This is a genomic window from Kribbella sp. NPDC048928 (assembly GCF_043197975.1).
Lineage (GTDB): Bacteria > Actinomycetota > Actinomycetes > Propionibacteriales > Kribbellaceae > Kribbella.
In genome coordinates, this window is sequence record NZ_JBICUC010000007.1 from 227,306 (window position 1) to 282,100 (window position 54,795).

Consider the following 54,795-nt stretch of genomic DNA (forward strand, 5'->3'; position numbering starts at 1 on the left):
GCGGTCTACGGCGCGACCAAGGCGGCGCTGACCCACCTGTCGGCCTCGCTGCGCGCGGACCTCTCGCCGTACGACGTCCGCGTGACGAACGTCGAGCCAGGCCTCACCGACACCGAACTCGCGACCCACCTGGACAGCCCCGGACAGGACCTGATCGCGTCGATGAACGACCAGATCGGCCCGCTCGCCGCCGCGGACATCGCTGACGTGGTGACGTTCGCCGTCAGCCGCCGCCGCGAACTGAACCTCCGCCAGATCATCGCGCTGCCGACCCGCCAGGCGTGACGTTGGTGGGTCTACCTCCACCTGGGTTGGCGGACTCACACCACTGTGCACAAGGCCGTTCGCCGAAAGCATTGAGCCATGCGAACAGTCCTCGAAGAAGCCAAGTCCTGGCATCGCCCGTTGATGCTGATGGTGCTCGCCATGGCGGGTCTGGTCCTGACCGCGGGCGTCGGCCTGGCCGTCGACCACCGCGAGATCCTCAACGAGTCCGTCTGGCTCAAGCCGTTCAAGTTCGGCATCTCGTTCGTCCTGTACGGAGCGACGCTGGCCTGGCTGCTTTCCAAGCTGCGTAAGGCGAAACGCTTCGGCTGGTGGACCGGGACCGTGTTCGCGATCACCGGGATCGTCGACGTCGGCTTCATCGCCGTACAGGCTGCGCGCGGGACGTTCAGCCACTTCAACGCCAACACCGACGCGTTCAACCAGGTCGGTCAGCAGGTGTTCATGTCGGGCGTCCTCGGACTGTTCGGCGCGAGCCTCGTGGTGGCGATCATGCTGCTGTTCCAGCGGGTCGGTGACGCACCGCTGAACCGGGCGATCCGGGTCGGGCTCGGGCTCGCCGTCGCAGGGATGGGGATCGCGTTCTACCTGGTCGGCGCAAACAGCCAGCACGAGCAGGTCATCGACGCGTACGGTCACCCGGTCACGCTGGGCGGCAGCCACGGGATCGGCGTCGAACCGGGCGGTCCTGGCATGCCGCTGACGCACTGGAGCACGGTCGGTGGCGACCTGCGGATCCCGCACTTCGTCGGGCTGCACGCGATCCACTTCCTGCTGATCGTCCTGCCCGCACTGCACCTTCTCGGCCGGCGTACGCCGTGGCTGCGGCCGGAGCGGGTCCGCGCGCGGGTCATCGGAGTCGCTGCCTTCGCGTACGCCGGTGTGATGCTGACCGTGACGGTGCAGGCGTTCCGGGGACAGCCGCTGATCCACCCGGACGGGGAGACGCTGGGCATGCTCGGTGGCTTCCTCGCGGTCAGCGCGGTGGCGCTCGCCGGTGTGGTCGGCGCGGCACGGCGGCAGCCCGTCGTACCGGCGCACGCCGCCCCGCGGCACCCGGTCGGGGCCGGCCGCGCCTGAGACAGGCCGCCAGGTCGCCGAGCGGCTTTGAGAGACTCGGAGCATGACTTCGAGCGAGCGTCCTCTGGCTGTGGTGACCGGTGCTAGCAGTGGGATCGGGGCCGCGTCGGCGCGCTATCTCGCCCGGGCAGGGTTCGAGGTGATCTGCGCCGCGCGGCGGCTGGACCGGATCGAGGCGCTGGCCAAGGAGATCGACGGCCGCGCGGTGCAGTGCGACGTCACCTCCGCCGCGGACGTCGCGAAGCTGGCGGAGGCCGTCGGGGACGAGCTGCAGGTGCTGGTGAACAACGCCGGCGGCGCGTTCGGGATGGAGCCGGTGGCCGACGCGGACCTGGACGCCTGGCGGCGGATGTACGAGGTGAACGTGATCGCGGTCGCCGCCGTCACCAAGTCGTTGCTCCCGGCCCTCATCTCCGGGCGGGGCACGATCATCGTGATGGGCTCGACCGCCGGACAGGTCGCGTACGAAGGCGGTGGCGGGTACGTCGCCGCGAAGCACGGCGCCAAGGCTGTGGTCGACACGCTCCGCCTCGAACTGTGGGACCAGCCGGTCCGGGTCACCGAGATCGCGCCCGGCATGGTCCAGAGCGAAGGCTTCGCGCTGACCCGCTTCGCCGGTGACGAGTCCCGGGCCGAGGCCGTGTACGCCGGCGTCCGCGAACCCCTCACGTCCGAGGACGTCGGCGACATCGTCGCCTGGATCGCCACCCGTCCGCAGCACGTCAACATCGACCGGATCACCGTCCGCCCCCGCGCCCAGGCCGCCCAACACAAGGTCCACCGGGAGCAGTAAATCCTTGACGTGAGCCGCCTCACCGGCAGCCTGCTTGCAATTGCAAGCAGGCTGCTAGCACACTGGGGGTATGGCCAAGTTGAGTGATCGGGCGGCTGGGGCGGTGGGCTCCGTCGGGGAGTACCTCGCCGAGCAGCGGCGGCAGGCGCAGTTGTCGCTGCGGCAGTTGTCCGACCTGGCCGGAGTGTCGAACCCGTACCTCAGCCAGATCGAGCGCGGCCTGCGGAAACCGTCGGCCGACGTGCTGCAGCAGCTCGCGAAGGCGTTGCGGATCTCCGCGGAGACCCTGTACGTACGGGCCGGCATCCTCGATCCGGACGACAGCCCCGACGGCAAGAAGTCCGCCGGTGTGGTCGACGCCGTCCTGCTCGACCCGGCGCTGAACGAACGACAGAAGCGCGTGCTGCTGGACGTGTACGCGTCCTTCGTCCGCGAGAACACCACCACTGCTGACTGACAACCTCACGAGGAGAAGCCTGATGGCTACCCGTACGCCCGTTACCCCGTTCTACGCGATCGCCGGCGCCGGCGACCTCGCGGTCGAGAAGGTCCGCGCCGTGGGCGTCGACGTGACCGCACGGTTCGCCAAGCTCGACCAGAAGGCGCTGCAGACCGAGCTCACCAAGGAGCTGGCCAAGGCGCAGGACGAGCTGACCAAGCGCTTCGAGGCGATCGTCGCCGACGCGCGGACCGCCCCGGCGAAGCTCCGCGAGCTGCCGAAGACCGCGCAGACCGGTCTGACCACGGTGCTCGGGCAGGCCGAGGAGACCTACGAGGACCTGGCCGGCCGCGGCAAGGACCTGGTCGAGCGGATCCGCCACCAGCAGTCGACCGAGGACCTGGTCGGCACCGCCAAGACCACGGTGAGCAAGGCCAAGGCCACCCGTACCACCGCGAAGAAGACCGCCCAGACCGCCACGCGGAACGTGAAGGCGACCGCGACCAGCGCCCGCAAGACCGCGAAGGCCGCCGCCAAGGCCGCCGAGTCCGCGGCCGGCAAGATCGGCGACTGATCACCACAGACAGTGACGATTCGCCCACTACCGGGTGAATCCTCGGCCTGGGCGGTCCCCAGCTGCGGCTGAGCAGCGGTGGGCCGCCCGGCTGTCGGTTAGGCTCGTAACATGAGCATCTGGCAAAGCCTGATCCCCGGATTCACAGATCCGCTGTCGGTGATCTGGTGGGTCCTGATGGCCATCAAGCTGGTCGCGCTCGCCGATGCGCTGCTGCGACCGCGGGCGGTCTTCATCGCCGCCGACAAGCTCACCAAGCCCGGCTGGGTGCTGATCCTGGCCGTTTTCGCCCTCAGCCAGGTCTTCCAGAACTGGTTGAGCTTCTTCGGCCTGATCGGCATCGTGGCGTCCGCCGTGTACCTCGTCGACGCCCGACCGGCCCTGCGCGCCGCCACCGGCCGCGGCCGCGGCGGCTGGGGCGCCCTTCGCCGTCGCCGCGGTCCCCGCCCACTCTAGGACCGGTAAACGATCACCTTGTCGCCGACGTGGACGTCGTCGAACAGGACCTTGATCTTGGCCAGGTCGCGGACGTTCACGCAGCCGTGCGAGGCGCCGTTGTACCCGCGGGCGGCGAAGTCCGACGAGTAGTGCACCGCCTGGCCACCGCTGAAGAACATCGCGTACGGCATCTTCGAGTCGTACAGCTTGGAGACGTGGTTCCGGCTCTTCCAGCCGACCGTGAAGCTGCCCTCCCGGGTCGCGGTCTTCACCGCGCCGAACCGGACGTCCATCTGCATCTTCACCACGCCGTTGACGACGTAGCGCAGCTGGCGGGTGGACTTGTCGATGCACAGCGCCACACCGGTCGCACAGCGCGGGTCGAGCTTCTTGCCGTTCACCACCGGGGCCGGCGGGAACAGCTCGGTCTGGGTCGGCTCGTGGGTGACCTTGACCAGCTGGTCCCAGCTGTTCTGGTCGAGGTAGCCGAGCTGGGGAATGCCCTTCGACTTCTGGAACTTCTTCACCGCAGTGCGGGTCATGGTCCCGAAGTCGTTGTCCAGGTAGCGCTTGTCGAGCAGCTTCAGCTGCACGAGGCGGGCCTCGACCTTGCGTACGTTCGTCCCGCTGGAGCCGTTCTTCCACAGCGCCTTGGGGTAGATCGGCAGCTCACCGCTGATCTCGAACGGCGCCGCCTGCACGTCGGCGGTGGTCGCGGTCGCGCTGTTTCCGGCAGTCAGCACTGCAGCCAGTGCTCCCCCGACGACCAGCGTCGACAGCATCTTGCGAATGATCAGCCCGCGCATCGGACACCCTCCGTAAGCCCCGTTCCTACACTTGTAGGACGTCCCCACAGCCGAAATAGTTGGCAATTCAGTTTACCGGAGGAGCCGGTCCATGCAGGTCGTGCAGAAATCTGTGTGTCTCGGCACCCAGCTTGCCTACCGCGAAGCAGGCGAAGGCTCTCCGATCGTCTTCCTGCACGGCAACCCCACCTCGTCACACCTCTGGCGCAACATCCTCGGCCCGGTGTCGGCCCTCGGCCGCTGCCTCGCACCCGACCTGGCCGGGATGGGCGCGTCCGGTACGTCGAACGCGCCCGAGGAACTGCGCTACCGGTTCATTGATCACCGGCGGTACGTCGACGCGTTCTTCGCGGCGCTCGGGCTGGATCGCGACGTGATCCTGGTCGGGCACGACTGGGGTGGGGTGCTGGCGGTCGACTGGGCGCGGCGGCATCCGGATGCGGTGCGCGGGATCGCGTATCTCGAGACGTTGGTCGCACCGGTCACCTGGGACAGCCCCAATGCGCCGGCGCCGGAGCTGTTCCGGCGGTTGCGTGGTCTGGAAGGCGAGCAGCTCGTGCTCACGGACAACGTTTTCGTGGAGGCCGTGCTGCCGAGCGGCACGCTCCGCACGCTGACGCCCGCCGACCTGGCCGCGTACCGGTCACCGTACGCCGAGCCCGGCGAGGGCCGCCGCCCGATGCTGACCTGGGCCCGCGAGATTCCGATCGACGGCACGCCGGCCGACGTACACGCCATCGTGACGGCGAACGCCGCGTGGATGGCGAGCTCGCGGGTACCGAAGCTGTTCGTCAACGGCGACCCCGGCGCACTGCTGACCGGACCGCTGCGCGAGCTGTGCCGTCGTTGGCCGAACCAACTGGAGGTGACGGTCACCGGGCTGCACTTCCTGCCCGAGGACTCGGCGTCGGAGATCGCCGCCGCGCTGCTGGACTGGATTCCCACCTGTTGAAGGAGCTTCGTCATCGACATCGTGTTGAGTACTGCCGATATCACCACCGTGCCTGCTGATGCGATCGTCAATGCGGCGCATCATGCGTTGCGGGGTGGCGGCGGGGTGGACGGAGCGATTCATCGCGCCGGCGGGCCGGGGATTCTCGCGGAGCTGATCGAGCGGTACCCGGACGGCACTCCAACCGGTACGGCCGCGTGGACCGGCGCCGGCGCATTACCGGCGACGTACGTCATCCACGTCGTCGGGCCGAACTACACCGCCGGCCAACGGGATCCGGCGCTCCTCGAGTCCTGCTACCGCAACGCGCTGCGGATCGCGGACGAGCTGGGAGTACGGACGATGACGCTGCCCGCGGTCTCGGCCGGGATCTACGGCTGGCCCGCACAATCCGCAGCGGACCTCGCCGTACGGACACTGCGCCGGACCGCGACCGACGTGGAGACCGCGACGTTCTGCCTCGTGAATCCCAGGCTCTACAAGGCGTTCCGGAACGCGACAGCGGCCGGGGAGTAGCTCCCCGGCCGCTGTGGCGTGTTCTCAGGTCACTTGCTGTAGACGACGACCTTGTCGCCGACGTGCACCCGGGCGAACACCCAGGCGACCTTCTTCTTGTCGCGGACGTTCACGCAGCCGTGCGAGGCGCCGTTGTAACCACGCGCCGCGAAGTCGGACGAGTAGTGCACCGCCTGGCCACCGCTGAAGAACATCGCGTACGGCATCTTCGAGTGGTAGAGCGACGAGACGTGGTTCTTGGACTTGCGGTAGACCTTGAAGACGCCGTTGCGGGTCGGGGTCTTCGACGCGCCGAACCGGACGTCCATCACCTGGATCGGCTTGCCGTTCACCAGGTAGACCAGCTTGCGGCTCTTCTTGTTGATGCAGAGCACCCGCCCCTTGCTCATGCAACGGCTGTCGAGCCGGTACTTCCGCATCACGGCCGCACGGCTCGCGGCCGCGGTCGGCTTCTTCGCGACCGGGGTGGCCCGCGGCGGCAGGTTCGGCGGCGGGGCCGCGTTCTGCGCCGACGCCGCCCCCTGGGACGCGGCCTCGGCCGTGGTGGCCGCTGTCAGTCCTCCGACGCCCACGACCGCGACAGCCGTCAGCGTCGCGCCGAGCTTACGCAGAATGCTCATGATTCCTTTGTCCTTCCCCCAAAAAGTGCTTCCACAAGACAGACGTCGCCACCTGGCGTCTGGTTGGTAACGAATCAGAACTTTCCCCACCGGCGACCGAGAATTTAAATATCACACCGATGTAGTCCAGGTCGCGCCACGTGAGCGACCGTGTCCACTTCGTGGCCAACGGCCGTCACTTCTGCCCCAGGAGTTACAGACCGGCCAGCGACCGCAACCTGCGCAGGACCTCCGGAGCCCCGAGGGCCTGCGCCGTCGCGTGCAGGTCCGGGCTGCGGGTCGCACCGGTGATCGCGACGCGTACGAGCTGCGAGGCCTCGCGAATCGAACCCGGGTAGGCATCCGGATCCTTCTTGTACTCCTTGGCGTTCGCCGCGAAGCCGTGCTTGGCCGCGAGCCCGCGGATCTGGTTGAACCACTCCTGCGGGTCGTCGAGATGCTCGTACCCGGCGACCAGATCCTGTGCGAACGCCGTCACCACGTCGTGCGCAACTCCCAACGGAGCCAGGCGCTCGTCCGCCGGACCGTCCACCGGCACGAACAGTCCGGTGAAGAAGAAGCCGTACGCATCCCGGAAGTCCGACCACTTCCGAAGGTCCTTGCGCGGGTTCTCGACGCCGTCCCGCTCGACTGCGAGCGCCCGCAGCGCGAGCTCGGTCTCGTTGTCCAGCACGGGAATCAGGTCGGCGTCGTACTCCGCCGCCCAGACCCGTACCGCATCGAGGATCTGATGACCGCTCAACGTCGCGATGTGGTCGGCGCTGATGTCCTCGAGCTTCACCAGATCGACGAGCGGACCGGCGACACCGCACTGGTCCAGCTGGATCGGCGTCGACAGCGCCTCCGCCAGCGGCAGCTCCGCGAGCCGGCCGTTGGCGAGACCACGCAGGTAGTACAGCACCGCGTCCGCCGGGTAGCCCGCGCCGATGTAGAAGTCGACGCCGGCCTCGGGATCCTTCCGCTTCGAGAGCTTCCGCTTCCCGCCCGGGATCTGCTTCATGAGCAGGGCGATGTGCGCGTACTCGATCGGATCGAACTCCAGCGCCGCGAACAGCTGCTGATGCAACGGCACCGAGGAGACCCACTCCTCACCGCGGATCACCAGGTTCACCCGCATCAGGTGGTCGTCGACCGCGTGCGCGAAGTGGTAGGTCGGAAGCCGCGGCGACTGGTCCGAGGACTTCAGGATCACCGCGTCGTTGCGATTCGCCTCGTGCTCGAGCCGGCCGCGGATCGCGTCGACGAAGCTGGTCCGCCGCCCGTCTGCGTCGTCAGGCGCACGGAAGCGCACGACGTACGGCGCCCCCTCGGCGAGCTTCGCGGCGACGTCGGCCGGGTCCGCGTTGCGCCACAGCGCGTACTTCCCGTAGTAGCCCGTCGGCACCTTGGCGCCCTGCTGACGCGAGGTGATCGCGGCGAGCTCCTCCTTGGTGGCGAAGCACAGGTACGCCTTGTCCTGCCGGAGCAGGTGCCGTACGTACGTCAGGTAGATCTGCTCACGCTCGGACTGCACGTACGGCCCGTACGAACCCCGGTTCCGATCCTCGTCGGCGCTGATGTGGAAGTACTCGAAGGCGCGGTCGAACTGCTCCAGCGCGCCCTCGACCTCACGGGCCTGGTCGGTGTCCTCGATCCGCACCAGGTACACGCCGCCGGTGTTCGACGAGATGTCCCGGTCGATCATCCCGACGTAGATGCCGCCGAGGTGGATGAATCCGGTCGGCGATGGGCCGATCCGTGTGACCTTCGCACCCTCCGGCAGCTCGCGCGCCGGGTACCGCTCTTCCCAGTGCGCCGGCTCCGGGAGATCGGCCGGGAACAGCCCGTCTACCACTGTGCGATCGAGCATCAGTTCTTGTTCTTACGGCCGAGCTTGGAGCGCTCGATCTGGGTCAGCGCGACCTTGCGCATCCGGATCGCGTCCGGCGTCACCTCGACGCACTCGTCCTCGCGGCAGAACTCCAGCGACTGTTCGAGGGACAGCTTGCGGGCCGGGACCAGCTTCTCGAACTCGTCCGCGTTCGAGCGGACGTTGGTCATCTTCTTTTCCTTGGTGATGTTGACGTCCATGTCGTCGGCGCGCGAGTTCTCGCCGACGATCATGCCCTCGTACACCTCGGTGGTCGGCTCCACGAACATGGTGCCGCGCTCCTGCAGGTTGATCATCGCGTACGACGTCGCGGCGCCGGACCGGTCCGACACCAGCGACCCGGACGGCCGCGTCCGCAGCTCGCCGAACCAGGGCTCGTACCCCTCGAAGACGTGGTGCGCGATGCCGGTACCGCGGGTGTCGGTGAGGAACTCGGTCCGGAACCCGATCAGCCCACGGGCCGGGACCAGGAACTCCAGCCGGACCCAGCCGGTGCCGTGGTTGGTCATCTGCTCCATCCGGCCCTTGCGGACCGCGAGCAGCTGGGTGACGGTCCCGAGGTACTCCTCCGGGCAGTCGATCGTCAGCCGCTCGACCGGCTCGTGCCGCTTGCCGTCGATCTCGCGGGTGACCACCTGCGGCTTGCCGACGGTCAGCTCGTAGCCCTCGCGGCGCATCTGCTCGACCAGGATGGCCAGCGCCAGCTCACCACGGCCCTGCACCTCCCAGGCGTCCGGCCGCTCGGTCGGCAGCACCTTCAGCGACACGTTGCCGACCAGTTCGCGGTCGAGGCGGTCCTTGACCAGACGGGCGGTGACCTTGGTGCCCTTGACCCGGCCGGCCAGCGGCGAGGTGTTGGTACCGATGGTCATCGAGATGGCCGGCTCGTCGACGGTGATCAGCGGCAGCGGCTTCGGGTTGTCCGGGTCGGTCAGGGTGTCGCCGATCATGATCTCCGGGATACCCGCGATCGCGACGATGTCACCCGGTCCGGCCGAGTCACCGGGGACGCGCTCGAGCGCCTCGGTGACCAGCAGTTCGGTGATCTTGACCTTCTGGATGGAGCCGTCGTGGCGGCACCACGCGACCTGCGAGCCCTTCTTCAGCGTGCCTTCGTGCACGCGGACCAGGGCGAGCCGGCCGAGGAACGGCGAGGCGTCCAGGTTGGTGACGTGTGCCTGCAGCGGCGCGTCCTCGGTGTACTCCGGGGCGGGGACGTTGTTCAGGATGGTCTCGAACAGCGGCTCGAGGTCCTCGGAGTCCGGCAGCCCGCCGTCGGCCGGCTGGGTCAGCGAGGCACGGCCGGCGCGGGCCGACGCGTACACCACCGGGAAGTCCAGGGCGCTCTGGTCGGCATCGTGGTCGAGCAGGTCCAGGAACAGCTCGTACGTCTCGTCGACGACCTCGGAGATCCGGGCGTCCGGACGGTCCACCTTGTTCACCACGAGGATCACCGGCATGCTCCGCGCCAGCGCCTTGCGGAGCACGAACCGGGTCTGCGGCAGCGGGCCCTCGGAGGCGTCCACGAGCAGCACGATCGCGTCCACCATCGACAGGCCGCGCTCGACCTCACCACCGAAGTCGGCGTGCCCGGGGGTGTCGATGATGTTGATCGTCATCTGCTCGCCGTTGGCCATCTTGTGCCGGACGGCGGTGTTCTTGGCGAGGATCGTGATGCCCTTCTCACGCTCCAGGTCGCCGGTGTCCATCGCCCGTTCGTCGACGTGCTGGTGGGCACCGAACGCGCCGGACTGCCACAGCATCGCGTCGACGAGAGTGGTCTTCCCGTGGTCGACGTGGGCCACGATCGCGACATTGCGCAGGTCGTTACGGACAGGCATGAGGAAGCGCTCCAAGCAATCAGAGGGATCTGGCGGTGGCTACGGCTGGTTTCACGTGCCACTCGACACAGGGCGCAGCCCCTACATCTTACCCGTCACCGCTCGTGTCCAGAAAACGGGACAACCTTTGACATTTGTTGACTGGACGTCCAGTCTATAGACGGCGCCTGGGGAGGGGCCGTAGTCACGGGGGGTCAGCCCCGAGGCGCCGGGCACGGTGAATGGGGGGTTGCCCGGCGCTTCAGGGCCCTGACCGGCTGTCCGACCTTGCGAGGGATTCGTGCCGCGATCCGCGGGCGTCAACCAGGAGCTGCGGGAACGGTCCCGCGAGCGCATCCTGGCCGCGGCGCTGGAGGTGTTCGCCGCGAAGGGCTTCGAGGCCGCGTCGATCTCCGACGTGACCGCCGCCGCGGGCGTCTCCCGCGGCCTGGTGTCGTACTACTTCGCCACCAAGGAGCACCTGGCCGCCGAGCTGCTGGACCGCTGGCTGGACGGCATCGCCGGCATCATGTCGATCCAGGGAACTCCTGATGAACGGCTGGCCGGCATCATCGACGGCTCCCTGCTGGCGGCCGCGACCACGCTGCCGATCCAGCGGCTGGCGATCAGCCTGATGATGCAGCCGGGTACGCACGACGTGTTCGCCCGGGTCGAGGACGCCAAGTCGGCCCGGCTGTCGCTGGTCGAGGACGCGATCCGCGCGGTGTTCGTGGCCCGCGGCGCGGACGACCCGGCCGTCGAGGAGATGTTGCTCAGAGCAACTTTGGAGGGCGTGACCGTGAAGCTCGCGATCTACCGCGAGACCTTCCCGCTGGAGGCTGTCCGCCGCCGCCTGTACGCCGGGTACGACCTGCCCGCCCCCACTGCCCCACTCCCGTACGCATCACCTGCCGTCGACCGGCTCCGGGCCAAATGATCCTGGCGGAGACCAGTTGAAGATTCGGGTGCCATTGCGCAACGCTGCCTGTGGTGGGGTGAGTCGCAGCATCGCGTTCCGCAGCCATTGACCACGCGGGCCCAGGTGCGAGCCGGTGCGGGCCATCCATTCCGACCGGTTGACGAGCTTCTGCGTACGCCGGTACCGCTGCTTCTCGTACTCGCGCAGACCGGCCGCCAGATCGTTGCCCGCCCGGATCAGCAACCCGGTCGAGACGGCGTCCTCGAGCGCCGAGTTCGCGCCCTGCCCGAGCGTCGGCAGCATCGGATGCGCCGCGTCCCCGATCAGCACGACCCGTCCGCTGGTGTACCGCGGAAGCGGCCGGTCCAGCACCCATACGTCGTGCCGGATCACCTCGTCGGTCGCCTCGATCAGGGCCCGTACGTCGGGAGCCCAGTCGGCGAAGTACGCGCGGACTGCCCGGACCTCGTCCTCGATCGGGCGCCCGCTCGGCATCGTGACGTACCCGTACCAGTAGACCTCGTCCGCGCTGATCCGCAGCGCCCCGAACTCCGCGCTCGGCCCCCACGTCATCGCGAACCGGTTGTCGAGCGTCTTGTCCGGTGTTGCGGACCGCCAGCAGCTGAAACCGCTGTATTTCAAGGCGTTGCCGAACAGCACGCTCCGCGTCACGCTGCGGAGCCCGTCGGCGGCGACGACCAGATCGGCCTGGGCACTGTGCTCCCCGTCCGCCGACTCCCACGTCACCCGCGCCCGCTCACCACCCGGCGTACCGGGATCCACCGCGGTCACGCGTGCACCGGTCAGTACGTCGGCATCCTGTACGGCGGCCAGCGCCTCGTGCAACCTGCGCCGATGGATCCCGATCAGCTCGGTACCGGTCGCATCAGGGGCCTTGAGCAACCATTTCCCGTCCCACCGGCGGGTACCGGCGGAGCGGAGCTCGTACCCGTTCTGGCGGATCCGCTCAGCGGCGCCGATCACCTCCGCCGCGCGCGATCCGTTGACGGTCACGGCAAGCCCCGCGCCTACTTCCCTGGCCTCCGGCGCACTCTCCAGCACCCGGACCCGCCAGCCGGCCCGCCCCAACGCCGCAGCAGCCGCGAGCCCACCGATCCCCGCCCCGACAACGATCGCCTCATCCATCACTCCACCATAGGAAGCTGCGGCGTTGCCCACGTACAGCAGCGGGAGTATCTGTGACGCCTCTCCGGAAAGAACCTTGCACCAGGTGCAGGAAATGTTCCGGAAAGGTCAGTCGAAGATTGAGCTCGGGCGGATTGCGCCGACCTGGACGCCACCGCCCAGTACGACGCCCGAGGCGAGGTGCTGCCCGATCACCGGTTCGTCGACACCGAGGCGCCGCAGCGTCGCGGCCGTGACCACCTGACGGGCCCGCCGCGCGCCGTCGCCGTCCTCGATCTTCACGGCGATCCCGCGGCCGTCGGCCAGGCCCACGGCGTACACACCCTCGGCACCGACCTTGCAGAACAGGCCGTCGACGCCGCGCATCAACTCGGTCTCGTCGCGCTTGCTGCCACTCGCGTACTGCGGGAACTCGCGGTACGCCTTCACGATCCGGCCCTCGTCGGTGTCCGCGGCCGACGCCGCGAAGAGCCCGAAGGACCGCGCGAGACCGGCCAGGCTGAGCGCGAAGATCGGCGCACCACAGCCGTCGACGGCGACGTACGAGACCTTCTCGCCCGCGGAGTCCTCGATCGCGGTCCGGATCGCCTGCTGCAGCGGGTGGTTCGGCGACCGGTAGTCGTCGCGGCCCCAGCGCGCGTGCGGATCGTTCTCGGTGGCCGGGTCGTGGATCGGCCACCCGTTCAGCGTGCTGGTCAGGATCATCGCGGCGTGCTTGCCGGAGCAGTTCATCGCGAGGCGTTCCGGCGTCCGGCCGGCCCGCACCCACGCGTCCCGGTCCGCCTCGGACGACGGGTACGCCGGCGGCGTCCGCAGAGCCGACACATCGAGCCCGGCCTTCGCGAGGATCGCCTGTACGCCGTCCAGGTGGAACTGCTCGCCCGAGTGCGAGGCACCCGCAAGTGCGAGCAGTTCATCGGTGAGCGGGAGGCCGTTGCGGACCATCGCCAGCGCCTGCATGGGCTTGTTGGAGGAGCGGGGGAACATCGGCTCGTCCACGACGCCGACGGACCAGTCGACGGAGCCGTCGGGATTGGTCACCACGACAGCGCCACGGTGGTGGCCTTCGACGAAGTCGCTACGGACCACGTCCGCCAGGATCACAGATTCACTCACGCCAGAACTGTACAGGTGCAAAACCTGTGGTTGCCAATGAATCAGCTCACAGGCGGGAGCGGACGTGAAGGCCCGCTTCGGGGTCCACGAGCGGCTCCTGGGTGGCGGTCACCGTGGGCTGGTCCTCGGCAACCACCTGCAAGCCCACCTCGGGGTCGACGTTGCGCTTGACCAGGGCGAGGGCGATCGGGCCGAACTCGTGGTGGCGGGCCGCGGAACCGACGAAACCGACCTGCTTCTCACCGGCCTGCACAGCGTCACCGTGCGCCGGAAGGCGATCAACCGAGCCGTCCAGGTGCAGACGGACCAGCCGCCGGGGCGGGCGGCCGAGGTTGTGGACCCGGGCCACCGTCTCCTGGCCGCGATAGCAGCCCTTGTTCAGATGGACGCCGACGCCGAGCCAGCCCAGCTCGTTCGGAATGGAGCGCTCGTCGGTGTCCAGGCCGAACCGCGGTGCGCCGGCCTCGATCCGGAGCGCCTCGTAGGCCCAGATCCCGGCGGCAGGGCCCTCCAGGTCGGCCAGTGCGGCCCGCGGCAGGAAGATCTCGTACCCACCGAGCGAGTCCTCGCCGCTCCGCGTCAGGTGCTCGCCGGCGGCGGGTCCTGAGCGCCAGATGATCGCGTAGTCGTCGGTCACGTCCGCGATCTCGACGCGGGACATGAACACCATCTTCTGCAGCCACTCCATCAGCGCCGCGGCCGCGCCGGGCTCGGTGTGCAACCAGAACGTCTCGCCGTCGTCGACGCCGTACATCACGTGCTCGACATGCCCGGTCGGGGACAGCAGCAGCGCGGTCGTCGACGTACCGGGCTTGAGACCCTCGAAGTACTGCGTGGTCAACGCGTGCAGCCAGGTCAGCCGGTCCGGGCCGGTGATCGTCACGACATCCCGGTGCGACAGGTCCGCGAACGCCTCGCCCGCGACCAGGGCGCGTTGTTCGCGCAGGTCGGAGCCGTAGTGCGCGGCGACGCCGGCGTCGAGTCCGTCGGCCTCGACCGCACCGGGCCGGTCCAGCAGGGGGCTGCGGTTGCGTGACATGTCACCAGAGTACGTCCTCCGGCGTACGCCGAACGCCTCCCGTCGTGGGATGTGGACAGACCCCCTGGTCCGCGACTGTGGAGACATCAAACGTCGAGGGGAGCGAGACCCATGAATGAGCGCAGCGAGTTCATCATCCAAGACAGTGCGACGCGTGCCTCATCCGCGCCCGGAGCGAAGCGAGGACGCGGATGAGTATGAGGCGATTCCGGTTCGGAGTGGTTGGGAGCCCGACGACCGGTGACGAGTGGATGACGACCGTACGCCGGGCCGCGGAGCTCGGGTACTCGACCGTACTGATGCCCGACGGCCTGCAGTTGCCGTCGCCGTTCCCGTCGCTGGCGATGGCTGCCGCGGTCGCGGACATCCGGGTCGGTACGTTCGTCGCCGCGGCACCGCTGCGGACCCCGCGGGCGGCCGCCTGGGAGGCGCACACGCTGACGGTGCTCACCGACGGCCGGTTCGAGTTCGGCATCGGCACCGGACGTCCGGTCGCCGAGCAGCAGACCGCCGAGCTCGGTCTGCCGTGGGGTTCGGGCAAGGAGCGCCGCGACCAGGTCCGGCAGACGCTGGATCACCTGAAGCAGCTCGACGGTGACCGTCGTACCCCGATCATGCTGGCCGCCGGCGGACCACGCGCACTCGCCCTGGCCGCCGCCCGCGCCGACATCGTGTCGCTGGCGAAGGACGCGATGACACCGCGTGCAGAGGTCGCTCAACTGGTGCAGGACCTTCGCGAGCTGGCTGGTTCACGTGCCGACGACATCGAGCTGGCAATGAACCTGTTCGCCGCCGGCACCCGCGAACTCCCGCCGTGGACCAAACGCGCGGCCGGCGTCGACCCCGAGGTCCTCGAGGCCAGCGACTCCCTGATGATGCTGCGCGGCACCCCCCAACAGATGACCGACGAACTCCAACGCCGCCGCGACGAGTTCGGCACCTCCTACATCAGCATCAACTCCACCTACCTCGAAGACCTCGCCCCCGTGGTGGAGGCCCTCAACGGCAAGTGATGCGGACGCCCAGGCCATCACAATGCGCCCGAGCTCGCGCGCTGCCCCGTGGGACGTCGCGGAGGTGGTGATTGTGATGGCCTGGCGGTCCGCCACCACAGCGCTGCCCGCCGGCTGTTGGCCGGCGGGCAGCGCTTGAGGGGTGGGAAGGTGGATCAGGCGTCGGTGGGACGGGCCTCGACTGCGGCCGGGGCGCCGCCTCCGTGGACGTCTCCACCGTGGGTGTCACCGGCGGCGAACGCGACCTCGTCGAACGGGTCGTTGCCGGCGAAGACCTGGCGGGCTTGTTCCTTGTCGAACTCTCCGACCCAGTGGCCGACCAGGAGGGTCGCGACGGCGTTGCCGGCGAAGTTCGTCAGCGCCCGCGCCTCGGACATGAACCGGTCGATGCCGACGATCAGCCCGACACCGTCGAGCAACTCCGGCCGGTGCGACTGCAGACCACCGGCCAGCGTCGCCAGGCCCGCACCGGTGACACCGGCGGCGCCCTTCGAGGCGAGAATCATGAACAGCAGCAGCGAAATCTGCTGCCCGACCGAGAACGGCGTGTTCATCGCCTCCGCGATGTACAGCGACGCCATCGTCAGATAGATCGCGGTCCCGTCCAGGTTGAACGAGTACCCGGTCGGCACGGTGATACCGACGACCGACCTGTCGATGCCGAGATGTTCCATCTTGCCGATCAGCCGCGGCAGCGCGGTCTCCGACGACGAACTGGACACGATCAGCAGGAACTCACGACCGAGGTAGCGGAGCAGCTGGAAGATCGACAGCCCGGTGACGAGCCGCAGGATCGTGCCCAGGATGACGATCACGAACAGCAGGCAGGTGATGTAGAAGGCCAGCATGATCTTGCCGAGGCTGACCAGTGCGTCCCAGCCGGTCGCGCCGACGACGGCCGCGATCGCGCCGAACGCACCGACCGGTGCCGTCCACATGATCATCGACAGCACCTTGAAGACCAGCCGCTGGATGTGACCGATGCCGGTCAGGATCGGCTGCCCCTTGGCGCCCATCGCCTGCAGCGCGAACCCGACCAGGAGCGCGACCAGCACCGTCTGCAGCACCTGACCCTCGGTCAGCGAGGACAGCAGCGACTTCGGGATGACGCCGAGGATGAAGTCCGTCGAACTGGTGTGCGCACCGGCGGCCTGCGCCTGACCGGTCTTGCGCAGCTTGTCGGTCAGGTCGAGACCGGCACCCGGCTGCACGATGTTGCCGACCACGAGGCCGATGGCGAGCGCGACCGTCGACATCACCAGGAAGTAGACGAGCGCGAGGCCGCCGACCTTGCCGACGCTGGCGGCCTGCCGGACGGATCCGATACCCAGGACGAGGGTGCAGAAGATGATCGGGCTGATCAGCATCTTGATCAGGTTCACGAAGCCGGTGCCGAGCGGTTTCAGCTCGACCGCGAAATCGGGGAACAGGAACCCGACACCGATGCCGAGCAGGACGGCGACGATGACGGCTATGTAGAGGAAATGCGTCCGGTCGTTACGGACCGGGGTCGGGCGGGCTTCGGTCGGGCTCGACATGGTGGGACTCCCTGTATCGGCCTGGCGGAGGGGTAGTTGGGCCTGGTGAGTAACTGTGACGTGACGCACAGGCGAACCGCGCATTTCGTTCATATCGTTCGCGGTGCAAACTGTTCGGCATGAAGCGTCGGCCGTGGGAGTTGCGCAGCCAGGTTCTCTGGCTGCAGACCGTCACGGTCACAGTACTCATTGCGATGGTGTGGATCGTGATGGTCAGCCGCTCCCGCGCGCAGGCGCTCCGGGACGCGGCGGCGACCGGCCTGGCCGCGCCGAGCTGGTGGGAGCTGGTCCGGCTCGACCTGCGGTCGATGCTCGGGATCGCGAGCCTGATGCTCGGCGTCGCGATCGCCGGCAACGCGCTCGTCACCTGGCGGGTACGCCGGGCCACCCGGGGCGTGGGCACGCAGTCGCTGGCCCGGATGCTCGACTTCTACGAGGGCGTACTGCACGCGGCGCGCGAAGGCCTGCTCCTGCTCGACCTCGACGGCCGGGTCCAGCTCGCGAACGACGAGGCGCTGACCCTGCTCGGGCTGAGCTCCGTCGTCCCCGGTACGCCGTTGGAGGAGCTGCACCTCGGCGCACCGCTGGCCGAACTGCTCGCGACCGGGCGGACCGCGTACGACGAGCTGCATCTCGGCGCGCAGGGCGTGCTGGTCGTGAACCAGCAACCGTCCGGCCGCGGGCGGATCGTCACGCTGCGGGATCACACCCAGTTGCAGCGCCTGCTCGGTGAGCTCGACGCCGTACGGAGTTTGGCGGAATCGCTGCAGGCGCAGAATCATGAGGCCTCGAACCGGCTGCATACCGTGGTCAGCCTGATCGAGATCGGGAAGCCGGAACGAGCCCGGGAGTTCGCGGTGTCGGAGTTGCAGTTCGCGCAGGCGATGACGGATCGGGTCGTCGGTACGGTCGGCGATCCCGTCCTGGCATCGTTGCTGCTGGCAAAGTTGTCGCAGGCGCAGGAGCGTGGCGTCGTACTCTCGCTCGACCTCGGCCACGAAACGCTGAACACCCGGCTGCCCGCTCAGGACGTGGTGACCGTCGTCGGAAACCTGCTGGACAACGCGATCGAGGCTGCGCGCGGTGGCCCGGCGCCGCGGAAGGTGGAGCTGCGGGCCGCCACGACCGTCCAGGCGATCGACCTGATCGTGACGAACACCGGTGTCGAACTGGGTTCGGTGGAGCTGGCGCACATGTTCGAGCGCGGCTGGACGACGAAGGCCGAGCCTGGACATGGACTCGGGCTGGTTCTGGTGCGGAGCACGGTCGAGCGCTGGCAGGGATCGTTGATGGTCGACCCGGACTCCGAGCTGGACGACGTACCGGCGTTGACGGTCCGGGTACGGCTGCCGCGGGCGGTGAGCGCGAGTGCCTGATCTGCGCGTACTCGTCGTCGAGGACGACCCGGTCGCCGCGGAGGCACACCGTACGTACGTGGACCGGCTACCCGGCTTCACCTGCGTCGGCATCGCCGGTACGGCCGGACGCGCGCTGCAGGTGCTGGCGCGTGGCGGCCTCGACCTGGTGCTGCTCGACATGCACCTGCCGGACGGGCACGGGCTCGACGTCGTCCGCCGGATGCGTGCCCTCGGCAACCAGATCGACGTGGTCGCGGTGACGTCGGCGCGCGAGGTCGCCGCGGTGCAGGCGGCGGCCCGGATCGGCGTCGTGCAGTACGTCCTGAAGCCGTTCGCGTTCGAGACGCTGCGCGACCGGTTGACCGCGTACGCGCGGCAGCGGCGCGCCGCCGCACTGGGTGATGTCGTTGCCGATCAGGACGAGGTCGACCGGCTGTTGCATCCAGCAACCGTCTCGTCGGTGCCGAAGGGGCTGGCCGGCGGCGTACTGGACCGCGTCGTCCAGCTCCTGGCCGACCGCGAAGGCTGGACCGCCGAGGAGATCGCCACGTCGATCGGCACCTCCCGCATCACCGCCCGGCGCTACCTCGAACACCTCGCCGACCAGGGCCAGGCGCTCCGCACCCAGCGCTACGACGGCCGCAGCGGCCGGCCCAAGGTCGAGTACTCCTGGGTGGCGGAGAGCTAGGGCGTCGCCCGGTCATCCAGCCTCGGAGAAGCGCGGCCAGGGGATCGGGCAACAGCAGATATGAACCAACCGCGGACAGCGTCGCTCGGTCGCGAGCGCATACCTGAGATTCATGGCCCGCCGCCGAGACCGGCGCCGCCACCGGCTCCGATACGGTCGTCGGCAACCACCGGGTCCGATGACACGGCTCGGCCCGCGGACACCGATCCCAGCCCCGGCCTTCAGTCGGCGGACGACTTCGCGGTGTTGTTCGACCTGCACGCCCCCGCGATCCATCGGTACATCGCCCGTCGGCTCGGTACCGGCGAGGCGGACGACCTGGTCGGTCAGACCTTCCTGATCGCCTTCGAGCGCCGCGACCGCTTCCAGGGGCCGGCGTCCGGTGCGTTGCCGTGGCTGTACGGCATCGCGACCAATCTGATCCGCCGCCGGCGACGGGACGAGGTCCGTCAGTACCGGGCCTACTCGCGCTCCGACCCGGGCACGGCGCCGGCCGGGGCGGACCTGCTCTCCACCGAGGTCGTCGATCGGGTCGACGCGGAGACGACCTCGCGCGCTTTGGCCGGCGTCCTGGCCGGCCTCCGGCAGACCGATCGGGACGTCCTCCTGCTCTACGCGTGGGAAGACCTCAGCTATCCCGAGATCGCCGCTGCGCTGAAAATCCCCGCCGGGACGGTTGCGTCCCGCCTGCACCGTGCCCGTCGAGTGCTGCGCGCCGCGCTCGGCTCCGACTTCCAGGAGAACCGCTCATGACCGAGATCGATGCGCTCAAGCGCCTGAACGACGACGTACCACCGGCCACGCCGCTGGCCCTCGCCAAGGCCCGTCAGCGGGCGCTGGCCGCGCAGCCCGCCGAACGCCGCTCCACCGGCCGCCGCCGATTGGTGCTCGCGGGCGCTCTCGCCGGAACGCTGGCCGTCGGCTTTCTGGTCAACGACGTCGTCACCAAGCCCGACGGGACCGTGGCGCCCGGCGCGGCGGCCGACGCCGGCACCTTCCTGGCGACCGCCGCCAACCACTCGACCGGCGCCCCGGACGCGCCGATCCCGGCCGGTCAGTACCGCCAGGTCACGCAGCGCAGCCAGGAGGGCTGGAACTTCGGTCCGCGCAACGCCTACCACGGCACTCGCCTCTCGATCAGCAACTGGTGGGTTCCGTCCACCCAGGCGCCGCCGTTCACGGTGGTCTCGGTGCTCGACGCCGAACACAAGTTCTCCAGCAAGGCTGCCGAGCAGCTCTGGCACAAGACCGACCCGCTGAACATCAAGCCGCAGACGATCAAGACCGCGGACGGCTGCGCCGTCATCACCGGCGGTGGCGTCGTGATGAAGCCGAAGACGAGGACCTGCCAGGGCAGCTGGCGGAGCCCGTCGGCCGAGTTCGTCGCCAGTCTGCCTCAGGACTCGACCGCTCTGCTCGCAGCACTGCGCAAGAACGACAACTCCTGGCCGGGTTCGGGCACTACGCCGGCACAGGGCGACTACCGGGCGTTCGATCGCGCCGGGAGCATCCTGGTGTCCGGGTTCGCGACGACGGAGCAGCGAGCCACGCTGTACAAGGCACTGCGCGGCATCCATGGCATTCAGCTCCTGTCCGACACGGTCAACCTGGACGGGAAGCCCGGCCGCGCCATCGGTCTGGTGGAGCAGTGGGGTCTTCGCAAGGAGCTGATCATCGACTCGAAGACCGGTCAGTTCATCGGTCTGCGCGAGGTCGCCACGGTGACGGCACCGCTCAACGCCGACGGTGATCCGATGCCGTTGAAGAGCGGCGACATCGTCAGCTGGACCTCGCTGACGACCCGCATCACTCCGAGCCACCCGAAGGTCTGACGGCAGGAGTTCAGCAGGAGTCCGGACCAGCCGGCTCCTGCTGAACCGGGCCGGCAACGTTTGGAGCTACGCGCGGACGAGGGTTGCCCAGAGGTGGGGCTGGAGCGGCTGGCCTTCGGCGGCCATGTCGTAGGCCCAGAGCAGCTCGCCGTTCACCAGGCCGTACAGGCGGTGGCCGGCGGTGACCTCCTTCGCGGAGGTGGTGCGGGCCACGACGTCCGTCTGCAGCTCGATCTTCGCGCCGTCGATGTCGCCGTACCAGACCTCGGCGATCCCGGTCGGATGCGCGAGGATCACCTCGACCTTGTTGTCCGGCTGCGGCCGCCAGAAGCCGGTCTCGACCGCGAGCGGACGCTCCTTCGTACCGTCCTCGCCGACCACGAAGGTCTGGCTGACGTAATGCAGGTAGGGCTTGCCGTTGTGGGAGAAGTCGATCTGCTGCCCGAACTCGAACTTCTCGATCGTCGGGTAGTCGCCGTGCCCACGCCCCTCCCAGCGACCGAGCAGCCACGCGAGCGGCATCAGGTCCGGGTGCAGGTCCTGCGGGATCTCGAACGCCATGACTCACTCAGCTCGCACTGCGGCCGCGGTACAGCCGGTAGACGACAAAGGCCGAGAACCAGCCCACGAACACGCAGACCAGAACCAGCAACGTGGTGAACACGACATGCAACACGCCCGCCAGTCTAGAGGATCCGCACTGGCTCCCCTCCGCGCCACCACGTGACATCCCGCACGCGGGGCAGACGAGGTCGGCTACCGTGACGGAATGTCCCGCACGCTGGTGATCAAGCTGACTGCAGGCGCCGACGAACCCGAGCGCGCCAACCAGGCCGTCACCGTCGCGGCGTCCGCGGTCGCGGCCGGTGCCACCGTCTCTCTCTGGCTCACCGGCGAGGCCGCCTGGTTCGCGGTACCGGGTCGCGCCGAGTCGTTCGAGCTACCGCACGCGGCGCCGCTCGCCGATCTGCTCACTGCGGTGCTCGAAGGCGGTCAGCTCACCGTCTGTACGCAGTGCGCCAAGCGCCGCGACCTCACCGAGCCCGATCTTCGCCCCGGTACCCGCCTAGCCGGCGCCCCGACCTTCACCGAAGAAATCCTCGCCGACAACGCCCAGGCAATCGTCTACTGACCACCTGGGCAGCCAGGGTGCTTGTCGTTTGGGTGGTTCACCTCTCAATGCTGGGGCCGTTGTTGCCTCGGTCCTGGCCGCGGGAGCCTTGTCCGCGGGTGCGGTCCGCGTACTCGCGCTGGCCTCCGGAGGATGCGTCGTTGGCTGGTCCGCTGCCGTCGAGCGCCTCGGCCGCCGATGGCCGGCCGGCATGCACCTGGTGCTGCTGCGCATCGATCTCGTCGGGCGACATCTCGTTCTGCGAACGGCCCGGAGGGTTCTGTGCCTTGCTTGCTGCGTTCTGCGCGCGGAGGTCGTCGAGCACCGGCTTCTCCTGCGCCTCCCGCTTGGTGACCAGGTCGGCAACCTGCTGCGCGTTCGGTCCGCTCTGCTCGCCACCCTGACCTTGGCCGGCTCCACCCTGACCGGGAGCCTCCGCCTCGGCCTCGACAGCACTCACCGCAGAAGCCGCAGCATCCCGCACCCCCGGCCCCTGCGGGCCCTGCGCCTGCTGCCCTTGCTGCTGGCCTTGCTGGCTCTGCTGCTCTCCCTGCTGCTCCGTCTGCTGGCCCTGCCGTTGTTCAGGTTGCTGACTCTGCTCTTGCTCGGGCTGTTGGCCGTCCTGCTCCGGCTGCCGACTCTGCTCGCTGGTTTGTTCGGCGGTGGTGGTCTCGACGTCCGCCTGCTCGGTGGTCGCCTGCTCGGTGCCTTGGTTCTGGTTCTCGACCCGGTTCGCAACCTCCTGATCCCCGGCGGTCGGGAACGAGGGCTGCCCCGGAGTCTCCTGCGACTGCTCCCCGCCCTCAGCCTGCACCCCGCGACCATCCTGCCCGGCCTCAGCGCCCTGCTCGAGCTCGGTGTCCCGCCCGGCCTCAGCGCCCTGGCCGAGGTCGGTGTCCTGGCCGAGGTCGGTGTCCTGGCCGAGGTCGGTGTCCTGGGTGAGGTCGGTCTGGTCCTGGGTCAGGTCTTGGGTGTTGTCGACGGCGGGGTCGGTGTCGGAGACGTACGGGCTGGGGCCGTCCTGGTCCGTGGCGAGGTCCGTGTCCTGTCCGTCGACGCCCGGCTCGTTGCCGTCGAGATCGTTGCCGTCCGCGCTGAGGTCCGAATCCAGCTCCGAGTCCGTGCCCAGGTCCGAGTCGAGATCCGTGCTCTGCTGGGCGTTCTCGAGGTTGTTGCCCTGGTCAAGGTTCGGGTTGTCGGTCGCGTACGGGCTGGGGCCTTCCTGCGCCGCGTCGGCGTCCAGCTGGTTGTCCGCGGCTTGCGACGGGTCGGCAGCCTCGTTGGCCAGCTCGGCGTCGGCCTGCTGCTGGTCGGGGTTGATCGCCGGGTCGGTCTCCTGGCCGCGGTCCGCGTCGGTCGCGTTCGGATCCGTCCCCTGCTCGTTGTCGGCATCGGTCTGCTCGAGGTTGTCCGCGTCGTTCGCCTCGCGACCGGCGTCGGCGTCTTCGAGGTCCTGCCGCTCGCGCTCCTCGGCGACTTCCTCGGCAACAACCGCAGCCGTCCCGACAGCTGCTCCGGCAGCGACCGGGTCGAGACCGCTCCGCGCGTCCTCCTGCTCCGCGCGTTCGGCGGCCTGCTCGCGGTCCTCGCGCGCCTTCCGCTCTGCGTCTTCCCTGGCCTGCGCCTCCCGCACGGCCTGGGAGCCGTCGAGCCTGCCGTCGTTGTCAACGTCCGCGGCGGCCTCGTTGTCGGCGGCGATCTGGTCAAGCTTCTCGTCGCCGTCGTCCAAGTTGTTGTCGTTCAGGTCATTCGGGTCGACGTCCCGGTCGTCGTAGCCGTCCCCGTTACCGTCGTTCGCGCGTGCCGCGTCCGTGTTCTGGCGCTCCTGGTCGATCCGTTCCCGCAGATCGCGGTTCTGGGCCTCCAGATCGTTGCCCTGGCGCGCGAGCCTGTCCCGCTCCTGCGCCAGCCGAGCGGCCCTTTCGACCTGCCCGGAGCGGGTCGGTCCGTCGACGGTCCGGGTCCGGCGGTCGAGGTTCTCGTTCCAGCCCCGCCGCTCGACACCGTTCTGGATCATCGCGCGGAGCTGCTGCCGACGGTTGACCGCGTTCCCGGCCTCTCGCCAGATCCGCTGAAGCTGCTGGAATCCCCGCTCGAGGTCGGCAAGGACCGCGTCGACATGCTCGTCGCCACTTTGGATCGACATCAGGCCACCTCGCTGGCATAGACGGAGTACCCGAAGCCGGCCGCGTCGTCGTCCGGACTCGGCTGGGATGCGTACAGGTGGAACTCGGCGCCCGGCCGCAGCCAGACCGCAAGGTGCCGGCGGCGGCCCCGCCACTCCGGCGGAACACGCACGTCGTCCCCGGACCCGACGAACACCGGCGGGCCCCAGTGCCGGCGGGCGAGCTCGAGCTGAGCCGGCCAGTGCACGTCGAGCCCTTCCTCGGCCTCCGTCAGCTCCGCCGCACCGATCTCGTACGCCGACCAGCCGCTGCGGGGGCTCTCCGGCAGCACGGCGTCCGGCAGCACCAGCATCACCGTCTCGCGCTGGGTGACCAGGCCCCAGGTGTAGCGGTCAGGATCAATGTTGCCGGGCGCCCAGGGGCGCCAGCCGGTGGCGGAAGTGACACGGTTGACCAGGTCACGGATCGCGTCCATGCCGGTGGCCGGCGGGCCCCAGAGCCGGCGCCAGTCGGCGACCTCGGCCAGATCCGCCATCGCGCGCTCGTCGTCCTCGGACGATCGCTCCTGCGTCTTCACGCCGCCACACTCCTCTCGTCAAGTTTGCCCAGAGTATGCCCCGATCGGTGCCACCTACGGCCGTAAGACGCAGACCTGTGGATAACTGGTTCCGGCTCCACCGTTCGCGAGCAGTAACCGAAGAACGCCGGACAGCCGTCGCGACCTGCGGTCTAGTGGAAACATGAAGCTTCCGGCCCCTCCGACGGCGAAGTCGTTCCCGTCGCCGTTGCACCATCCGCGCGTGGCGACCGTCCTCGGCCGCTGGCTCGGCAGTGCAGTGGTTGTCTGCTTCCTGACCGGTCTCTACAGTCACTTCCTGCAGGACACTCCGAGCTGGCTGCCGGCCCCGAGCCGCCCGGCGAACCTGTACCGCGTCACGCAGGGTCTGCACGTGGTGAGTGGCACCGTCGCCGTACCGCTGCTGCTGGCAAAACTGTGGACCGTCTACCCGAAGCTGTTCGCGAAGCTGAACCCGAAGGAAATCGGCCACACGGTCGAGCGGCTGTCGATCCTGGTGCTGGTCTCCGCGATGGGCCTCGAGTTGTTCATCGGCTTCGTCAACACCCTGCAGTGGTACCCGTGGCCGTTCCCGTTCCGCCAGACGCACTACGCGCTCGCGTGGGTCATCGTCGGCGCGCTCCTGGTCCACCTCGCGTTCAAGCTTCCGCTAATCCGCACCCATTGGCGCCGTACGTCAGAACTCGTACCGACGTCCCTTCCGGCCGGCACCACCGGGCTGACGCGCCGCGGCCTGTTCCGCACAGTCGCCGGCGCCGCGACCCTCGTCGGCATCACCACCGCCGGCCAGTCCGCAACACCGCTCGGTTCGATCGCCGTGCTCGCGCCGCGCAAGCCGAACATCGGGCCCCAGGGCCTGCCGGTGAACCGTACGGCCCAGGCGGCCGGCGTGACCGGGATCGGAGCAGACTGGCGGTTCACGATCACGGGCCCGAGGCAACTGTCGTACAGCCTCGAAGAGCTACGGAATCTCCCGCAGAGCCGCTCCGCGCTGCCGATCGCCTGCGTCGAGGGGTGGAGCCAGGGCGGCCGCTGGGAAGGAATCCGGATCCGCGACCTGCTCGAGCTCTGCGGCGCACCGGCGAAGTCGCGGGTACGGGTGCTGTCGATGGAGAAGGGCGGGTTCTACGCGACCAGCGAGCTGCCCGAGGAGTTCGCTGCCGATCCGCTGACGCTACTGGCACTGCGGCTCAACGGGACGGAGCTTGCCCTGGACCACGGCTTCCCGGCGCGCATCATCGCGCCGAACCGTCCAGGCGTGTTGCAGACGAAGTGGGTCCATCGGCTGGAGGTCATCGCGTGAAGGCACGAATCGCGTTGGCGGTTGCCGGCGTCCTGGTCGGCCTCTGGGGTCTTTGGAGCCTGGTGAACGCGGTAGACGTCCATGGGCTGGTGCGGTTGCCGCTCTGGCTCGGCGGCGCAGTGGTGATCGACGACTTCGTACTCGGCCCGTTGATCATCATCGTCGGATGGGTGGTGACGCGGCGGGCAGCCCGGCCCGACGGGCATCGGCTGGTCGCGGTGGTCCGGACGACCTTGCTGTACGTCGGCATCACCACCCTGATCGCGGTACCGCTCCTGCTACGTCAGGGAACCGGTGTGAACCCGACAGTCCTCCCCCGCGACTACCTCCGCGACTGGTTGTTGCTGGAGGCAGCGATCGTCCTGATCGGCGTGGCGGCCGGCGTCAGTCAGCGCTTCACGTTCAGCAGGTCGCGTGCCTCGTCGGGCGACATCGGCGGCCGCTGAGCCAAGGTCGCCAGCGTGGCGGCCCGCTCGACGAGCTCGGCGTTGTGCGTGACCGGTACGCCCTTCGCCAGCGTCAGCGTGTCCTCCATCCCGACCCGCAGGTTGCCGCCCATCGACAGTGCAGCCAGGGCGACCGGCAACGACGTACGGCCGATGCCCGTCGCGGACCAGGACGTGACAGCGTCCGGCAACGCGTTGACTGCGGCAACTAGTGCGTCCGCCGTACCGGGCATGCCACCTGGAACGCCCATCACCAGATCACAGTGCACGCGGCCGCCGTACGGCAGTCCGTACTTACCCAGAAGCCGGTGCAGCGCCGCGACGTGACCGAGGTCGAACAGCTCGAACTCCGGTACGACCTCGCGCTCCTGGCTGAGCTGGTAGAGCTCCGTGACGAACGGCCACGGGTTCATGAACACGTCGTCGCCGAAGTTCACCGTGCCCATCGTCAACGAGCAGGAGTCCGGTGCTGCGTCCAGCACCCGCAGCCTGTTCTCGTACGGATCGGTGACGGCGCCGCCGGTCGACAGCTGCACGATCAGGCCGGTGTTCTCCCGTACGGCGGCAACGCTCTCGCTCAACCGGCCGAGCTCGAGGGTCGGACGGTGCTGTCCGTCGCGGAGGTGAAGGTGGATCATCGCCGCCCCCGCCGCCTCGCAGCGCTTGGCCGTCTCGACCAGCTCGTCGAGCGTGGTCGGCAACGCCGGGCAGTCCGCCTTCGCGGTCTCGGCACCGGTGGGAGCAACAGTGATCAGAGTCGACGCCATGGAGGAATCCTGCCAGATCGGGCACCAATGAGGATATTTGCCGGTCGATGGGTCCGATGACCGGACGATCTCCCGCACGAGATGATGGGTGCATGAGAGCCGTAGTACAGCGAGTCAGCCAGGCGTCGGTCACCGTGGACGGCACAACCGTCGGCGCCATCGAGGGGCCAGGCCTGCTGATCCTGCTCGGCGTCACCCACGACGACACCGACGAGCAGGCGGCCGCGCTGGCCGCGAAGATCTGGACCCTGCGCATCCTGCACGGTGAACGCTCCGCCGCCGACGAGCAGGCGCCGATCCTCGCGATCAGCCAGTTCACCCTGTACGCCGACACGCGCAAGGGCCGCCGCCCGTCGTGGAGCGCCGCGGCCCCGGGCCCCGTCTCCGAGCCGCTCTACGACGCGTTCTGCGCCGCGCTGGAGTCCCTCGGCGCCAAGGTCGAGCGCGGAGTCTTCGGCGCCGACATGCAGGTTGCGCTCACCAACGACGGCCCGGTCACGCTGATCCTCGACGCCTGAGACGCGCCCTGGGCAAAAGGAACCGGCCCCCGGATCCGTGCGGGATCCGGGGGCCGGTGCTCTGGGCCGGTGAGGTTCGACTCAGAAGGTGTCTGCTGAGATCAGCTGACGACGCCTGCGGCCGAGTGACCGACGACGACCTTGGTGTTCAGGCTGTAGACGTCGACCACCAGCGCGTCGACCTCGATGTAGCGCTTCTGCCGCAGCACCTTGTTGAAGGTCAGCTTCGCGACACCCGGGATGTCCAGGGTGGCGTTCTCGCCGGTCTTCACCGGGTAGACGCGGTTGCCGACGCGGATCGACGCGATGCTCGAGGAGGAGCTCACGCCGGCCTTGCCGTCCTTGGTCTTCCACGCCGAGGCCGAGGACTCGACCGCGCCGATGGACAGGTTGCCGACCTTCACGCCGCCGACGTGCGAGGTGAAGTTGATGTACGACTTGTCCTCGCCGATGGCGCCGTTCTTCGTGGTGTAGTCCGCACCCACGTAGGCGACCTTCGGGATGTTCAGCTCGCCGGCGGCGACCCGGACCGTCTTGCCCTCAGTACCCTGGCAGGTGGTCTGGAGCGAGGTCGGGCCGGACACGACCAGCTTGTCCGCGTTCGCCTTGGTGCCGTACGCCGAACCGATGACCAGTGCCGTCGCCGGCTTGGAGATCTCCGCGCGGGTCTTCAGCACCGCGACGTCGACGCCCTGCGGGATGTACCGGTTCTTCACCGTCGCGTGCAGCACGACGGCCTGCGCGTAGGAGTAGATGCCGGAGGCGGTCTTCACGCCACCGACCCGGTTCAGCACGATGTAACCGAGGCCCGGAACCGCGACCTTGGTGTTCGGGCCCGGCTTCAGCAGCGACGGAACCACGACGTTGCCGATCTTCACACCCGCGAAGCTGGTGTCGCCGGTGTAGGACAGCTGGCCCTTCGAGTACTTCGCCGTCGTGGTGGTCTTCACACCCGTCAGCGTGAGCAGGTTGCCCACCTTGACGTCGACGGCGGTGGCGGTGCTGGTGACGCCCGTACCACGCTTGTCGTTGAACGCGTGCGTGTCGGTCTTCACCGTCCGCGCGATCGCCTGCTCGTTCACGTTCGCCGTGGCGATGTCGTTCTTGTCAGCCTTGTTGGCGTCCGTGGTGCAACCGAACTTGCTGACCACCTGCGGGCCGCTGTTCGCCAGACCGGATTCGACGTCGGTGCCGTACGAGTAACCGCTGTATCCGAAAACCGGCGAGGCGGATGCCGAACCCGAGGTCAGTGCGATCGTAGAAGCCACGCCGACAACCGCAGCAACACCAACTGCGGCGAGCTTCTTGTATCCGATGCGGGGTCGCATTGACCCCTCCTCCCTGAGTGATGACGTGACCCGAAGTGCGGGTCAGGACACAGACACAACTCGGCCGATTGCGTTAGGTGACGAGCCGACCGCTCTCCGAGATCAAACCGTTACATACCCACCCGCACGGGCGAAACTTGCCTGCCGCCCCTTAACTCCGGTGCGATGCCCGAAAATCCTTGCCGGTCAGCGATTTCGGACATGCCAAAGGGCCCGGACGCGCAAGGTCCGGGCCCCTCGGTGCTTACTTCAGGGTGGGCCACCTCGGGTGGTGGTGGCACCATCAGTAACGAACGACTGCTCAGACGGTGACGGCCACTTCCGCAACCTCGCCGTACTGCGCGACGACCTGGCGGTCCACCGGCTGCGCCTTCGGCGCCAGCGTGCGCAGCGTCCAGCTGCCCGGCGCCGCGAAGAACCGGAAGTGCCCGGTGGCCGAGGTCGGGACCTCGGCGGTGAACTCACCGGAGGAGTCCAGCAGCCGTACGTACGCGCCGCCGACCGGCTCCGCACCGCGCAGCACCTGGCCCTGGATCACGGCTTCCTTGTCGACATCGACGCCCTTGAGGTCGAGGCCGCCCTTCGTTGCTCCGCACATGTGTCAGGCCTTTCCGGGTTCGTCGCCGAGGGCAACGGGTACGCCGACCAGCGAGCCCCACTCGGTCCAGGAGCCGTCGTAGTTCTTGACGTTCTCCTGGCCGAGGATCTCGTGCAGCACGAACCACGTGTGCGCCGAGCGCTCGCCGATCCGGCAGTACGCGATGGTGTCCTTGCCGAAGTCCACGCCTGCGTCGGCGTAGAGCTGCTTGAGCTCGTCGTCGGCACGGAAGGTGCCGTCGTCGTTGGCCGCCTTGCTCCACGGGATGTTCGACGCGGTCGGGATGTGGCCGGCGCGCTGCGCCTGCTCCTGCGGCAGGTGCGCCGGGGCGAGCAGCCGTCCGGCGTACTCGTCGGGGCTGCGGACGTCGACCAGGTTCTTCACGCCGATGGCCTCGTTGACCTCGTCGCGGAAGGCCCGGATGTCGAGGTTCGGGTCCTTGGCCTGGTACTGGGTGGCGTCGCGCTTCACGACCTCGTCGGTCAGCTCGCGGCTGTCCAGCTCCCAGCGCTTGCGGCCGCCGTCGAGCAGCCGGACGTCACTGTGGCCGTACAGCTTGAAGTACCAGTACGCGTACGAGGCGAACCAGTTGTTGTTGCCGCCGTACAGCACGACGGTGTCCTCGTTCTTCACGCCGCGCTCGGACAGCAGCGCGCTGAACTGCTCCTGGTTGACGAAGTCCCGGCGGACCGCGTCCTGCAGGTCGTCCTTCCAGTCCAGCTTGATCGCCCCGGCGATGTGGCCGGCGTCGTACGCCGAGACGTCTTCGTCGACCTCGATCAGGACAACGCCGTCGTCGGACTTGTGCTCCTCGACCCAGTCGGCCGAGACGAGAGCGGATTCCCTGCTCATGTGGTGCTGCCTCTCAGTTGGTTGCGGTTGATGGCGTACGAATGCGGTGGATCAGCAGATAGGCCTCGCAGCCGAGGCAGAGCCCGACGGCCGCGTTCACGAACGCAGCGACCAGGGCGAATCCGGTGGCGACCACTCCCAGCACGGTCGCGCCGGTCAGGTACCCGACCAGACCGAGGACCGCGAAGACCAGGCCGACCAACTGGGCGAACCGCGGCGGCGCCGGGTCCTCCAGCTCCTTCGGCTTGCCCAGCCGGGGCCGGACCAGCCGCCGGAACAACCAGCCGTACGGCGACGCGCCGATGCCGAACGCGACCGAGATCGCGAACACGACGGCCTGGACCGCCAGCGGCCAGGGGTTGTTCAGGACGAGCGTCAGCGCCAGGACGACCGTGGTCAGTCCGGCTGCGAACCGGAGACCGCGCGGATCGACCTGCTTGACCGTCTGTTGTTCGGACATGACGACTCCCGGTACAGGAGATTGTCGAGCCGGACCCCGCCCGGGTCTGCGGGAGGCGACGTACGCGGAACCGTGCTCAGCGACCGGTTCCGCAGCGCTCGGGACGCCGCCTGGTCAGCGGCGACGACACAGCGACGAGCGCATCCGGCAGTTGTCCACTGCCCTGCGCTTGGTCAGCCACGTCGTGTAAACCACGCTCCGAGAGTACGGAACCCCGGCGCGCCTGCCTCCCATGGTCCCATCATTCGAGACAACTGATCACATCGTGGATCCGGTACGCACGACGTTGGTCTTCGCCACCTTGTCGTGCAGCGCCTGCTTCTTGTCGTCCCAGAGCGGCCAGAGGTCGTTGAGCAGGGCGAGGAAGCTGATCGCGGTGCCGACCACCGGGATCGCGGCCAGCAGGCTGAGCCCGATGTAGAAGCCGTACCGCTTGAGGACCGCGCTCCCCGGCGGGTTGCCGGGGGTGTCCCGGAGCCGGACCGCGATCCCGAGCGCCATCTTGCCGGGCGTCGCGCCCTTCTTGGTCAGGAACAGGTACTCGTAGACGAACGACACCACCAGGCTGATCAGCGTGGCCGGGATCAGCCACTTGTAGATCTCGGGCGGCAGCGCGGCGCTCGTCACCGGATGACCGGCCTCGGCGGCCTTGAACGTGTCGTCGAAGTACTGGCCCAGGATCTTCGAGTACTGGTAGATGAAGTACCCGGTGAGCGGCAGGCCGATGATGCTCGCGAGGATCCCGTCGATGATTCGCGCGGCCACCCGCCGCCACCAGCCGGAGAGCATCTGACCGTCCGGTGTGGCATGCCGACGCTGCCCCGGGTAGCCGTAACCCTGCTGCTGGGGGTACTGCGGGTACTGAGGTTGCCCGTGCTGCTGGCCGTACTGGGGTTGCTGCTGAGGGCCGCCGTACTGGCCGTACTGGGGCTGCTGCGGTTGCTGCGGCCCCGCGTACTGCCCGTACTGCGGCTGCTGCTGAGGCCCGGCGTACTGCCCGTACTGCGGCTGCTGCTGCGGCTGTTGCGGGAGACGCTGGCCGTAGCGCGGCTCAGCCGGCTGCTGCGGCTGCTGCTGTGGCTCGCCGCCGTACACCTGCCCGTGCTGAGCGGCCTCGCCGTACCGCGGGAAGTCGGCCGGCTGCGGCTGGCCGAACTGGCCGTCGAACGGGGGTGGGCCCTGCTGCGCGCGACGCTGGTCCGTCCAGGCCTGGCCGTCCCAGTACCGCTGCTGTGACGGGTCCTCGGGGTCGTCGTACCAACCTGCTGCTTGAGAGCTCACCGGGAGAGTCTCGCCTACGCTCCGGTGCGTTGGCCATCCGGTGGCACCTACCGGACGATGTCAGCTCGGCTGGCGGTCGATCGCGGCGGCCAGCGCGGCAATCACGTCAGGCTTCCGCGGTGCTCCACTGGCGCGCTTCACCACAGCACCGGTGCCGTCCAGGATCAGAGTGGTCGGCGTACGCAGGATGTCCAGCCGGCGTACCAGCTCCAGGTGCGACTCGGCGTCCAGCTCGATGTGGCGCACTCCGTCGACCATGCCCTCGACCTCGGCCAGCGTCCGCCGCGTGGCGCGGCAGGGTGCGCAGAACGCGGACGAGAACTGCAGCAACGTCGCGCGCTCACCCAGCTCGCCACCGACCTCGCCGCCCGTCACCCGCTCCACGTCGTCCTCGCTCTTCCTGCGAAAGCGTCCGTCAACCCACGCCTTGAGCACGCTGAGCACCACACCGGCGACCACGGCGCCTACGAGTACCCACAGCCCAAGACTCACAGCTACCCACGGTACGACCATCCGTTCACGATTCAACCGGCCGTTTCACGTGCTGAGAACGACCTGCGGATCCGCGGCGAGCCGGTGCGCCGACCGGCCGGTCGGCCAGGGAAGGCTGTCGTCACCGTCTCCCGGGTACCGCGGCACCACGTGAACGTGCAGGTGGTCGACACTGCGCCCGCTACCGGGCCCACTGGCGTTCAGCAAGCACACACCGGTCGCTCCCAGCCGCTCCACCATCTTCTGGGCGATGCGCTGCGCCAGGTCCATCACCTGCACCAGATCCGGCGGCCGTACGTCCAGCACACCCGCACTGGTGTGCCGGCGCGGTACGACCAGCGTGTGCCCCGGCGAGATCTCCTCACCCGGCAGGGGCAGGAACGCGACCGCCGCGTCCTCCTTGGCGATCCAGCGGGCCGAATCCGCGGAGATCAGGCCGCAGAACACGCAGGCATCCATCTGACGATTGTGCTCCGGTCTAATAGACCTTGTGGAGAGTGGAGTGACGGTGCGATCGGGCGTGGTGATTCCCGAGGCTGAGCTGGCGTGGCGGTTCTCGCGGTCGAGCGGGCCGGGCGGGCAGTCGGTGAACACCACGGACAGCCGGGTCGAGCTGAGCTTCGACGTGGCCGGTACGTCGGCGTTGAGCGACGTACTGAAGTCCCGGGCGCTGGAGCGGTTGCAGTCACGGCTGGTGGACGGCGTACTGACGATCGCCGCGTCGGAGTACAAGTCGCAGTGGCGCAACCGGGAGGCAGCACGGGAACGGCTGGCGGTCCAACTGCGCGAGGCGATCGCCCCACCGCCCCGGAAGCGCCGGCCGACCAAGCCGAGCAAGGCCTCCGTACGGCGCCGCCTCGACGACAAGAAACACCGCGGCCGCACCAAACAGCTACGAGGCCGCCCGGACGATTAGGCCCCGGGTCGGTACTCCGGAAACAAATGTGCAACTGCAGGCAGAAAAGTTCCGGAAAGGCGGCCGGTCGGCTCCGTCAGCCGCCCGCGAAGGGTGGCAGCGCGTCGACCAGGGCGCCCTGGGACAGCGGCGTACTCGAGTCGGCCCGCTCCCCGTCGAGGAGGAACGTACAGATCGACAGCACCCGCGCCAGCTCCGGCCGATCGGTGGAGACCGTACTGACCAGATCGCCGATCGAGCCCGCATCCGCGGTCGCCGACGCCTCACCCGCCGCCGAGCGTGCGGCAGCGAAGTACCTGATGGTCACTTCCGGCATCTGATCGGCGCCTCACTGGTCGGTGGTTCTTCCGGTATTATGTCAGCTTGCTGTTAGACCCAGTGTGTCCCAGGCCCCCGGCAACGACGCCGTCGGGGCCTGACGTGCACGAGGACCGGATCGCCGGCAGTGGATCCGACAATCAGCACAAGGAGACGGCGTGAGCACGTTGCTTCTGCTGACGAACGCGCTGCAGGCCTCCACCGAGGTGCTGCCCTCGCTCGCCCTTCTCCCGCACCAGATCCGCGTGCTGCCCGCCGAGGTCGCCGCGCTGGTCGACGCGCCGGACGCCGACGCTGTGCTGCTCGACGCCCGCCGGGACCTGGTCGCCGTCCGCAGCGCCTCCCGACTGATCCGTACGACCGGCATCGACGTACCGCTGATCCTGGTCGTCACCGAGGGCGGTCTCACCGCGGTCAACGCCGACTGGGGCGCTGACGACGTACTGCTCGACACCGCCGGCCCGGCCGAGATCGAGGCCCGGCTGCGACTCGTCATCGGCCGGCTCGCGGCGACCCGCAACGACGAACCCGAGTCCTCGCTGATCCGCAGCGGCGACGTGGTCATCGACGAGGCGTCGTACACCGCGAAGCTCAACGGTCGCGCGCTCGACCTGACGTACAAGGAGTTCGAGCTCTTCAAGTTCCTCGCACAGCACCCGGGGCGGGTGTTCACGCGCGAGCAGCTGCTCCAGGAGGTCTGGGGCTACGACTACTTCGGCGGTACGCGGACGGTCGACGTGCACGTACGTCGCCTGCGCGCGAAGCTCGGCCCGGAGCACGAGGCGCTGATCGGCACCGTCCGCAACGTCGGCTACCGCTTCGTCGTACCGCCCGCGCCGACCAGCCGCGAAACAGTGGACGCCAACGCCTAACGGCTCCTAGAAGAAGAACTTCAGCAGGGTGAAGGCGAGCGCCCCTGCGGTCAGCAACGCGGCCACCCAGGAACCGACGCCCTGCTTGAACGCCGCCACGAACGTCCCGATCGTGATCGGCACCAGCATCACCAGCAACGTGACGCCGGCCGCGTGCACTCCGACATGCGACTGCGCCGTGAGAATCAGCCCCACGACGAACGCGAACGTCAACCCGAGCCAGCTGGTGATCTGCACCGGCCCGTCCGCGCTGCGATGACCTCGATGTGACGACCGGGTGGCCCGTCGGTGCGAGGTCGGAGCAACGTGCGCCATCGCTCACCTTCCGTAAATGCCTGAGTACGCAAGGTACCAGGATCATTTCACGGATGCGAAAAGGCCGGTGCGCCGCGGATTGCGGCGCACCGGCCCCTTGTCAGGTCAGGACCCGATGGAGATCCGGTCGGTCGCGACCGGGGTGTACGGGTCGTGCGCGGTCAGGTAGTTCGCGAACGCGTCGATGTCCAGGCCGCCGAACACCTTGTTCGTCGCGGTGGTGAAGGCCGGGAAGCCGTCACCGCCGTCGGACAGGAAGTTGTTCGTGACGATCCGGTACGACGTACCGTCCACCACCGGCTGGCCGCCGATCTTGAGCGAGCCAGCCACGATCTTCGAGCCCGCCGCCGCGGCCGGGTTCCAGGTGTAGGTGATGCCGGCGACCTGGAGCACCTTGTACTTCGGTGCGTCCGGACCGTTCACCCCGGAGAACTGCTGCTCCAGCAGGGCCTTGATCTGCGTCCCGGTCATGTCCATCGAGACCAGGAAGTTGTTGAACGGCTGCACGGTGAACGCCTGCCCGAAGGTGACCTCGCCGTTGTTCGACGCGAGGTCGGCGCGGATCCCGCCCGGGTTCATGAACGCCGCGACCGGCGCCTTCCCGCCGGACACCACGGACGGGTCGGCCAGCTGTGCGTCGGCGATCAGGTTGCCCAGGGGCGACTCCAGCGAGTCGTCGTTCGTACGCACCACCGACGGCGTACTGATGTGACCGATCACCTTGTTCTCGATCGGGGCGACGAGGGCCTTGTACTTCGCGATCAGCTTGGCCGTCTTCGCGTCCTGCACGACGTCCTGGGTGACGACCTGGTTGTTCGCCAGCGTGTTCACCCGGTCGACGTCACCGGTCGCGTTGTCGATGCTCAGCCGTACATCCGTGACCAGCCTGCCGAACGACGAGGCGCTGGTGACCAGACGCGGCTTGCCGGCCTTGTCGGTCAGCGAGCAGTTGTACGCCTGGTGCGTGTGCCCCGAGATGATCGCGTCGATCTCCGGGTCCAGGCCGGCGTTGATGTCCACGATCGGGCCGGAGATCCCCGGGCAGCTGTTGTACGCCTTCGGATCGGCCGGGAACCCGCCCTCGTGCAGCAGCACGACGATCGACTTCACACCCTTCTTCTTCAGGGCCGGGACGAGCGCGTTCGCGGTCTCGATCTCGTCCTTGAAGGTCAGGCCGTCGACCCCGGACTTGGTGACGATGTTCGGGGTGTTCTCCAGCGTCATGCCGATGAACGCGACCTTGTTGCCGTCCTTGAACGACTTGATCGTGTACGGCGCGAACAGCGTCTTCTGGGTGTTGGTGAAGAACACGTTCGCGCTCAGGTACTTGTACTTGGCGCCGGTGAACGGGTGCTGCGGGTCCGGGCACGAATTCTGGTTGTTCGCCCCGTCGCCGTCCGGCAGGCATCCGCCGGTCTGCATCCGGAGCAGCTCGTGCCAGCCCTCGTCGAACTCGTGGTTGCCCACCGACGCAGCCTCGAGTCCCATCCCGTTCAGCGCCTCGACCGTCGGCTCGTCGTGGAACGCGGCCGACAGCAGCGGCGACGCACCGATCAGGTCGCCGGCGGCGACCGTCACCGAGTCCTCGCCCTTCGCGGCGGCCGCGGCCCGGAGCTGCTTCAGGTGCGTGGCGAGGTACGCCGCGCCGCCGGCCGGGATGCCGTTGATGTTGCCGCCCGAGCCGGTCGCCGGCTCCAGGTTGCCGTGGAAGTCGTTGATCGCGAGCAACTGGATCTGGCTGTGCGTCGGCTTCGGCTTCTTCGCCTGGACAGCGGTTGCCTGGTTCGCGGTTGCCTGGTCCGCTTGGTTCGCTTGGTTGGCGGCCGGCTTGATTGCGGCGCCTGCCTGGCTCAGGGATCCCCCCGTGGCCAAGGCGAGCGCAACCGCCGTACCGGCGGCGAGCAGCCCGAGCTTGCGCCGTCCCCCTGCCCGCGCCCGATCTCGTCCTGTCTGGGCCATGTCTACTCCGTCGTCGTGGTTGGTGAGTTGGCTGAAGCTACCTGAGCAGCAAACCCTCTTTCCAGAACCTGAGAATGAACTCAGCTGAACCTTTTACTGTGTTCCCGTGACTCTCGAAGCCGTTCCCTCACCGTTGCCCCCGGCCACCGCCGCCGCCGTCACGGAGCTCGCCCACGCAGCAGCACACAGCGACGGCGTCGCCCCGCTGTCCGAGCGGACCCTCCTGCACCTGGACGGTGAGCACCCCGACGACGTCCACGTGCTCGCCTACGAAGGCGATCCGGGCACCATCGAGGTCAGCGGCCTGCAGAGCGCCCGCAACCTCGTCGGGTACGCGGCCCTGTCCCCCGACGGCTCCGCCGAGCTGTTCGTAGCGCCCGCCTTCCGCCAACAGGGCTTCGGTACGGCTTTACTCCGGATGCTGCTCGACCACGGCGGCACCCGTACGCGCGTATGGGCGCACGGCCGCCTCCCCGGCGCCGACGAGCTCGCCCAACGCCTCCACCTCGAAGTAGCACGCGAGCTGTACTTCCTCCGCCGTACCAGGGCCTCGTTGCCGGCCCCGGTCTGGCCCGACGGCATCGACGTACGCACGTTCGTACCCGGACAGGACAACACCGCGTGGCTGGAGGTCAACGCGGCAGCGTTCGCCGACCACCCGGAGCAGGGCAGCTGGACCGCAGAGGACCTGGCCGAACGCCTGCAACAGCCCTGGTTCGACCCGAACGGCTTCTTCCTGGCCGTCGACTCGACCACAGGCGCCGTGGCCGGCTTCCACTGGACGAAGGTCGAGGACGGCGTCGGCGAGGTGTACGTAGTGGGCGTCTCCCCCGCGTACCAAGGGCTGGGCCTAGGCAAGGCCCTAACCCTCCAAGGCCTCCACCACCTCCAGACCGACCGCAACCTCGACGCGATCGTCCTCTACGTAGACGGCACCAACACCCCCGCCCGCTCCCTCTACACCTCCCTAACCTTCAAAACCGCCGCCCTAGACGTCCAGTACGCCCCCACCCAAAACCCCTAAACCCACCTCACCACCCCGCGCGTCCCCACCCCACCCCACCCCACCCCGCCACCGCCACCGCCACCGCCACCGCCACCGCCACGAACGTCCAGCGCCCTGCGCCCGAGGTCCGTGAGATAGGTCGAACTCGCGCATCCGGGACGACCCCGGGGAAGTTTGTGTGCCCGGATCGGGAAGGAATCCTCCCCACCCCGGCCGACCCCACCCCGGCGCCGCAGCCTTGTGCACGGCTCGACCATGAAACAGGCCGGGGTCTCGCGCCGGGCAAGCGCGCAGTAACCAGCTCACCAGGCTGGACTTACCCCACGGACTTCAAAAGCTGGACACGAGTTCGCCCGACCGCCGCCTAGCACGCCCTACCCCACCACCCTGGACAGCCAGGCCCTCACCGGCACTCCTTGTGAACGGCATCACAAATCCATCCGCGTCATAAACCCAACCCCCACCCGTCCCACCCCCAACCAGGAGCCGTCCGAGCCTCTAACCCCCCAGCCGGGCGGCTCCTGGCCCTCAACCCCCGGTTGTCCACAACTGCAGCTTTTGACATCTCCTCAATCGCCCTTTCCCGATTACGATCAGAGGGCGTGACTACGGAGAGGTGCCACTTGTGACGACATGCGACCGCCTGCTGGCGTGCGTGCTGCTGACTGTTGCTTCGGCAGCCTCGTTGGCTGCGTGCGCGACAGGCAGTCCGGAAGCCGGACGGCCTGACGTCACTCCAGCAGCCGCCGAGGCATCACCCACCGGCTCAGCCGCGAAAGCGACGCCCACCCCTCCGACGCGCCCAGAAGGCGCCTATGGACTGACATTGGCTGCAGCCGAACAGTTCGTTCGGCACTACATCTCGCTGATGAATTACGCGGCCGCGACAGGTGACACGAGCGGGATGCGGACAGTCAGCGCAACGGACTGCGACGGTTGCAGCAAGTACTACGCCTCAGTGGAGAAGATCAACGAGGCCGGCGGTGGCCTGAGCGGCGACTACCTCGAACGCGTCGTCGAAGTTACGGAACTCACTCGCACGGCAAAGGACAAGGTCGCCGCAACGACCGATGTCACTGTGGGCAAGTACACGGCACGACGGTCGCGGACCTCGACGCCGGTCGTCGTCCAGGCGACGCCGTACACCGAGGAAATGGTGCTCGCAGCAACTGGTGGCAACTGGCAGATGTTCGAGATGGAGTTGACGACACGATGACGCACCGCGGTACAGCCTGGATCCTCGCAGCCGCACTCGGGATTGCTCTGCTCGGCCAGTCGCTCACTGCTACGGCTGGCGAGACCACCACAGACAAGCGCAGCGGGGCAGCAACCGGCGGGCCGACCCCCGAGGTGGACCCACTGCTCGTGAAGGAACTGGTGCGTTTGGCCGCGAAGTCACGCGCGAACAGCCACACATACACATCGGGCAAAAAGACGCACGGGTCCAGTACCAGCCGTAAGGAATCCAGCCATAAACCGGTCTCGCGCCGACCCAAGACGCTGACCGAGCTCCAAATGATGACAACCGACACCCAGTTGCATCGCCTCAACGACGGGATCTGCAATCGCCTCCCCGACGGGACGATCGAGGGTCCGAGCCGGTGCAAAGCATGGTTCGAGTACCTGGACGCTCAAAAGAGGCGTAACACCGCCCAACAGGCCATCGATCAGATCCGAACGCAGATTCAGCAGCAGACAGTGGACGTTCCGCTTCCGAAGCTCGCGGTCAGAGTCCAGCCGACCGGGAGAACCTTGGTCAACCTGGACACGATCGTTTACACCGATCAGAAGAAGCAGACAAAGGTAACCGTCACACTGCTTGGCTATCCGGTCACAGTCATCGGGGAGCCTGTCAGCTACACCTGGCATTTCGGCGACGGGACCCCGGACGTGACGACGACCTCACCGGGCGGTCCATATCCCTCGAAGGAAATCACGCACAAATACCTGCGCCGCGGTGATGTCAGGCTTTCGGTCACCGTGAACTATGCAGCGGCCTTTGCGATCGCCGGCAGCCAAGCTATGCCGATTGCCGGAACGCTGCCAATTACCGGGCCCCAAACTCCGCTGCAGGTCCGCGAGGCCGTTCCCGTTCTCGTAGATCCCGGCCGCTAACCCGGGGGCTAGCGCGAGGCATCGCAGCCGTCCGGCTCCATGCTTGTCGGACGAACCGGCGGCACTCACCAAAGCGTGAACCGGCCGCTGATCAAAGGGTGTCGCACGCTTCGATCGACGCAGCCAAGCTCAGTTGGTGAGTGGCCCACGTCCGGCGCCCCTGACGATCGACCATGTGGTTCCTCTGGGACAGCATCGCTCTCGTAGACGCCGATCGCTGACCGCGGGTCGGCGATTTCTTCATTATTTCGAGCAGGAGTGGGACAAGCGGCGGGTCATCAACTCGATCGGGATCAACCGGGTTGGAGCCGCGGCGCGCGCTGGCTGCCGGGCCGGGTGGTCTGCAGGTGGTGGGGTGGTCTGGGGGCGTTGGCTTGGGGTGGGCGGCGAGGGGCGCCGGTGGGTGGGGGCTGGGCGGTCAGGAAGCGGAGGGCGTTGAGGGTGTCTGTGTGGGCGTTGGACGCGGATGGAGGGAGTTGCGCGGCCGCGGGCGGTGGGGTGCTGGACGTTTGAGGGGTGCGTGGTTGAGGGCTCGGCGGTGGGGTGGTGGGTGGGGTTGGGGGTAGGCGGTAGTCGTGGCGGATTTCGGCTATTTTGACGTCCAGTTTGGAGCGGATCTCTCGGGCTACGGCGTGGCCGGTGTCCGCTTCTGTGGCGGGGAGAGTCGGCCAGTGCGCGTGCAGCATCGGCTCGATCAGTTGGGCCCGGATCGCTTGCTGGGTTGATGCGTCGCGATGGGTCAGTTCAGAGAGGTGGTTCGCTACGGCGGCGTGGGCGAACTGGTCGAAGTGCATGAGCCCGGGCCCGCGGCAGCCGTCGTTGATAAGGGTGTCCAGTCGGTACGCCGGCCCGGTGATGTGGACCATGAGGTCGCTGGTTGCCGCGAAGGCGCCTGGGTATTGGGGATCGCCAAAGGTCAGGCCGGCGTAGCCCGCGCGCTTCGCGAACAGTTCGAGGTCGACAGCCGTCCGAACCTCGGCGAAACCTTCCATCACACCACGAGAGTGTTCGGTCCAGACCGCGTTCCGCTTGGCTTGCGCCTTGATGTGCATGCCGCCGTGCGTTGCCTCGTGCAGGACGGTCGCCAGTGCTTCGACCTGATCGGCCGCCTGGACAGGCGAGACTGAGCCCGTGAGATGCAGGAGAACTCGATGGCCCGACAGCCTGAGTGCCCCAGTCTTCGGGTCGAGACTGCCCATCGTGTCTGAGCTCGTCGCATACAACTCACGATTCCAGCGATCGGTGGCCACCGGACGCATCGACTGTGCGATCTCGTACAGGCGCGCGACCTCTTGGTAGACGAACGAATCCGGTGAGATCCGCTGGTCGGGGTTCACGTCAGCTCTCGGGCCAGTGCCCGCGCAGCATGGTCTCCATGTGGTCGAGCGCTCGCGTCATACCCCTGATGCTTGGGGCCTCGTCGGCGGGAGCTCTGTCGGCGATCGCCCAGATCTTGTGCCGGGCCTCCGCGAGGGCGTCTGCCTTCTCCTCGTCGGTTCCCTCTGCCAGGAACGCTGCTGCGTGGATCGCGCCGGCTTCGTGGTACAGCGGGCCGTACTCCCGCGGCGGGGGTGGCGGCTTGGCGAGGTCCTCGATCATGCCGAGCGCGAAGGTACGATCCTCGCCCGGTGGCTCGTCCGCGATCAACAACTGCAGCCTCTGTTGGGCCGCCTCGAGGTCGAAGGCGGGATCGGTCTTCTGCTCATGCCGGGCCTGCGCGAACGCGGAGCTGAACCGCGCCAAGTCGAACGTCATGGTGGCTCCTTGAGAACAGGTCGACTACTGCTCGCCACGATATCGACGTACGTCCGCTGGCCGCGGAAGTTATCCACAGGGCTGGTGGAGGGTGTTTCTGAGGTGGTTGGTCAGGTGGGAGTGGGCTTGGCGGGTGGGGCCGGGGATTGTTAGGAGGTTGGCGTAGCCGTGGGGGAGGGTCGGGTGGTGGGCGTGGGTGAGGTTGTTGCCGGCTTTGGTGAGGGCTTGGGCGTATTCGAGGCCCTCGTCGCGTAGGGGGTCGAAGCCGCCGGTGGTGAGGTAGGTCGGGGGGAGGCCGGTGAGGTCGTCGGCGCGGAGCGGGGAGACGATCGGGTCGGGGCGGAGTTTGGGGTCGGGGGTGTAGAGGTCGCGGTACCAGATGATGTCTTCCTCAGTGAGGATGAAGCCCTCGGAGAACAGGTCCCGGCTGGGCCGGCGGGCGACGAGGTCGACGGCTGGGTAGAGGAGGACCTGGAGCGCCGGTACGGGGAGTCCGCGGCGGACGGTCTGCTGGGCGACGACGGCTGCGAGGTTGCCGCCGGCGCTGTCGCCGCCGACTGCTACCAGTGCGGGGTCCACACCGAGGTCCTCTGCGTGCTCGACGGCCCACGTGAACGCGGCGATCGCGTCCTCGGCGGCCGTCGGCGCGGGTGCTTCTGGGGCGAGGCTGTAGTCGACGGACAGCACCCGGATCCCGGCCTCGGCGGCCATGGTGCGACAGAGCGCGTCATGGGTGTCGAGGTCGCCCACCACCCACCCGCCGCCGTGGAAGAACACCAGGAGGCCGAGCCCGGCATCGGCTGGTACGTACAGGCGCGCGCCCAACTGGCCCGCGGCGCCCCGGACAGTCAGGTCGGTCACTCGTTGCACCTGAGGCGGCGTACCGGGAACGAGCTTCAGCAGGTTGCGGAAGCGGGTACGGGTCGTCGCGGCGTCCGTCTTCGTTGTGTGCGGCAACAGGTTGTCGATCCGCAGCAGCAGCTGGACGTCCGGGTCCAGGGTGTTCCCGTCGATCTGGATCGGCGCACCGGCGAGTCGCCGCCGTACGGCGGTGGGCAGGGCGTAGAGCGGGGCGGTGGCGTTGGCTTGTACGGAGTTCACCGCGTCGCGCAGTACCGAATCCAGTCGTAGGTCCACGAGAGGTGACGCTAGCAACTGGGCAGCTGGTGAGCCGCACAACCTGTTGCACAGCCGACGAGATACGTCACATCCGGCAACGCGCGGACGGCTACCCGTTGTTCATCAAAGGGTGCGATCCTTGTCGACGTGGCAGGAGACTTGCTGGCATCCCACAACCGGGAGTACGACGTCGAGCCGCCGTACGACATCAATGCGGCCGGCGACCTGCCTGTGGACCGGTTCTCGGACCGGGAGCTGAGCTGGCTGACGTTCAACCAGCGGGTCCTGGAGCTCGCGGAGAACGATCAGATCCCGCTGCTCGAGCGGGCCAAGTTCCTCGCGATCTTCGCCAGCAACCTGGACGAGTTCTACATGGTCCGCGTCGCCGGCCTGAAGCGCCGGATCGCGGCCGGGGTCGCGGTGAAGGCGGCCAGCGGCCTGCTCCCCCGCGAGGTGCTCGACCGCAGCCTGGCGAAGAGCCGCGAGCTGATGGACCGGCACGCCGAGACCTGGCGGAAGTCGGTGCAGCCGGCACTGACCGAGCAGGGCATCGAGATCCTGCGCTGGGACGAGCTGGAGCACAGCGAGCGCGAGGACATGACCCGGTTCTTCCGGGACCGCATCTTCCCGGTGCTGACACCGCTCGCGGTCGACCCGTCGCACCCGTTCCCGTACATCTCCGGCCTGAGCCTGAACCTGGCGGTCGTGGTCCGCAATCCCGAGACCGGCGGCGAGCACTTCGCGCGGGTCAAGGTGCCGCCGCTGCTCCCCCGGTTCGCGAAGGTCGCCGAGGGCCGGTTCGTGCCGCTCGAGGACGTCATCGCCACCCACCTCGGCCAGCTGTTCCCGGGCATGGAGGTGATCCAGCAGCACACCTTCCGGGTGACCCGCAACGAGGACCTCGAGGTCGAGGAGGACGACGCGGAGAACCTGCTGGCCGCGCTCGAGAAGGAGCTGCTGCGCAGAAGGTTCGGCCCGCCGGTCCGGCTCGAGGTTGAGGAGTCGATCGACCCGCAGGTACGGGCCCTGCTGCTGTCCGAGCTGGGCGTCACCGATGCCGAGGTCTTCGAGCTCCCCGGCCCGCTGGACCTTCGTGGCCTGTTCACGATCGCCAGCCTGGACCGGGCCGAGCTGAAGTACCCCGCGTTCGTACCGTCGACGCACCCGCACCTGGCCGAGGTGGAGACGTCCAACCCGGCGGACATGTTCCACGCGCTCAAGCAGCGCGACGTGCTCGTCCACCACCCGTACGACTCGTTCTCCACGAGCGTCCAGCGCTTCATCGAGCAGGCCGCCGCGGACCCGCACGTACTGGCGATCAAGCAGACCCTGTACCGCACCAGCGGTGACTCCCCGATCGTCGACGCGCTGATCGACGCGGCGGAGGCCGGCAAGCAGGTCCTGGTACTGGTCGAGATCCAGGCGCGCTTCGACGAGCAGGCCAACATCAAGTGGGCCCGCCAACTCGAGCATGCCGGCTGCCATGTCGTGTACGGCGTGATCGGTCTGAAGACGCACTGCAAGCTGTCGATGGTCGTCCGCGACGAGCCAGACGGTCTGCGCCGCTACGCGCACATCGGCACCGGGAACTACCACCCGAAGACAGCCAGGCTCTACGAGGACCTGGGGTTGCTCACCAGCGACAAGGTGGTCACCGAGGACGTAGCGCTGCTTTTCAACCACCTGTCCGGTTTCGGGCGCAGCGCCGGCTACCGGCGGATCCTGGTCGCTCCCCAGTCAGTACGGCGAGGGCTCGTCGAGCGCATCGACCGCGAGATCCAGCACCACCACGCGGGCCGCCCGGCAAGGATCCGGATCAAGGTGAACAGCCTGGTCGACGAGGCGCTGTGCGACGCGCTGTACCGGGCGTCGCAGGCCGGCGTACCGGTCGACCTGTGGATCCGGGGCATCTGTACGCTGCGCCCCGGCGTGCCCGGTCTGTCGGAGAACATCCAGGTCCGCAGCATCCTGGGCCGCTTCCTCGAGCACAGCCGCGTGTTCCTGTTCGAGAACGGCGGCGAGCCGGAGGTGTGGATCGGTTCCGCGGACCTCATGCACCGGAACCTGGACCGTCGCGTCGAGGTGCTCGTACAACTGAAGCAGCAGGACCACGTCACGGAACTGGGCGAGATGTTCGACCTGGCGATGGACGAGACCACCGGCTCCTGGTGGCTGCAGCCGGACGACAACTGGCAGGCCCGCCTGACCGGGCCGGACGGGGAGCCTCTGCGTGACCTGCAGGAGCGCCTGATCGGCACCCGTGGCCGGCGCCGAACCTCCGACGTAATCAGTTAGCCACGTCTTAGGGTGGATGCATGAGCAACCCGGCGACGGTTATCGCCGCGGGTGGTGTCGTCTGGCGGGAACGCGGCGGCACCCGGCAGGTGCTGCTGGTGCACCGGCCCCGGTACGACGACTGGTCCCTCCCGAAAGGCAAGCTGACCGCCCACGAGCACGTGCTGCTCGGTGCGCGGCGGGAGATCGAGGAGGAGACCGGGCAGCGGGTCGTGTTCGGCCCATCGCTCGGGGTGCAGCGTTACTCGATCCGCAAAAACGGCAGTACGGCGGAGAAGCTCGTGCACTACTGGTCCGCCACAGCGGTCGACGGCGGCGACTTCGAGCCCAACGACGAGGTGGACGAGGTCAGCTGGCTCTCCGTCGACAAGGCCCGCGGGAAGCTCAGCTACCCGCGTGACGTCGACATCCTCGACGCATTGGAGCACGTGGTCCCAGTGGTCGCCACTGTCGTCGTCGTACGGCACGCGGATGCGGTGAAGCGCAAGGACTGGGACGGCAAGGACACGCTCCGTCCACTCAGCAGCACCGGTACGGCGGTGGCAGACCGGCTCAGCGACGTACTGGGGGCCCTGGGCGCGAACCGCATCATCAGCAGCGACGCGGAGCGTTGTGTGGCGACGGTCATGCCGTACGCCGCCTCGCTCGACCGCCACATCCACCTGTGGCCGGAGATCTCCGAGCGAGGGTACGACGCCGATCCGGACCGCCTGCGCGGGCTGACGGAGCGGGTGTGGCGACAGGATCGCGTGACAGTCGTCTGCTCGCACCGCCCGGTGCTGCCGGCACTGTCGCGGGAGCTGGGTCTGAAGGTGGGCAAGTTCGCCACGGGCTCGTTCCTGGTCGCCCATCGGCTGGCCGACGGCCGCGTCGTGACCGAGCGTTTCAGCGCACCGTAGTGCCCTGCGCCAAAGAACCTTCGACGCAGGGCGCTGGACCCGCGACACGGCTCGGTGACGATCGAGGCACGGCCGAAGGGGCAGCAGGGTGACACTGGAGGTGACGGGTATGTTCCTACCCGAGGAACCGGCGCCCCACCGGGTGCCGGTCTGAGGAGAGGTTCGGGGCGCACCATGACGATGATGCGAGAACTGACACTGATCGGGATCCGGATGGAATCGCCCAACCGGGCCCCGGTGATGATGCTGCGCGAGACCGAGGGCTACCGCTACCTGCCGATCTCGATCGGCTCGGTCGAGGCGACCGCGATCGCGTACGAGGAGCAGGGCCTGCGCCCGTCGCGCCCGCTCACCCACGACCTGATGCGGGACCTGATCCAGGCGTTCGACGTGCACATCGAGGCCGTCGAGATCGTCGAACTGCGGGACGCGGTCTTCTACGCCGAGCTCGTGCTCGCGAACGGCGTCCGGGTGTCCGCACGGCCGAGCGACTCGGTGGCGCTCGCGGTCCGGCTGGGCACGCCGATCCGCTGCACCGAGGAGGTCCTGCGGGAGGCCGGCGTCGCCACTCCCGAGGAGGAGCAGGCCGAGCTGGAACGCTTCCGCGCGTTCCTGGACGGCGTCGCTCCGGAGGACTTCTCCAGCTGAGCCGCCGTCGATCGTTCACGTGGCAGATGCGCTGAGCGTTACCGAAACGTGAGCATGATGGCATTTACATCAACGCAGAGTGACGGCTCCTAACTCAGTTCACCTATTGGCCGCCTGGCGGCACGCCAGCCGTCGCACACGCTACTGAAACCGTTCACCGCTCGTTCACCGCCGACCGGCCGCCGCGTCACCTGGTCTCCCTACCGTCTGTGGAAGTTCAGAAGTCTGATTCCCGCAGAAGGGCAACACTCTCGTGTCCGTCAATCGCCTGTTCCGCGTCGGCTCCGTCGCCGTGGCTTCCCTCGGCGTCCTCGCCTTGAGCGCCTGTGGCAGTGACCCCGAGCCGTCGGGTTCGTCGAGCCCCGGGTCGTCCTCGTCGTCGGCCGCGGCCGACTGCCCGAAGGGCACCCTGAACGCCGAAGGCTCGTCGGCGCAGAAGAACGCCATCGACGAGATCATCAGCAAGTACAACGAGCAGTGCGCCGACGTCACGGTGAACTACAACCCGACCGGCTCCGGCGCGGGTATCAAGCAGTTCAACGCGAACCAGGTGGACTTCGCCGGCTCCGACTCGTCCCTGAAGCCGGACGAGATGACCGCGGCCACGAAGCGCTGCCAGGGCAATGCGGCGATCGACCTGCCGATGGTCATCGGCCCGGTCGCGATCTCCTACAACGTGGACGGCGTGACCAAGCTGGTCCTCGACGGCCCGACCGCCGCGAAGATCTTCCAGGGCTCCATCAAGACCTGGAACGACCCGGCGATCGCCAAGCTGAACTCGGGCGTCACGCTGCCGTCGGCCCCGATCTCGGTGTTCTTCCGCTCCGACGAGTCCGGCACCACGGAGAACTTCACCAAGTACCTGAAGGCCTCCGGTGGCGGCGCGTGGACCGGTGAGCCGGCCAAGAAGTGGACCGGCACGGGCTCCGGCAAGGAGAAGTCCGCCGGTGTCGCCGAGGGCGTCAAGAGCACCAAGAACTCGATCTCGTACGTCGAGTGGTCGTACGCCGTCGACAACAAGCTGGGCATCGCCCAAATCGACACCGGCTCGGGCACCCCGGTCGAGCTGACCGCCGAGTCCGCCGGCAAGGCGCTCGCCGCGGCGCAGCCGGCCGACCCGACCGGCAAGGACCTGGCGCTGAAGCTGGACTACGCGACCAAGGCCGAGGGCGCCTACCCGATCATCCTGGTCACCTACGAGGTCGCCTGCACCAAGGGCCTGCCGGCCGAGAAGACCGCGCTGGTGAAGAGCTTCCTGAGCTACTTCGTCAGCAAGGACGGCCAGGCCTCGCTGACCGACCTGAACTACGCGCCGCTCCCGGCCGAGATCCAGACCAAGGTCGACGCCGCGATCCAGGCGATCAGCTGATCGCGAAGCAGTACTGATGCGAGCCCCGGCCGGTCCGAGTCATCGGAGGCGGCCGGGGCTTCGCCTCTTCGGACACCGATGTGACACATCACGACTCAGGCGCTTGGAGCACCATCGATGAGTAGTCCAGACGGCACGGCACCGCCCGACCGGCCGGACGGCACCGCCGCGGACCAGGTGGCCGCGGCAGACGCGGCCGACCAGGACCGGACGGCCCACGAGCCCACCCCCACGATCGAGGATCTGGTCCACGAGGACGCCGGCCCGACGCCGAAGTTCGGCGGCCTGGCCACCGAGCACGCCGAGCACGAGGCCGCCCACGAGCAGGCATCCGCCGAGGTGATGACCGAAGCCGGCGTGACGACCGACGCCGGTTTGACGACCGAGGCCGGCGTGGAGGCTACCGCCGGTACGGCGACCGCCGGCAAGGCAGGCGCCGAGCTGGACCTCGGCCCGGTCGGCCATCTCGGCGACCGGCTGTTCGGCGGGCTCGCCCGCGGGTCCGGCGGCCTGGTGGTCCTGATCGTCGCGTTCGTCGGCATCTTCCTGCTGGCGCTGGCGATCCCGTCGCTGGCCGACGACAAGAGCAGCTTCCTGTTCTCCCGGGTCTGGGAGCCCGGCGGCGACAACCCGCAGTTCGGTATCGCCGCACTCTTCTACACCACCGTGGTCAGCTCGATCATCGCGATGCTGATCGCGGTCCCGATCGCGATCGGCGTCGCACTCTTCGTCACGTACTACGCCCCGAAGCGGCTGGCCGCCCCGGTGGCGCACGCGGTCGACCTGCTCGCCGCCGTGCCGTCGATCGTGTACGGCCTGTGGGGCGCCCTGTTCTTCGCACCGATCCTGCGCCCGGTGATCAACGGGCTGGATGCCGCGCTGGGCTGGATCCCGGTGTTCGCCAAGCCGATCGGCGACAACGTCGGTGTGGTCTTCACGGTGTCGGTGGTGCTGGCGATCATGATCCTGCCGGTGGTCACCGCGATCAGCCGGGAGATCTTCGCGCAGACGCCGATCGCGCACCGCGAGGGCGCGCTGGCGCTCGGCGCGACCCGCTGGGAGATGATCCGGCTGTCGGTGCTGCCGTACGGGCGCTCCGGTGTGGTCAGCGCCTCGATGCTCGGCCTCGGCCGCGCGCTCGGTGAGACCGTCGCGGTGATGATCATCCTGACGGTGCCGAACGGCAACGACCGGTGGGACCCGTCGATCTTCGCCGGCGGTGAGACGTTCGCGTCGAAGATCGCCAACAACGCCGCCGAGTTCGACTCGCCGGAGAAGACCGGCGCGTACATCGCGGCCGGCCTGGTCCTGTTCGTGGTCACCTTCCTGGTGAACTCCGCGGCCCGCATCATCGTAGACCGCAGCGCCCCCGGCGCCCGGAAGCGGCCCCGACGCAACCGCCGCGCCGGCGCAGCCCAAGGAGCGAATGCATGAGCGAGCGCAGCGAGCGAATCAAAAGGCGCAGTCCGCTTGGTGCCTCATCGGCGCCCGGAGCGAAGCGAGGACGACGATGAGTGTCGTAGCGGAGAACAAGCCGGCGTACGACGGGAAGGTCCTGGACCTGACCGGGAAGTCCGGCGCCCGCGCGTTCAAGAACACGCTCGCCAGCGTGCTGATCGTGCTGGCCTTCCTGATCGCCCTGATCCCGCTGCTGTGGATCCTCTTCACCGTTGTCAGCAAGGGCTATCACCTGCTGCTGAACGCGGATTGGTGGAGCCAGTCGCAGCGCGGCATCACCGTCCGCCGGGCCGGCGGCGGCGCCTACCACGCGATCATGGGCACACTGATCATGGCGCTGATCACCGCGGTGATCGCGGTCCCGATCGCCGTCCTCGGCGCGGTCTACCTGGTCGAGTACGGCAAGGGCACCCGGGCCGCCAAGGTGGTCAGCTTCATGATCGACATCCTCACCGGTGTGCCGTCGATCGTCGCCGCGCTGTTCATCTACGCGATCTGGATCACCGTGTTCGGCTTCAACCGGGTCGGTTTCGCGGTGTCGCTGTCGCTGGTGCTGCTGATGCTTCCGGTCGTGCTGCGGTCCACCGAGGAGATGCTCAAACTCGTACCGGACGAGCTGCGGGAGGCGTCGTACGCGCTCGGCGTCCCGAAGTGGAAGACGATCCTGAAGGTCGTCGTACCGACCGCGTTCGGCGGCATCGTCACCGGCGTGATGCTCGGCCTGGCCCGCGTGATGGGTGAGACCGCGCCGCTGCTGATCCTGGTCGGCTACTCGAAGAACATCAACCTGAACCCGTTCAACGGATTCATGGGCGCCCTGCCCACGATGATCAACCAGGATCGGACCGAACTGGCCCTGCCGAACGCGGAGGCCCGCGTCTGGGCGGCCGCGCTGACGCTGATCCTGCTGATCCTCGTTCTCAACCTGCTGGCCCGGCTGATCGCCCGGTTCAGCGCCGTCAAGTCGAAATAGTCACGAGAGGTTCTGAGTCGATATGGCAAAGCGCATCGAGGTCAGCGGCCTCAACGTCTACTACGGCGATTTCAAGGCCGTGGAAGACGTGTCGATGACGGTCGAGCCCCGCTCGGTCACGGCGTTCATCGGCCCGTCCGGCTGCGGCAAGTCCACGTTCCTGCGCACCTTGAACCGGATGCACGAGGTGATCCCCGGCGCCCGCGTCGAGGGCAAGGTGATGCTGGACCAGCAGGACCTGTACGCCTCCGGCATCGACCCGGTCGCGGTCCGGCGGGTCGTCGGCATGGTGTTCCAGCGCCCGAACCCGTTCCCGACGATGTCGATCTTCGACAACGTCGCGTCCGGGCTGAAGCTGAACGGCGTCAAGGACCGCAAGAAGCTCACGCAGGTGGTCGAGGAGTCGCTCAAGGGTGCCAACCTGTGGAACGAGGTCAAGGACCGGCTGGACAAGCCGGGCGCCGGTCTGTCCGGCGGTCAGCAGCAGCGGCTCTGCATCGCCCGGGCGATCGCGGTCGAGCCGGAGGTGATCTTGATGGACGAACCGTGCTCGGCCCTGGACCCGATCTCCACGCTCGCGATCGAGGACCTGATCGAGAAGCTCAAGGACCGGTTCACGGTCGTCATCGTCACGCACAACATGCAGCAGGCGGCCCGCGTGTCCGACCAGACCGCGTTCTTCAACCTCGCTGCCACCGGTAAGCCGGGCCGGTTGATCGAGATGGCGCCGACCAAGCAGATCTTCTCCAACCCGACCGAGAAGGCCACCGAGGACTACATCACCGGCCGCTTCGGCTGATCCGCCCCCGCGAACAGCAACGGCCGCCGCGACGAGTTGTCGCGGCGGCCGTTGGCGTTCTGAAGGCCCTTATACGCAAAGGGTTCGCGCATAGTTGACTCGGGCAAGCACATCGGCCACCTGGTCCGGCGAGCTGACGCCGACGTGGGTGTTGTGGGTGCGGTTGCCGTACTGCACCGTGACCTGGACGAAGCCCGTGGTCTTGCGCTCCTTGACCAGCAGGAAGAGCAGGCCGAGCAGGCAGGCCAGGAAGAAGATGATCGCCAGCACGATCGCCCAGGCCGGGATCTTCTCCTCGGTCCGCGACATGTCCATGGCCGACCAGTTCGACCCGGTGGTCGGCAGCACGCCGGCCGGGGTGACGATCCGCTGCTGCTCCACGGAGATGTCGCCGATCGTCACCAGTACGGGGCCGGTCGGCAGGTTCTGTGGGAGTTGCGGCTGGCCGTACTGGGGCTGCTGGGGCTGCTGTTGTTGCCCGAACTGGCCACCGACCGGTGGCGGGAAGGCGCCGGGCGGCGGCGCGTACTGCCCGGGCTGTCCTTGGTGAGGCCCTGGCTGACCCTGCTGGCCGCCCCGGAGAGGCGGCTGCTCCGGCTGCACGGGCAGGTTACGAGCAGGATCGGCACCCTGGTTGTCGGGTGCGGGCGATTGCGGTGTCTCGGTCACAGGCAGAAACCCTAAGGGGTGAAGGCCCGGAGTGGGAGGATGACCACGAACCTGTGGAAAAGATAGGCTGCGCAAATTCCACGACGTTCTCAGAAGGGAACCGCGGTGAGCACACCGACGCCACCTCCCGGCGACGACCAGAACGACCAGAACGGACCGCAGGGCTACCCGGGCCAACAGCCGGGTCAGCAGCCGGGCCAGTACGGCCAGCCTGGCCAACCAGGTCAAGGCGGCTACGGCCAGCAGCCCGGTGCCTATCCGGGGCAGCCGGGTCAGCCGGGGCAACAGCCCGGCGGCTACGGCCAGCAGCAGCCTGGCTCGTACGGCCAGCAGCCCGGCGGCTATGCCGCGTACCCCGGTGGCAACGCCGGCTACGGGGCCACTGCACCGCCGAGCAACACGCCGAAGATCCTGTCGATCATCGGCATCGTCTGCTGGTTCTGCTGTTCTCCGGCCGCGATCGTCCTCGGACTGATCGGCCAGAGCAAGTTCCGCGAGCAGGGCCAGTCCGACACCCTGGCGAAGGTTGCCTGGATCGGCGGCATCGTGTTCCTGGTGCTCGGCATCGTCTCCTACTCCACAGGGCTCTACCGCCCCGGTCAGTAGGCTTTCCGGCCGGGCGGTAGCCATCGCCCGGCCGGCAGCAGTCTCAGAACAGGTTGCGGGCCACGCCGTAGGCGATCAGCAGCGCGACCAGGCCGTTCACCGTCCAGTCGACGGCACGACGGCTCATCGACAGCCGCGGCAGCTTGACCAGGCGGAGCGACTCCAGCGACCAGGCAAGCAGTTGGTAGCCGACGGCAACAGCGATCAGCGGCCCGAGCACGAAGACCACGGGGTTGAAGTGCCACGCCCCGGCGAAGTCTCCACGCAGCATGGACGCGGCCATTCTCGTCGAGCCGCAGAGCGGGCAGTTCAGGCCGGTCGTCGCGTGCAGGATGCACGGAACGCCGATCCGTTGGCCGGACAGCTGATACACCCCCGCCAGCAGGAAGCCGCCGACGCCGACCACGGTCAGGCCCCACACCCGGCGGTCCAGCGGCCGCACCGGACCGGTGGGCCGGAGGACGACACTCTGCGAGACGCTCACAACACAACGATAACTCTCGCGGCGTGGGATCCGTCGGTGGATCTGATCCGTCGGACGATTAGCCTGCAACTCACTCCTCAATGCACTTACGCCAGAAGGGATCGTCGTGAGCAATCCGACGCCACCGCCGGGTTACGGCCCGCAAGACCCACAACAGCCCGGCCAGTACGGTCAGCAGCCGGGCTACGGGCAGCAGCCGGGGCAGCCTGGTCAGTACGGCCAGCAGCCCGGGTACGGGCAGCAGCAGCCTGGGTACGGGCAGCAGCAGCCTGGGTACGGCCAACAACCCGGCTACGGGCAGCAGCCCGGTCAGCCTGGTCAGTACGGTCAGCCTGGCCAGTACGGGCAGCAGCCTGGGTACGGCCAACAGCCCGGGTACGGGCAGCAGCCCGGGCAGTACGGGCAGCCGGGTGCCGGGCAGTACGGCTACGGCGGCGGGGTCCCCGGCAATCTGGCGGACTGGCCGAGCCGGGCCGGTGCGTACCTGATCGACGCCGCGACGATCGGTATCCCGTGCGGTATCGGCGCGGGGATCGCCAGCGCCAGCGACAGCGCCGCGCTCGTGATCATCGGTGTCATCTTCTACCTGATCGGCCTCGGTGTGGCGATCTGGAACATCCTGATCCGGCAGGGCACCTCCGGGCAGACCGTCGGCAAGCAGGTGCTGAACATCAAGCTCGTCGGCGCCGACACCGGCCAGCCGATCGGCATCGGCAAGACGTTCCTGCGGCAGCTCACGCACATCCTCGACGGCCTGGCCTGCTACATCGGCTACCTGTGGCCGCTGTGGGACGAGAAGAAGCAGACGTTCGCGGACAAGATCAACAACACCTACGTTGTGAAGGTCTGACCTCAGGTGAGCACACCCGGGTACCCCCAGCGGCCCGACGACCAGCCCCAGCACGGCCAGCAGCCGGGACAACCTGGCCAACAGCCTGGCCAGCCCTACGGACCACAGTACGGTCAGCCCTACGGACCCCAGTACGGCCAGCCTTATGGGCAACCGCAGTACGGGCAGCAGCAGCATCCCCAGGCGCAGTACGGTCAGCCTCCTGGGCAGCCACCGTACGGGCAACAGCCGCCGGGCTACGGCTACGGGTACGGCGGTCCGCCGGCGCCGCTGGCCGACTGGCTGCCGCGGGTCGGGGCGTCGTTGCTCGACGGGCTGATCAGCGGCGTGCCGATCGCGATCGGCTACGGGGTGTTCATCGCGGACATCCTGACTCGGCAGAACCGCTACGACGACGATCCGTCCGCTTTCGCGATCATCCTGCTCATCGTCGGCTTCCTCGCCAGCTTCGGCCTGGGCCTGTGGAACAGGGTGTTCCGGCAGGGACGTACCGGGCAGAGCATCGGCAAGAGCGTGCTGCATCTGCGGCTGATCGACTCCCGGACCGGCGAGACGATCGGCGCCGGGCGTGCGTTTCTGCGGGAGTTCTTGAGCGGCATCTTCAACAACGCCTGCTTCCTGGACTCGCTGTGGCCCCTGTGGGACGAGCAGAAGCAGACCTGGCACGAC

60 protein-coding genes (2 of these 60 only partly in view) are annotated in these 54,795 nt (G+C 68.3%); 33 read left to right on the forward strand and 27 right to left on the reverse strand.

Features of this window, described 5'->3' with window-relative positions; genetic code table 11:
• The 6 genes from ACGFI6_RS29250 to ACGFI6_RS29275 all read left to right on the forward strand — a co-directional run.
• Positions 1-285: the 3' end of an SDR family oxidoreductase gene (locus ACGFI6_RS29250; RefSeq protein WP_393124122.1), read on the forward strand. Its footprint begins 459 nt before the window's first position; the window shows 285 of its 744 coding nt (coding positions 460-744); the start codon falls outside the window, past its left edge; it ends in the stop codon at positions 283-285.
• Between the two features lie 78 nt (positions 286-363).
• The gene (locus ACGFI6_RS29255) at positions 364-1,365 is read left to right on the forward strand and encodes a hypothetical protein (protein WP_393124124.1); all 1,002 of its coding nucleotides are present in this window, start codon (positions 364-366) and stop codon (positions 1,363-1,365) included.
• A 43-nt stretch (positions 1,366-1,408) separates the two neighbouring features.
• On the forward strand, positions 1,409-2,158 hold the full coding sequence (locus ACGFI6_RS29260) for an SDR family NAD(P)-dependent oxidoreductase (protein ID WP_393124126.1): 750 nt from the start codon (positions 1,409-1,411) through the stop codon (positions 2,156-2,158).
• Positions 2,159-2,228: 70 nt separating this feature from the next.
• On the forward strand, positions 2,229-2,615 hold the full coding sequence (locus ACGFI6_RS29265; protein WP_393124128.1) for a helix-turn-helix domain-containing protein: 387 nt from the start codon (positions 2,229-2,231) through the stop codon (positions 2,613-2,615).
• 22 nt (positions 2,616-2,637) lie between these two features.
• Complete coding sequence (locus ACGFI6_RS29270) at positions 2,638-3,171, forward strand: hypothetical protein (RefSeq protein ID WP_393124130.1); 534 nt, start codon at positions 2,638-2,640, stop codon at positions 3,169-3,171.
• Positions 3,172-3,282: 111 nt separating this feature from the next.
• The gene (locus ACGFI6_RS29275; protein WP_393124132.1) at positions 3,283-3,627 is read left to right on the forward strand and encodes a DUF2516 family protein; all 345 of its coding nucleotides are present in this window, start codon (positions 3,283-3,285) and stop codon (positions 3,625-3,627) included.
• Here the strand turns inward: ACGFI6_RS29275 and ACGFI6_RS29280 are convergent.
• Positions 3,624-4,415 (reverse strand): L,D-transpeptidase family protein, encoded by a 792-nt coding sequence (locus ACGFI6_RS29280; RefSeq protein WP_393124134.1) that lies wholly within the window; start codon positions 4,413-4,415, stop codon positions 3,624-3,626. The two genes, ACGFI6_RS29275 and ACGFI6_RS29280, sit on opposite strands and share 4 nt — an antisense overlap.
• A 91-nt stretch (positions 4,416-4,506) precedes the next feature.
• On the opposite strand from ACGFI6_RS29280, the gene ACGFI6_RS29285 reads away from it, so the two are divergent.
• Entirely contained in the window at positions 4,507-5,367 is an 861-nt protein-coding gene (locus ACGFI6_RS29285) for a haloalkane dehalogenase (protein ID WP_393124136.1), read from the forward strand.
• 21 nt (positions 5,368-5,388) lie between these two features.
• Positions 5,389-5,883 (forward strand): macro domain-containing protein, encoded by a 495-nt coding sequence (locus ACGFI6_RS29290; RefSeq protein ID WP_393124138.1) that lies wholly within the window; start codon positions 5,389-5,391, stop codon positions 5,881-5,883.
• Positions 5,884-5,912: 29 nt separating this feature from the next.
• On the opposite strand, the gene ACGFI6_RS29295 is transcribed toward ACGFI6_RS29290, so the two are convergent.
• The 3 genes from ACGFI6_RS29295 to typA form a co-directional block, all read right to left on the reverse strand.
• The gene (locus tag ACGFI6_RS29295; protein ID WP_393124140.1) at positions 5,913-6,503 is read right to left on the reverse strand and encodes a L,D-transpeptidase; all 591 of its coding nucleotides are present in this window, start codon (positions 6,501-6,503) and stop codon (positions 5,913-5,915) included.
• Positions 6,504-6,696: 193 nt separating this feature from the next.
• Positions 6,697-8,352: a glutamate--tRNA ligase gene (locus ACGFI6_RS29300; protein WP_393124142.1), complete on the reverse strand. Its 1,656-nt coding sequence runs from the start codon at positions 8,350-8,352 to the stop codon at positions 6,697-6,699.
• Positions 8,352-10,214: a translational GTPase TypA gene (gene typA / locus ACGFI6_RS29305; protein WP_393124144.1), complete on the reverse strand. Its 1,863-nt coding sequence runs from the start codon at positions 10,212-10,214 to the stop codon at positions 8,352-8,354. Before typA ends, ACGFI6_RS29300 begins: the two co-directional genes overlap by 1 nt.
• A gap of 280 nt (positions 10,215-10,494) precedes the next feature.
• Here typA and ACGFI6_RS29310 point away from each other — a divergent pair, with 280 nt between their 5' ends.
• The gene (locus ACGFI6_RS29310; protein ID WP_393124146.1) at positions 10,495-11,130 is read left to right on the forward strand and encodes a TetR/AcrR family transcriptional regulator; all 636 of its coding nucleotides are present in this window, start codon (positions 10,495-10,497) and stop codon (positions 11,128-11,130) included.
• Here ACGFI6_RS29310 and ACGFI6_RS29315 read toward each other — a convergent pair.
• The 3 genes from ACGFI6_RS29315 to ACGFI6_RS29325 form a co-directional block, all read right to left on the reverse strand.
• A complete protein-coding gene (locus ACGFI6_RS29315) occupies positions 11,098-12,258 on the reverse strand; it encodes an FAD-dependent monooxygenase (protein ID WP_393124148.1) in 1,161 nt (386 codons plus the stop codon). The two genes, ACGFI6_RS29310 and ACGFI6_RS29315, sit on opposite strands and share 33 nt — an antisense overlap.
• 108 nt (positions 12,259-12,366) lie before the next feature.
• Positions 12,367-13,374, reverse strand: a complete 1,008-nt coding sequence (locus tag ACGFI6_RS29320) for an asparaginase (RefSeq protein ID WP_393124150.1) — start codon at positions 13,372-13,374, stop codon at positions 12,367-12,369.
• A 46-nt stretch (positions 13,375-13,420) separates the two neighbouring features.
• Positions 13,421-14,413, reverse strand: a complete 993-nt coding sequence (locus tag ACGFI6_RS29325) for a YgfZ/GcvT domain-containing protein (RefSeq protein ID WP_393124152.1) — start codon at positions 14,411-14,413, stop codon at positions 13,421-13,423.
• A 191-nt stretch (positions 14,414-14,604) separates the two neighbouring features.
• Here ACGFI6_RS29325 and ACGFI6_RS29330 point away from each other — a divergent pair, with 191 nt between their 5' ends.
• A complete protein-coding gene (locus ACGFI6_RS29330; RefSeq protein WP_393124154.1) occupies positions 14,605-15,426 on the forward strand; it encodes an LLM class flavin-dependent oxidoreductase in 822 nt (273 codons plus the stop codon).
• A 155-nt stretch (positions 15,427-15,581) separates the two neighbouring features.
• Here the strand turns inward: ACGFI6_RS29330 and ACGFI6_RS29335 are convergent, their stop codons facing one another.
• Positions 15,582-16,964 carry a cation:dicarboxylate symporter family transporter gene (locus ACGFI6_RS29335; RefSeq protein ID WP_393124156.1) on the reverse strand — a complete coding sequence of 461 codons (1,383 nt, stop codon included), beginning with the start codon at positions 16,962-16,964 and terminating at the stop codon, positions 15,582-15,584.
• Positions 16,965-17,083: 119 nt separating this feature from the next.
• On the opposite strand from ACGFI6_RS29335, the gene ACGFI6_RS29340 reads away from it, so the two are divergent.
• From ACGFI6_RS29340 to ACGFI6_RS29355, 4 genes are all read left to right on the forward strand, one after another.
• On the forward strand, positions 17,084-18,340 hold the full coding sequence (locus tag ACGFI6_RS29340) for a sensor histidine kinase (protein ID WP_393124158.1): 1,257 nt from the start codon (positions 17,084-17,086) through the stop codon (positions 18,338-18,340).
• Positions 18,333-19,010 carry a response regulator gene (locus tag ACGFI6_RS29345; protein ID WP_393124160.1) on the forward strand — a complete coding sequence of 226 codons (678 nt, stop codon included), beginning with the start codon at positions 18,333-18,335 and terminating at the stop codon, positions 19,008-19,010. The genes ACGFI6_RS29340 and ACGFI6_RS29345 overlap by 8 nt, the downstream gene beginning before the upstream one ends.
• Before the next feature lie 243 nt (positions 19,011-19,253).
• Complete coding sequence (locus ACGFI6_RS29350) at positions 19,254-19,763, forward strand: RNA polymerase sigma factor (RefSeq protein WP_393124162.1); 510 nt, start codon at positions 19,254-19,256, stop codon at positions 19,761-19,763.
• Positions 19,760-20,842 (forward strand): CU044_5270 family protein, encoded by a 1,083-nt coding sequence (locus tag ACGFI6_RS29355; protein WP_393124164.1) that lies wholly within the window; start codon positions 19,760-19,762, stop codon positions 20,840-20,842. Before ACGFI6_RS29350 ends, ACGFI6_RS29355 begins: the two co-directional genes overlap by 4 nt.
• A gap of 66 nt (positions 20,843-20,908) precedes the next feature.
• On the opposite strand, the gene ACGFI6_RS29360 is transcribed toward ACGFI6_RS29355, so the two are convergent.
• Positions 20,909-21,403, reverse strand: coding sequence for an FABP family protein (locus ACGFI6_RS29360; RefSeq protein WP_393124166.1), 495 nt, complete (start codon positions 21,401-21,403; stop codon positions 20,909-20,911).
• A gap of 208 nt (positions 21,404-21,611) precedes the next feature.
• Here ACGFI6_RS29360 and ACGFI6_RS29365 point away from each other — a divergent pair, with 208 nt between their 5' ends.
• Positions 21,612-21,974 carry a DsrE family protein gene (locus tag ACGFI6_RS29365; protein WP_393124168.1) on the forward strand — a complete coding sequence of 121 codons (363 nt, stop codon included), beginning with the start codon at positions 21,612-21,614 and terminating at the stop codon, positions 21,972-21,974.
• A gap of 37 nt (positions 21,975-22,011) precedes the next feature.
• On the opposite strand, the gene ACGFI6_RS29370 is transcribed toward ACGFI6_RS29365, so the two are convergent.
• Together ACGFI6_RS29370 and ACGFI6_RS29375 are read right to left on the reverse strand one after the other, a co-directional pair.
• Positions 22,012-24,099, reverse strand: coding sequence for a hypothetical protein (locus ACGFI6_RS29370; protein ID WP_393124170.1), 2,088 nt, complete (start codon positions 24,097-24,099; stop codon positions 22,012-22,014).
• Positions 24,099-24,656 carry a hypothetical protein gene (locus tag ACGFI6_RS29375; RefSeq protein WP_393124172.1) on the reverse strand — a complete coding sequence of 186 codons (558 nt, stop codon included), beginning with the start codon at positions 24,654-24,656 and terminating at the stop codon, positions 24,099-24,101. The genes ACGFI6_RS29370 and ACGFI6_RS29375 overlap by 1 nt, the downstream gene beginning before the upstream one ends.
• A 163-nt stretch (positions 24,657-24,819) precedes the next feature.
• Between ACGFI6_RS29375 and ACGFI6_RS29380 the strand changes: the two genes are divergently transcribed.
• Positions 24,820-25,959 carry a molybdopterin-dependent oxidoreductase gene (locus ACGFI6_RS29380; protein WP_393124174.1) on the forward strand — a complete coding sequence of 380 codons (1,140 nt, stop codon included), beginning with the start codon at positions 24,820-24,822 and terminating at the stop codon, positions 25,957-25,959.
• Complete coding sequence (locus ACGFI6_RS29385) at positions 25,956-26,405, forward strand: hypothetical protein (protein WP_393124176.1); 450 nt, start codon at positions 25,956-25,958, stop codon at positions 26,403-26,405. Before ACGFI6_RS29380 ends, ACGFI6_RS29385 begins: the two co-directional genes overlap by 4 nt.
• On the opposite strand, the gene ACGFI6_RS29390 is transcribed toward ACGFI6_RS29385, so the two are convergent.
• Positions 26,348-27,172, reverse strand: coding sequence for a 3-keto-5-aminohexanoate cleavage protein (locus ACGFI6_RS29390; protein WP_393124178.1), 825 nt, complete (start codon positions 27,170-27,172; stop codon positions 26,348-26,350). The two genes, ACGFI6_RS29385 and ACGFI6_RS29390, sit on opposite strands and share 58 nt — an antisense overlap.
• A gap of 92 nt (positions 27,173-27,264) precedes the next feature.
• Between ACGFI6_RS29390 and dtd the strand changes: the two genes are divergently transcribed.
• The gene (dtd, locus tag ACGFI6_RS29395) at positions 27,265-27,690 is read left to right on the forward strand and encodes a D-aminoacyl-tRNA deacylase (RefSeq protein WP_393124180.1); all 426 of its coding nucleotides are present in this window, start codon (positions 27,265-27,267) and stop codon (positions 27,688-27,690) included.
• A 101-nt stretch (positions 27,691-27,791) separates the two neighbouring features.
• Here the strand turns inward: dtd and ACGFI6_RS29400 are convergent, their stop codons facing one another.
• The 7 genes from ACGFI6_RS29400 to ACGFI6_RS29430 form a co-directional block, all read right to left on the reverse strand.
• On the reverse strand, positions 27,792-29,018 hold the full coding sequence (locus tag ACGFI6_RS29400; RefSeq protein WP_393124182.1) for a choice-of-anchor P family protein: 1,227 nt from the start codon (positions 29,016-29,018) through the stop codon (positions 27,792-27,794).
• A gap of 301 nt (positions 29,019-29,319) precedes the next feature.
• Entirely contained in the window at positions 29,320-29,616 is a 297-nt protein-coding gene (locus tag ACGFI6_RS29405; RefSeq protein ID WP_393124184.1) for a DUF1416 domain-containing protein, read from the reverse strand.
• A gap of 3 nt (positions 29,617-29,619) precedes the next feature.
• Positions 29,620-30,468, reverse strand: a complete 849-nt coding sequence (locus tag ACGFI6_RS29410) for a sulfurtransferase (protein WP_393124186.1) — start codon at positions 30,466-30,468, stop codon at positions 29,620-29,622.
• A gap of 13 nt (positions 30,469-30,481) precedes the next feature.
• Positions 30,482-30,928 (reverse strand): DUF4395 domain-containing protein, encoded by a 447-nt coding sequence (locus ACGFI6_RS29415; protein WP_393124188.1) that lies wholly within the window; start codon positions 30,926-30,928, stop codon positions 30,482-30,484.
• 258 nt (positions 30,929-31,186) lie between these two features.
• Positions 31,187-32,209 carry an RDD family protein gene (locus tag ACGFI6_RS29420; RefSeq protein ID WP_393124190.1) on the reverse strand — a complete coding sequence of 341 codons (1,023 nt, stop codon included), beginning with the start codon at positions 32,207-32,209 and terminating at the stop codon, positions 31,187-31,189.
• 60 nt (positions 32,210-32,269) lie between these two features.
• Positions 32,270-32,701, reverse strand: coding sequence for a TlpA family protein disulfide reductase (locus ACGFI6_RS29425; protein WP_393124192.1), 432 nt, complete (start codon positions 32,699-32,701; stop codon positions 32,270-32,272).
• A gap of 45 nt (positions 32,702-32,746) precedes the next feature.
• Entirely contained in the window at positions 32,747-33,160 is a 414-nt protein-coding gene (locus ACGFI6_RS29430; protein WP_393124194.1) for an HIT family protein, read from the reverse strand.
• 43 nt (positions 33,161-33,203) lie between these two features.
• On the opposite strand from ACGFI6_RS29430, the gene arfB reads away from it, so the two are divergent.
• Positions 33,204-33,617 (forward strand): alternative ribosome rescue aminoacyl-tRNA hydrolase ArfB, encoded by a 414-nt coding sequence (arfB, locus tag ACGFI6_RS29435; RefSeq protein ID WP_393124196.1) that lies wholly within the window; start codon positions 33,204-33,206, stop codon positions 33,615-33,617.
• Between the two features lie 76 nt (positions 33,618-33,693).
• Here the strand turns inward: arfB and ACGFI6_RS29440 are convergent, their stop codons facing one another.
• Positions 33,694-33,933, reverse strand: coding sequence for a MoaD/ThiS family protein (locus tag ACGFI6_RS29440; protein WP_393124198.1), 240 nt, complete (start codon positions 33,931-33,933; stop codon positions 33,694-33,696).
• Between the two features lie 160 nt (positions 33,934-34,093).
• Here ACGFI6_RS29440 and ACGFI6_RS29445 point away from each other — a divergent pair, with 160 nt between their 5' ends.
• Positions 34,094-34,807, forward strand: coding sequence for a winged helix-turn-helix domain-containing protein (locus ACGFI6_RS29445; protein WP_393124200.1), 714 nt, complete (start codon positions 34,094-34,096; stop codon positions 34,805-34,807).
• Positions 34,808-34,813: 6 nt separating this feature from the next.
• Here the strand turns inward: ACGFI6_RS29445 and ACGFI6_RS29450 are convergent, their stop codons facing one another.
• Together ACGFI6_RS29450 and ACGFI6_RS29455 are read right to left on the reverse strand one after the other, a co-directional pair.
• Positions 34,814-35,122 (reverse strand): hypothetical protein, encoded by a 309-nt coding sequence (locus tag ACGFI6_RS29450; protein WP_393124202.1) that lies wholly within the window; start codon positions 35,120-35,122, stop codon positions 34,814-34,816.
• Between the two features lie 105 nt (positions 35,123-35,227).
• Entirely contained in the window at positions 35,228-37,081 is a 1,854-nt protein-coding gene (locus ACGFI6_RS29455) for a bifunctional metallophosphatase/5'-nucleotidase (RefSeq protein ID WP_393124204.1), read from the reverse strand.
• Between the two features lie 106 nt (positions 37,082-37,187).
• On the opposite strand from ACGFI6_RS29455, the gene mshD reads away from it, so the two are divergent.
• The 3 genes from mshD to ACGFI6_RS29470 all read left to right on the forward strand — a co-directional run bounded on the left by mshD (position 37,188) and on the right by ACGFI6_RS29470 (position 40,202).
• Positions 37,188-38,105 carry a mycothiol synthase gene (mshD, locus tag ACGFI6_RS29460; RefSeq protein WP_393124206.1) on the forward strand — a complete coding sequence of 306 codons (918 nt, stop codon included), beginning with the start codon at positions 37,188-37,190 and terminating at the stop codon, positions 38,103-38,105.
• Between the two features lie 637 nt (positions 38,106-38,742).
• Positions 38,743-39,303 (forward strand): DUF6318 family protein, encoded by a 561-nt coding sequence (locus ACGFI6_RS29465; protein WP_393124208.1) that lies wholly within the window; start codon positions 38,743-38,745, stop codon positions 39,301-39,303.
• Complete coding sequence (locus ACGFI6_RS29470; RefSeq protein ID WP_393124210.1) at positions 39,300-40,202, forward strand: PKD domain-containing protein; 903 nt, start codon at positions 39,300-39,302, stop codon at positions 40,200-40,202. The genes ACGFI6_RS29465 and ACGFI6_RS29470 overlap by 4 nt, the downstream gene beginning before the upstream one ends.
• 293 nt (positions 40,203-40,495) lie before the next feature.
• Here the strand turns inward: ACGFI6_RS29470 and ACGFI6_RS29475 are convergent, their stop codons facing one another.
• The 3 genes from ACGFI6_RS29475 to ACGFI6_RS29485 form a co-directional block, all read right to left on the reverse strand.
• Positions 40,496-41,452, reverse strand: a complete 957-nt coding sequence (locus tag ACGFI6_RS29475) for a hypothetical protein (RefSeq protein WP_393124212.1) — start codon at positions 41,450-41,452, stop codon at positions 40,496-40,498.
• Between the two features lie 88 nt (positions 41,453-41,540).
• Positions 41,541-41,957 carry a hypothetical protein gene (locus ACGFI6_RS29480; protein ID WP_393124214.1) on the reverse strand — a complete coding sequence of 139 codons (417 nt, stop codon included), beginning with the start codon at positions 41,955-41,957 and terminating at the stop codon, positions 41,541-41,543.
• Positions 41,958-42,026: 69 nt separating this feature from the next.
• Positions 42,027-43,094, reverse strand: coding sequence for an alpha/beta hydrolase (locus ACGFI6_RS29485; RefSeq protein ID WP_393124216.1), 1,068 nt, complete (start codon positions 43,092-43,094; stop codon positions 42,027-42,029).
• A 144-nt stretch (positions 43,095-43,238) separates the two neighbouring features.
• Here ACGFI6_RS29485 and ACGFI6_RS29490 point away from each other — a divergent pair, with 144 nt between their 5' ends.
• The 7 genes from ACGFI6_RS29490 to pstB all read left to right on the forward strand — a co-directional run bounded on the left by ACGFI6_RS29490 (position 43,239) and on the right by pstB (position 51,517).
• The gene (locus ACGFI6_RS29490) at positions 43,239-45,371 is read left to right on the forward strand and encodes an RNA degradosome polyphosphate kinase (protein WP_393124705.1); all 2,133 of its coding nucleotides are present in this window, start codon (positions 43,239-43,241) and stop codon (positions 45,369-45,371) included.
• A gap of 20 nt (positions 45,372-45,391) precedes the next feature.
• Complete coding sequence (locus ACGFI6_RS29495) at positions 45,392-46,270, forward strand: NUDIX domain-containing protein (RefSeq protein WP_393124218.1); 879 nt, start codon at positions 45,392-45,394, stop codon at positions 46,268-46,270.
• A 183-nt stretch (positions 46,271-46,453) separates the two neighbouring features.
• The gene (locus ACGFI6_RS29500; RefSeq protein ID WP_393124220.1) at positions 46,454-46,918 is read left to right on the forward strand and encodes a bifunctional nuclease family protein; all 465 of its coding nucleotides are present in this window, start codon (positions 46,454-46,456) and stop codon (positions 46,916-46,918) included.
• Positions 46,919-47,171: 253 nt separating this feature from the next.
• Positions 47,172-48,287: a phosphate ABC transporter substrate-binding protein PstS gene (pstS, locus tag ACGFI6_RS29505; protein WP_393124222.1), complete on the forward strand. Its 1,116-nt coding sequence runs from the start codon at positions 47,172-47,174 to the stop codon at positions 48,285-48,287.
• Positions 48,288-48,680: 393 nt separating this feature from the next.
• Positions 48,681-49,721, forward strand: coding sequence for a phosphate ABC transporter permease subunit PstC (gene pstC, locus ACGFI6_RS29510; RefSeq protein WP_393124707.1), 1,041 nt, complete (start codon positions 48,681-48,683; stop codon positions 49,719-49,721).
• 76 nt (positions 49,722-49,797) lie between these two features.
• A complete protein-coding gene (pstA, locus tag ACGFI6_RS29515; protein WP_393124224.1) occupies positions 49,798-50,718 on the forward strand; it encodes a phosphate ABC transporter permease PstA in 921 nt (306 codons plus the stop codon).
• Between the two features lie 22 nt (positions 50,719-50,740).
• Positions 50,741-51,517, forward strand: coding sequence for a phosphate ABC transporter ATP-binding protein PstB (pstB, locus tag ACGFI6_RS29520; RefSeq protein WP_393124226.1), 777 nt, complete (start codon positions 50,741-50,743; stop codon positions 51,515-51,517).
• Between the two features lie 69 nt (positions 51,518-51,586).
• Here the strand turns inward: pstB and ACGFI6_RS29525 are convergent, their stop codons facing one another.
• Complete coding sequence (locus ACGFI6_RS29525) at positions 51,587-52,186, reverse strand: hypothetical protein (protein ID WP_393124228.1); 600 nt, start codon at positions 52,184-52,186, stop codon at positions 51,587-51,589.
• Between the two features lie 105 nt (positions 52,187-52,291).
• On the opposite strand from ACGFI6_RS29525, the gene ACGFI6_RS29530 reads away from it, so the two are divergent.
• A complete protein-coding gene (locus ACGFI6_RS29530) occupies positions 52,292-52,792 on the forward strand; it encodes a hypothetical protein (RefSeq protein ID WP_393124230.1) in 501 nt (166 codons plus the stop codon).
• 43 nt (positions 52,793-52,835) lie between these two features.
• Here the strand turns inward: ACGFI6_RS29530 and ACGFI6_RS29535 are convergent, their stop codons facing one another.
• Positions 52,836-53,276: a DUF2752 domain-containing protein gene (locus tag ACGFI6_RS29535; RefSeq protein ID WP_393124232.1), complete on the reverse strand. Its 441-nt coding sequence runs from the start codon at positions 53,274-53,276 to the stop codon at positions 52,836-52,838.
• Positions 53,277-53,382: 106 nt separating this feature from the next.
• Between ACGFI6_RS29535 and ACGFI6_RS29540 the strand changes: the two genes are divergently transcribed.
• Positions 53,383-54,126: an RDD family protein gene (locus tag ACGFI6_RS29540; RefSeq protein WP_393124234.1), complete on the forward strand. Its 744-nt coding sequence runs from the start codon at positions 53,383-53,385 to the stop codon at positions 54,124-54,126.
• Between the two features lie 6 nt (positions 54,127-54,132).
• On the forward strand, positions 54,133-54,795 hold the 5' portion of the coding sequence (locus ACGFI6_RS29545; RefSeq protein ID WP_393124236.1) for an RDD family protein. The gene runs 36 nt beyond the window's last position; 663 of the gene's 699 nt are visible here — the first part of the coding sequence; the start codon lies at positions 54,133-54,135; its stop codon lies beyond the right edge, outside the window.

Bases quoted from the DNA above. Each gene is read 5' to 3' on its own strand.
- ACGFI6_RS29255 (WP_393124124.1), top strand. From the start codon at position 364: ATGCGAACAGTCCTCGAAGAAGCCAAGTCCTGGCATCGCCCGTTGATG.
- ACGFI6_RS29260 (WP_393124126.1), top strand. From the start codon at position 1,409: ATGACTTCGAGCGAGCGTCCTCTGGCTGTGGTGACCGGTGCTAGCAGT.
- ACGFI6_RS29265 (WP_393124128.1), top strand. From the start codon at position 2,229: ATGGCCAAGTTGAGTGATCGGGCGGCTGGGGCGGTGGGCTCCGTCGGG.
- ACGFI6_RS29270 (WP_393124130.1), top strand. From the start codon at position 2,638: ATGGCTACCCGTACGCCCGTTACCCCGTTCTACGCGATCGCCGGCGCC.
- ACGFI6_RS29275 (WP_393124132.1), top strand. From the start codon at position 3,283: ATGAGCATCTGGCAAAGCCTGATCCCCGGATTCACAGATCCGCTGTCG.
- ACGFI6_RS29280 (WP_393124134.1), bottom strand. From the start codon at position 4,415: ATGCGCGGGCTGATCATTCGCAAGATGCTGTCGACGCTGGTCGTCGGG.
- ACGFI6_RS29285 (WP_393124136.1), top strand. From the start codon at position 4,507: ATGCAGGTCGTGCAGAAATCTGTGTGTCTCGGCACCCAGCTTGCCTAC.
- ACGFI6_RS29295 (WP_393124140.1), bottom strand. From the start codon at position 6,503: ATGAGCATTCTGCGTAAGCTCGGCGCGACGCTGACGGCTGTCGCGGTC.
- ACGFI6_RS29300 (WP_393124142.1), bottom strand. From the start codon at position 8,352: ATGCTCGATCGCACAGTGGTAGACGGGCTGTTCCCGGCCGATCTCCCG.
- typA (WP_393124144.1), bottom strand. From the start codon at position 10,214: ATGCCTGTCCGTAACGACCTGCGCAATGTCGCGATCGTGGCCCACGTC.
- ACGFI6_RS29315 (WP_393124148.1), bottom strand. From the start codon at position 12,258: ATGGATGAGGCGATCGTTGTCGGGGCGGGGATCGGTGGGCTCGCGGCT.
- ACGFI6_RS29325 (WP_393124152.1), bottom strand. From the start codon at position 14,413: ATGTCACGCAACCGCAGCCCCCTGCTGGACCGGCCCGGTGCGGTCGAG.
- ACGFI6_RS29330 (WP_393124154.1), top strand. From the start codon at position 14,605: ATGAGTATGAGGCGATTCCGGTTCGGAGTGGTTGGGAGCCCGACGACC.
- ACGFI6_RS29335 (WP_393124156.1), bottom strand. From the start codon at position 16,964: ATGTCGAGCCCGACCGAAGCCCGCCCGACCCCGGTCCGTAACGACCGG.
- ACGFI6_RS29340 (WP_393124158.1), top strand. From the start codon at position 17,084: ATGAAGCGTCGGCCGTGGGAGTTGCGCAGCCAGGTTCTCTGGCTGCAG.
- ACGFI6_RS29355 (WP_393124164.1), top strand. From the start codon at position 19,760: ATGACCGAGATCGATGCGCTCAAGCGCCTGAACGACGACGTACCACCG.
- ACGFI6_RS29360 (WP_393124166.1), bottom strand. From the start codon at position 21,403: ATGGCGTTCGAGATCCCGCAGGACCTGCACCCGGACCTGATGCCGCTC.
- ACGFI6_RS29365 (WP_393124168.1), top strand. From the start codon at position 21,612: ATGTCCCGCACGCTGGTGATCAAGCTGACTGCAGGCGCCGACGAACCC.
- ACGFI6_RS29370 (WP_393124170.1), bottom strand. From the start codon at position 24,099: ATGTCGATCCAAAGTGGCGACGAGCATGTCGACGCGGTCCTTGCCGAC.
- ACGFI6_RS29380 (WP_393124174.1), top strand. From the start codon at position 24,820: ATGAAGCTTCCGGCCCCTCCGACGGCGAAGTCGTTCCCGTCGCCGTTG.
- ACGFI6_RS29390 (WP_393124178.1), bottom strand. From the start codon at position 27,172: ATGGCGTCGACTCTGATCACTGTTGCTCCCACCGGTGCCGAGACCGCG.
- dtd (WP_393124180.1), top strand. From the start codon at position 27,265: ATGAGAGCCGTAGTACAGCGAGTCAGCCAGGCGTCGGTCACCGTGGAC.
- ACGFI6_RS29400 (WP_393124182.1), bottom strand. From the start codon at position 29,018: ATGCGACCCCGCATCGGATACAAGAAGCTCGCCGCAGTTGGTGTTGCT.
- ACGFI6_RS29405 (WP_393124184.1), bottom strand. From the start codon at position 29,616: ATGTGCGGAGCAACGAAGGGCGGCCTCGACCTCAAGGGCGTCGATGTC.
- ACGFI6_RS29410 (WP_393124186.1), bottom strand. From the start codon at position 30,468: ATGAGCAGGGAATCCGCTCTCGTCTCGGCCGACTGGGTCGAGGAGCAC.
- ACGFI6_RS29415 (WP_393124188.1), bottom strand. From the start codon at position 30,928: ATGTCCGAACAACAGACGGTCAAGCAGGTCGATCCGCGCGGTCTCCGG.
- ACGFI6_RS29430 (WP_393124194.1), bottom strand. From the start codon at position 33,160: ATGGATGCCTGCGTGTTCTGCGGCCTGATCTCCGCGGATTCGGCCCGC.
- ACGFI6_RS29440 (WP_393124198.1), bottom strand. From the start codon at position 33,933: ATGCCGGAAGTGACCATCAGGTACTTCGCTGCCGCACGCTCGGCGGCG.
- ACGFI6_RS29450 (WP_393124202.1), bottom strand. From the start codon at position 35,122: ATGGCGCACGTTGCTCCGACCTCGCACCGACGGGCCACCCGGTCGTCA.
- ACGFI6_RS29455 (WP_393124204.1), bottom strand. From the start codon at position 37,081: ATGGCCCAGACAGGACGAGATCGGGCGCGGGCAGGGGGACGGCGCAAG.
- ACGFI6_RS29470 (WP_393124210.1), top strand. From the start codon at position 39,300: ATGACGCACCGCGGTACAGCCTGGATCCTCGCAGCCGCACTCGGGATT.
- ACGFI6_RS29480 (WP_393124214.1), bottom strand. From the start codon at position 41,957: ATGACGTTCGACTTGGCGCGGTTCAGCTCCGCGTTCGCGCAGGCCCGG.
- ACGFI6_RS29495 (WP_393124218.1), top strand. From the start codon at position 45,392: ATGAGCAACCCGGCGACGGTTATCGCCGCGGGTGGTGTCGTCTGGCGG.
- ACGFI6_RS29500 (WP_393124220.1), top strand. From the start codon at position 46,454: ATGCGAGAACTGACACTGATCGGGATCCGGATGGAATCGCCCAACCGG.
- pstA (WP_393124224.1), top strand. From the start codon at position 49,798: ATGAGTGTCGTAGCGGAGAACAAGCCGGCGTACGACGGGAAGGTCCTG.
- pstB (WP_393124226.1), top strand. From the start codon at position 50,741: ATGGCAAAGCGCATCGAGGTCAGCGGCCTCAACGTCTACTACGGCGAT.